A 56,761-nucleotide genomic window follows, 5' to 3' on the forward strand; every position below is an offset into this window, starting at 1 on the left:
CGCGCGGTCTGCTCCGCAGACACGACGCGCCGCCGCTACGCGGCGGTATCCCGTGCTCCGCACGGGAGCAACTCGCCGACTTCGTCGGCGAGTTAGACGCCACTCCGTGGCGCCTTGCCGGATCCGCTCCGCGGCCCGGCGGCCGGCTCGCTCCGCGATCCGACCTCAGTTGAATCCGCTCCGCGCATTCAACTGAAGCAGCGGCTACGAGCAGGGTACTGCCGCGTCTTTCCCGCCTGGCTCCACACGGATCGTGAAGGGGTCCATATCGGTACTTCCGTCCGTAGCGGTGAAGCCCGCGGAGTTAAGAATTGCGAGCATGGCCCGGTGCATCTCTGCGGCGATCACTCCGCTGTGCCGGACCTCAGGCATCTGACGAACGTCTTCTCCGTGCGTCATTTTCTCCAGCACGTCTCTCGTCAGGGCCGGGTCCCTGTGCCAACTGACAAAGACTCCCCCGCCCCCATCACCGAGCGGATCGACCACCACCTGCGCGCCCGGGACCGCGTCCCTGCCCGGGCCTGGTGTAGCCGTGAAACCTGCGAGCCGGAGCTCTCTGACTACGGTCTCGGCAAGACGGTTCCACTCGGCGACGCTCTGTTCATCAGCCCTGAGTTCTTCGAACATGTGCCGCTCCTCCCTCGAGCTCTCGCCTCGAAGCTTCCAGTCTCACAGGCTTCAGATAACTTGCCCCGACCTTGTGTATCAAAGAGCTTGGCACGCTACCTTCTGTTTCCGCCCCCCCTGTGGCCTCGTCCCGGTCGGAAACGGTCGGCTTCAGGCTTCGAAGGTTCAGTCTTGTACGGTTCAAGACAACCTCTTTCAACTCAGTGTGTCATCTTGGCTGGCCCGCTAACATCTGTACTCAGGATGCCTACCCGATCGAGGGCGCTCCTCCACCGCGAGTGCGCGATGGAGGGGCATCGGATGGTGTGTGCATTTTGAGCCCCGCTGAATCCTGAACTCAGCTCCGATCCCCAGGAGGAGAGAATTCGTGATGTGGCTCAGGAAGCCCATCTCGAAAATGCGGGTATTTCCGTTGAGGAGGTGGATTCTCTGGCCGCTTCCGCGCACGCGGGCCAGTTCGACAAAATCGGTGTCCCTTATATCGAGCGTGTCCGGGCGGTTGCGGCTGGCCTCGTTCCGTTCGGCGACGAGCTGGTGATGGCGGGGCTGCTGCACGACGTCCTGGAGGACACCGAGGTGAGCGCTGACGACCTGTTGCAACGTGGGGTGCCTGCGCGGGTGGTGGAGATCGTGAAGGCGGTGACGAACCAGGCGGGCATGGCGTACGAGGAGAAGGTTCGCCGGATCACCGCTGATCCTCAGGCGACGTTGCTGAAGATCGCCGACAACGCGCACAACAGCCACCCCGACCGGGCCGCCCAGTTGCCTGCGCAGAAGCGGGAGCGGCTGGCGGCGAAGTACCGGACGGCACGGATTGAACTGTGGCCGGCGGCTGGGCAGGCGGACATCGAGACCGTCGTGTCCATCGTCAACCCGTCCCTGCTCGCCGAGCTGGGCCAGCGATGACCAGGCGGGCCCCTGAACGGGCTGCTGGGCAGGTTCTGCGGCCTTCACCAGGTCGAGGCCGTCGATGCCGTCGTGCGGGCGCTGCAGGGGCCCGCGGATGGGCGTGTGCCGGAGGCGGGGTTGCGGTGCCAGTGCATCGCCGCGACCGGCTCCGGCAAGACCCTCATCGCCGCCGCCACCGCGCAGCGGCTTGGGGCGCGGCGGGTGTTGGTGTTGGTGCCGACGCTCGATCTGCTGGTGCAGATGGCCACTGCGTGGCGGCGGGATGGTGGTCGGTCGGGGCCGATCGTCGGGGTGTGCTCGCTGCCCGCGAAGGACTCTGGCGGGCTGCCATGTACGACGGACGAGGCGGTGCTCGCTGCGTGGGTGCGGGATCTGGAGACCGTCACGCTGTTCGGCACGTACGCGTCCGTGGACGTGGTGCGCAAGGCACACGCGCTGGGTCTGGAGGAGTTCGGCCTGGTCGTGGTCGACGGGGCCCACCGCACGAGTGGGGATGGGCTGAAGCCGTGGGCGGCTGTGCACGATCAGGACAAGCTCCGGGCGGTGCGGCGGCTGTACATGACCGCAACGACGCCGCCAGACTCGCCGACCAGATCGCCGCGCGGCGCGAGGCCGGGGAGCCGGTCGGGTCAGAGGCGGGCGCGCTCACCGAGGAGCGGCGCCATCTGCTCGACGACGTCGACCCCGGCTGGTGCCCGGCCTGGGACGCCGGATGGCAACGCTGCCTGTGCCTCGTGCAGGCGCACCTGGCCGACGGCGGGAGCCTGCCCACGAAGGCCGGGGACGTCGTGGTCCAGGGCGAAGACCTCGGACGGTGGGTCACCGCACAGCGCTACAACTTCGAGCAACTAGCGGCGGCGCAGCAGTGGCTGCTGGACGTCCTAGGGATCGAGCCGGCTCCTGAGAACGAGCGGCCGGTGAAGGTGACACAGGACCACAAGTGGGCGCTCAACCTGACGGCCGCCCGCCAGTTTCATGCGCGCGAAGGATACCTCAACGTCCCCCGCAAACACGTCGAGGCCCTGGCCGTGGAACTGGCCGGACCGGCCGCGACCGAACGGGAGGTCACGCCCGAGGGCAGCGTCCTGGTCGACCTCGGCATGTGGACCGCCAACACCCGCCGCCGCGCCGACAAACTCACCGGCCAACGGCGAGCCAGCCTCGACCGGTTGGGCATGCGCTGGTAGATGCCGCGTCACACTCCGAACAAATCACGGGCGCTGGCCAGCTCTATGTTCGCCTCCTGCCCCATTGTGAACCGCCCCCGGCACAGGGGACACGGGTGGCGAGCGGTCATCTTCGGCTCACGACAGCGCAGTTGGCTCCTACCACCGGCTTACGACCAGCCCGGCCCGTCGTCAACTCGCACCACCGCCGGATTCGGCGAACTACCGGTGGCTGCGCACGTGCAGCCCGAAACCCGTGCGGCCTGCGGGCTCCAGTCCTTCCTTCAGACGCAGCGAGGGAATCTCGTAGTCCCCGAAGTTCTGCCGCCGGAACGCGATCGGTTCGGTCGACTCCATGGTGAGCAGGCGCTGCTTCCAGGCCTTGGCGACGTCCTGGTACTCCTCGTCGGTCATCCGGTCGGCGCTGTACAGCACGAACGGCGGCAGCACCTCGATGCCCGGGTAGTAGAGGATGCCATGCTGGATCGGGAAGAGCAGGTCGTCGATGGGGCCATTGATTCCGCGCGCGTCGTAATGTGATTCCGGGCCGCCGGTGGTGACCGACAGCATGGCCCGCTTGCCCGCCAGGGTTCCTTCACCGAAACGCTCGCCGTACTTCGTTTCGTTGTGCTCGCCGACGCCGTACGCGAAGCGGAAGGTGAACACCCGGTCCACCCAGCCCTTGAGGATCGCGGGCATCGTGTACCACCACAGCGGAAAATGGAAGATGATCGTGTCGGCCCACAGCAGCTTCTCCTGCTCGGCGAGGACATCCGCAGTGAGCGCTCCGCTTTCGAAGGCCCGGCCTGAGTCGAGGGCGACCTTGAGCCGGTGCGAGGCGTCCAGACCGTAGTCTGCGGCGTCCAGCACCGCCTTCCAGTTCATCGCGTAAAGATCGCTCACCCGTACCTCATGGCCGGCGCTCTCCAAGGTGGACACTGTCAGGTCCTTGAGGGAGCTGTTGAGCGACTTCGGCTCTGGGTGGGCGTGGACAACCAGCGTCTTCATGTGGATTCCTTCAGATCGGATGTTTTTGACCTTAGGTCGCCACATGAGCCTCACTGCTGTCTGCCAGCGGGCCGTGTACGTTTCGTGATCGTTCGGACAGGACGCCGTCGTGCCCTGCCCTTGACCGCCGCGCCCACCCGGTCCTCCAGTGACCCGTATTGCCCGCCTCACGCCCGCCGGGCTCACACGCGTTCACACAGCCGAGGTAGGTCCGCGGTCGTGGTCGGACAGGTGAACGGGCGGCACGACCAGGGCGCCGGGCTCGTCGGTCTCCACGTGCGCGACGAGCAACGCGAGGACGCGTTCGATGCCGGCCCCGGTGCGGGCGGGCGCTCCCGCAACCGGGTCGTGGTCTCCTCGCCCACGTGCAGGTCCAGGCGGAGCCCGTGCGTCACGTCCCGGCGGTCTTGTCGCCACTGCGCATGCCGCGTAGCGCTCACTTCCTTGCGGGCGGTGCGGTCGGCGGCCCACGCCACCGCGTCCGGGGCGTCCTGCACCCGGTAGACAGCCATCCCCTGCTCGCACCTCAGGTCGATGATGCGGTCCGATTCCTCAGCGCGGGCCCGGCGGGCGGCACGGGCACCCTGGGACAGCGGGCCGGGTGCCTCACCGGCAAAGTCCCGTTCGCGCTCGATCGTCTCGCGAACCTGGGTCGAGGGTGAGTCCCTCGGCCTTGCCTCCGATCATCTCGCGCGCCACGTCGTGGGGTGTCCACATAGCGACTCTCCTCCTCTCGACCCCGGCGTCAGGGATCGTGGTGTGAGACCACGATGTACGCCCGCACAGTGTGTCAACTAAGGGCTTGCAGATCATCAACGCGTCATCTTGATCATGCTGCTGGGGTTGTCGCTTACGGCTCGAACCCGAGCCTGGAGGGCTGTGAGGGCGGAGGGCGGGGTGGCCGCCGGCGGGATGACGATGCTGTGCGCCTTGAGTAGTGTCCTGATCTTCAGCAGGGTGCGGTGCATCGCTGTCCGGCTGCTGCCGAACAGCACGGCGAGAGGTTCCGCGGCCGGGGCGACCCGCAAGTGAAGGACGGCCACCAGGATCTGGTCGGGGAAGGCGAGTCGGGGCGGGCGGCCGCGCTTGACGTCGCCGTCGACGGCCAAAGTATCGGTGAGATCGCTCGGTTGCTGCCGGGACATGCCGGTCAGGAAGGGGTCGGACAGGAGCGCATGATCCCACTTCGGGGTTGGCTTCTGCGGGGCCGGGCGCTGGGACAGCAGGGCATGGCTGGGGGTGCACGGCATAGTTCCAGTCGCCATGGAAGGCGTGTCGGGTCAGTGGCAGGGCCGCCATCTCCGCGTCGCCGATCTGGTCCCCGGTCGGGTGGACGTTGGTGTCGAGCTCGGCCATGACGCGTAGTCCGGTACGGGTGGTGGTCGCGGCGATGGACTGGACGATGACTTCGTGGCTGGTCAGCGGGCGGCCGCGCCAGTTCATGGTGATGTACGAGAAGAGCCGGTGCTCGATTTTGTTCCACTTCGATGTGCCCGGCGGCAGGTGGCAGACGGTGATCGTCAGTCCTGTTTCGGCCGCGAGCCGGGCGAGTTGGAGCTTCCAGGCCCGGGTGCGGTAGCCGTTTGAGCCACCCGCGTCGGCGGTGATGAGCAGTCGTGTTGCCTGCGGGTAGGTGGCCCAGCCGTGGCCGGACCACCAGCGGTGGATCGATTCCACTGCGAACGCGGCGGTGTCGTGATCGGTGCCCACGTTGACCCAGCCGGTGTTGGCCGCGAGATCGTAGATCCCGTACGGGACGGCCTTGCCCAGCTGGGGGTCGGCGAAGTCATGGACGTTCACCGGCATCGGATCAGCCGCAGGCCGCCATTGGCGTCCGGTGTTTTTGAATCCGCCGACCAGTTCCTTCTTTTTGGTGTCCACGCTGATTACCGGCTGACCGGCATCCCGGTGATCGCGGGCCTGCTCGTTGAGGTAGTTGAACTGGGCATCCCCGTCCGCATGTTGGCTTCCCTCGATGGTCTTGGCGTTGGCCTGCAGACTGAAGCCATCCTCTCGCAGCAAGTCCGCGACGGTGTCCGCACTGACTTTGTGCCCGGTCCGGGCCAGCTCCCGCGCCAGCGTGCGGGTCGACTTCACTGTCCACCGCAGCGGCGACATCGGATCGCCGCGCTCGTCCGGCTCGACCAGCGCCAGCAGTGCCGGCCGCAGCCCCGGATCGAGATCTGCGACTCTCTTGCGCCCCCGCCCGGCCGCCGCACCCGCCCCAGAGGCTCCTCGCCAGCCTCCAGCTCGGACACGCCCTTGCGGATTGTGGTCTCACTCACCGAGGCCGCACGCGCGACGGCCCACACACCACCGTGCCCCGGGACGCGGGCCTCTGCAGCCATCAGCAGCCGTCGCTGCCGCTCGTCCAGATGCGGGAACAACACCGCTAACTTCACAGCGAGTTGGGCAAGGATTTGGTCCGGGATGCGCATACCACATCAACGAGACACGGGACGAGAAGCAACACCTTGATGATCTGCAAGCCCTTAGACTGGCAGCGGCACTACCGCGCCCTCGCCGGCCTGGTCGACGCTGACGACGTACTGCCGGCCATCGAACCCGGGGTGCTGTTCGAGGGCGACGACCTGGGCAAGTGGCTTCAGCGGCAGAAGCAGCCGGTCGCCTGGGCGCAGATGTCGGGCGAGCAGCAGGAGCGGCTGTCCGCGCTGGGTGTGCAGCCTGCTGAGGCGGCGCCTGCCGCCCCGGCGGCCCCCTGCGTACGACGAAGGGGCCCGACCAAGTCGCAGCAGGCGTTCCAGCGGGGCGCGGCGGCCCTCGCGCAGTGGGTGGAGCGGGAAGGTCAGCGGGCAGTCCCCCGCGGCCACAGCGAGCCGATCGCAGTCGACGGTGACGCGGAGCCGGTGGCGGTGAAGCTGGGGGTGTGAGTCTCGAACACCAAGACTCGGCGCGACAAGCTCACCGCGGAGCAGCTGGGCGCGCTGCGGAATCTGGGCAGGGCTTTCCGCACCGCCTAGGTCAAGCACAACGTCCGCCTGCACCACACCAGCCGTAAATCCTCCGCCACCGGCGATCGGCCATCGGCCATCGGCCATCGGCTGCGCGGACTCACCTGCCCAGCACCTCCCGACGACGACGTGGCCTCCGCGAACGGATTTTCTACCTGCCGGTAACTTATGGGGTATGGCATAGGACATGCAAGAGCTGAGAAGTCTGTAGCTCCCCGACCGGGGCGAAGGAACCGTCGCGCATACCCGTCCCGTCGGAGGTCATGATGAAGAGCTCCGGTTCTTCAGAAATGGCCCTTCGCGAGAATCGCGTACCTGGTGGTCACTGCGCCGGGTTCACCGGTCGGCGGAATCGGAGCTGTCGGCAGGAGAGCGTTCTCGGTGGCGGCCCAGCTGGCGAGGAGCCGTAGGGCGTCGTGCTTGGGGGTGCCGGGTCCGGTGCTGTAGGCGGTGCGGGTCCGGCCGGGTTGTGCGGGCAGCTCCATCGCGTCGAAGTCGAGGATGATCTGGCCGATGAGAGTGAAAGCCGTGACCGGATGATTCTCAGTGCCGCTGCCCTGCTGCGTGAGTACGGGGCGAGCGCGACCAGCATCGACCGGGTCCTCGCGCACAGCGGAGCCCCTCGGGGCTCGGTGTATCACCATTTCCCCGGCGGTCGGGCGCAGCTCATCGATGAGGCGGTGGCGCTGGCGGGGGACTTCATCGCGGGTCTGATCGATGCCGCCATGCAGGCGGATGATCCGGTGGAGGCTGTCGACGCGTTCTTCATGTTGTGGCGCGACCGACTCGTGGAGAGCGGTTTCCGGGCCGGCTGCCCGATCGTGGCGGTGGCCGTCGAGACCAACGACGACGCCCCTCAGCTCGCTCGCTCCGCTGCCGCCGTCTTCGCGCGTTGGCAGGAAGCGCTCGCAGCCTTCTTCGTACGGCACAGCCTGACTGAGGAACGCAGCCGTCGGCTCGGCGCCTTCATCATCGCGGCGGTCGAAGGCGCGGTGATCATGTGCCGGGCCGAGCAGAGCACTGCCCCGATCGAGGCCGCCGCCGCCGAGATCCACGATCTTCTCCTCTATGCCCTGCGCGACCGCCCCGGCGCCGGTTCCGGACCTCGGCCTGGGACATAGCCCGCAGTCGTTTTCGCCCCATGCCAGCTCAGTCCGAAGGAGTCGCCTTGCCCTCGCTCGACCGCCACGACAACGTCTTCGTCCTCGACCTCGGAGACGGAGAGAACCGCTTCCACCCCGACTGGCTCACCGCCGTCGACGCCGCGCTCGACGAGGTGGAGAAGGCGGAGGGGCCCCGCGCCCTGGTCACCGCCGCGACGGGGAAGTTCTACTCCAACGGGCTCGATCTGGAGTGGCTGATCGCCCACGCCGACCAGCACCAGGACTATGTCGTCTCCGCCCACGAGCTGTTCGCGCGGATGCTGTCGCTGCCCCTTGTCACGGTGGCCGCCCTGCAGGGGCACACCTTCGCCGCCGGCGCGATGTTCTCCCTGGCTCACGACTTCCGCGTGATGCGCGCCGACCGCGGCTACTGGTGCCTGCCCGAGGCGGACATCAACATCCCCTTCACCCGGGGCATGGCCGCGCTCATCCAGTCCCGGCTGGCTCCGCAGACCGCGCACGAGGCCATGCTCACCGCCCGCCGCTACGGCGGCGCCGACGCCGCGGCCGCCGGCATCGTCGACCGGGCCGTCAGCGAGGACGCCGTGCGGTCCACCGCGATCGAGATCGCCCGGGCGCAGGTGAACAAGGCCGGCGACACTCTGGGCACCATCAAGGCCCGCATGTACGCCCCGGCCCTGGCCACCCTGCGCGACACCGCCAACCCGCTTGGCTGAGCCGGCACCTCACCGACCGCACACGCCCCGCGCCCCGGGCTCTTCGCCCTGGGCGCGGGCTGCCTCATCCGCCGACCGCACGAGGAGACAACGCCGATGACCGCCGAATCCGCCTGGCACAAGAGCGCGTGCATCCTGTGCGAGAACAACTGCGGCATCCAGATCCAGACCGACGGCCGCCGCTTCGCCAAGATCCGCGGCGACAAGGACCACGTCGCCACCACCGGCTACACCTGCAACAAGGCCCTGCGCCTGGACCACTACCAAAACGGCGGAGCCCGCCTCACCACGCCCCTGCGGCGGGAGACGGACGGCACCTTCACCCCCATCGACTGGGACACCGCCGTCCGCGAGATCGCCACCCGGCTGAAGACCGTGCGCGACACCCACGGCGGGGAATCGATCTTCTTCTACGGCGGCGGCGGACAGGGCAACCACCTCGGCGGCGCCTACAGCGGCGCCCTGCTGCGCGCCCTCGGCGCCCGCTACCGCTCCAACCCCCTCGCCCAGGAGAAGACCGGCGAGGGACACGTCGACGCCCACCTCACCGGCGGACACACCACCGGCGATTTCACCCGCGCCGAGGTCTCTCTCTTCCTCGGCAAGAACCCCTGGCAGTCCCACGGCGTGCCGCGCGCCCGCACCGTGCTCAAGGACATCACCAAGGACCCCGCCCGCACGATGATCGTCATCGACCCGGTCCGCACCGAGACGGCCGACCTCGCCGACATCCACCTCCAGGTCAAGCCCGGCACCGACGCCTGGTGCCTGGCCGGCCTCCTCGGCGTCCTGGTTCAGGAAGACCTCCTCGACCACGCCTTCCTCGCCGCCCACACCACCGGCGCCGACACCGTCATCGCCCAGCTCAAGGCGGTGGACGTCGCCCACTGCGCTCAGACCTGCGGCGTGGACGAGGATCTGCTGCGCCGGGCGGCCCGCGTCATCGGCAACGCCTCCAGCCTCTCGACGTACGAGGATCTGGGCGTGCAGCAGGGTCCCAACAGCACGCTCGTGTCCTACCTCAATAAGCTGACCTGGCTGCTGACCGGGAACTTCGCCACGCCCGGTGCCATGCAGCCGCACTCGTGGATCGCGCCGCTGGCCCGCTACTCCACCAGCCCGCGCCGCACCCCCGTCACCGGAGCGCGGATGCCCGGCGGCCTGGTGCCCTGCAACGTCATCGCCGAGGAGATCCTCACCGATCACCCCGACCGGTTCCGCGTGATGATCATCGAGTCGTCCAACCCCGCGCACTCCCTGGCCGACTCCGCCGCCTTCGCGAAGGCGCTCGCCGCGCTCGACCTGGTCGTCGTCATCGACATCGCCCTGACCGAGACCGGCCGCCAAGCCGACTACGTCCTTCCCGCCGCCTCCCAGTTCGAGAAATGGGAGGCGACCTTCTTCACCTTCGAGTTCCCCCACAACACCTTCCACCTGCGCGCCCCGGTCCTCGACCCGCTGCCCGGCACCCTGCCCGAACCCGAGATCTACGCCCGCCTCGTCCGCGAACTGGACGCCGTCCCCCGCGTCAAGCTCGCCGCGCTGCGCGCGGCGGCTCGCCTGGGCCGCACCCCGTACAAGCTCGCCTTCGCCGCCCTGGCCGTCCTCGACAAGAGCACGCTCGCCATGGCCCCGCACCTGCTGTACGAGACCCTTGGCCCCACCCTTCCCTCGGGCGCCCGCTCCGCCGCGGTGCTGTGGGCGCTCGCGCAGCGCATCGCCAAGGAGTACCCGCTCGCGATGCGCCGGGCCGGACACGCGAGCGCCGACGCCCTCTTCGACGCGATGCTGGAGGGCCGGTCCGGGATCACGTTCACCGAGGACGAGTACGCCGATGCCTGGAACTACGTCCCCCATCCCGACCGCCGTATCCCGCTGCCGATCCCCGAACTCCTCGGTCTTCTCGCCGACCTGGACTCCACCCCGGCCGTTCACACCACCGAGGACTTCCCCATCGTCCTGGCCGCAGGCCAGCGCCGGGCGTTCACCGCGAACACAATCTTCCGCGACAACGCCTGGCGCAAGCGCGACACCCAGGGCGCCCTGCGCGTCAGCCCCCACGACGCCGAGCAACTCGGTCTGTCCGACGGAGCCCCCGCCCGGATCACCACGAGCCGCGGCACCGCTCAGGCGGTCGTCGAGATCGACGACCGCCTGCAACCCGGCCACGCGGCCCTGCCCAACGGCTTCGGCCTCGACCTGCCCACCCAGGACGGCGGCACCGAACGCACCGGGGTTGCCCTGAACACCCTCACCGACCTCACCTGGCGCGACCCCATCGCCGGCACCCCCTGGCACAAGCACGTCCCCGCCCGCATCGAGCCTCTTCCCGCCTGACGGACACACCGCCTCCCCCGGCGGCGGCACCACCAGCACCACGCAAGGAGAACGACCCGTGACCACCACCGACTTCGCTGCCATGACCGGCCTGGAACTGATGCGCTGGGTACAGACCGAACGGCCCGCCGACATCCCCTCCATCGGCCGCTTGCTCGGCATGCGCTTCGACGAGGTCGACCACGGCCGCATCGTCAGCTCCCTCGACACCCGCCCCGACTTCGCCAACCCCCTCGGAACCGTCCACGGCGGCATCGCCGCCACCCTCCTCGACTCCGCCATGGGCTGCGCCGTCCACACCACCCTCCCCGCCGGAACCGGCTACACCACCCTCGAACTCAAGGTCAACTACATCCGCGCCGCCCGCACCGACGGCCAGACCCTCACCGCCACCGGTACCGTCATCCACGCAGGCCGCCGCACCGCCACCGCCGAAGGAAAGGTCCTCGACGAACAGGGCAAACTGATCGCCCACGCCACCACCACCTGCATGATCATTTAGATCGCCGGGAAGCGCGGCGGCTCCCCGGAGGCCCTCCGGCAGACGGGAGGCGTCGAGCCCGTCGCGGTGGGCAATGAGAACGCCAACGGTGTGACGACTCACGGAGTCAGCACCTGCAAGGTGGTGGATGCCGCGCGCGTCGGTCAAGGCAAGCTCCAGCAGGGCGGCGGCGAGGTCATCGACATGCACGGGGCAGCGGACGTCGTCGGTGAACAGGGCTCCGGCTCGGGACCCGGTCGCGAGGTCGGGCAGCGCGCTCTCGTCGGAGTGCACGACGATCGTCGGAGTCGTGACGGACGACGCCTGGCCCAGCGCGTCGAAGGCGAGCCAGTTCGTCGACGAGGAGACGTCGAGCTCATTCTTGTACTGCGCGACGTTGCCCCGCGCCTCGTTGTCGTAGTAGTCGAAGGCGCCCTCGACGGGGATGTAGTCGGCCGCGTCCGGGTCGGTCTCGCTGTAGACCGTGATGGTCGTCGCCTCGCCGGTCTCCTCGTACTTCTTGCGGGCCGCGGCCGCCTGCTCACGGCGCGTGGCCATGCCGTCCTCGCCGTAGGTGGCGGTGAAGACGTCCTCGTTGACGAGGAACCCGGCGATCGTCGCCATGCCCTTGAGGCGCGGGTCCTTGGCGGCGAGGTAGACCGCGTTGCTGGCCGAGGTGCACACGCCGACCATGCCGATGTCGTCCACGTAGGGCAGATCGGTCAGGTAGGTGACGGCCGCCTTGAGGTCGCTGAGCTTCTCGGCGGGCGACTCGTACTGACGCGGCTGGCCCTCGCTCTCGCCGTAGTGGGCGTAGTCGAAGCTGAGGGCGACGAAGCCCTGCCCGGCGAACTTCTCAGCGCAGGTTCCCGCCATCTGCTCCTTGACCGAGGTGAACGAGCCCTGCACGATCACCGCCGGGTAGCGGCCGTTCTCGTCGAGGTCGTCCGGGGTGAACAGGTTGCCCACCAGGGTCAGACCGTCACGGTCGAAGGTGATCTTGCGCTTCGCGCTGTACTCCTCGGTCGTTGCGTTTCCCCGCGCCGCCCTGGCCGTAGCCGGTGAGGCCGACAGGGCGCAGGTGTAGGCATCTGTCTGCCCGCGGGGGGCGGCTGGTCCGTCCGCTGCCCGGATGCCACGTGTCGAGAGTGCCCCCGGTGCGGCGTGTCCACAATGGGAAGGATTTCTCCTAGGCGCCTGACCAGCGACGACAACCCGGACGCCCCGTCCGACAAGGCCAAGAACGGATTCGCCGGCACGAGGGACTCCACTGCTCGCGCACGACGGACAAAAGCACCGAAGCGCTAACCGCTGTACCGGTGTGAGCCGACTCCCACCCCTCATCGCCACAGCGACGATGCATGGAATCGAACACGGGATGACCAGGATGCTGTCCAAAGTCGTGACCAAACGCTGTCGAAGCCTGGGCTCTGGCCCACTGGTTGTGGAGAGCTCACCGGCGGTGATGTCAGTGGCGTGTGGTGGGATGACCGTGCTCTATCAGTCTCTGGAAGAGGTAATGCTGTGTCCGGGTATCCGTCGCTGACACGTGCTCTGGCCGAGGCGCTGGTCGACGTTCTCTGGTTCGTCGAAGGGTGCGAAAACGAGCAGATGGACCCGGATGACGCGGTGAGGGTCCTGGAGGGTGTTGCCGCTCTGGTGTCCCATCTGTCGGTTGATCAGCGAAGTGAGTTCATGGATTTGCTCGGCTCGATGGCTTCGGAGGAGAAGGACCCATCGCGTCGCGAATTCTTGCTGTCCTTCCCCGAGGGATTCGGCCTCGTCGAGGAAGACTCCTGACCTGCGTCCCTATGCGTAGAGCAGGACCCGCTTGCGGAGGAGTTCGAATCCTGCGCGGCCGAACATCTGACGCTTGAGCATCTTGATCCGGTTGACGTGTCCTTCCACGACGCCCGAGTTCCAGGGCAGCGTGAGGCCGGCGATGACCGCGTTGAGGTCACGTTCGAGGTGCTGAGCGAACCGGCTGAGGCTGGGCAGGTCGCTGGCAGCGCGGGCGGATGTGATCCATTCCGGCAGACGCTCGCCCTCCAGCTCGGTGACCATGCGAGCGAAGGAGCGCACGTGCTCGGAGAGCGCGGCCAGTTCATGGCAGTTGGCCAGTACGGCCTTGAGCTGGATCCGGTCACTTTCGGGCAGGGCGTCGGGGTGGGTGAGGAGCCAGCGTGTGACGGAACGGGCCGAGGGCGGACGAGGGCCGACCGGTCGGGGCTTGCCGCGGAGGTTCCTGCTTGCGTAGGCACGGACCCTGGCGTAACCCCGGGGATATCCCTGTTCTTTGATCTCCTCCCACAGTTTCCAGGCGTTGGTGCATCCTTCCTGCCAACGCTGATCGAGGTAGGGCTTGTAGGTGTCCAGCGTGGTCGGACGGTTTGCCACTGCCCGGTGAACATCTCCTCCGGGGTGGCGGCGCGGGAGAAGCGCAGGATCGTGTTGAGCGTCATGCCGAGCTGCCGGGCGACGGACCGTTTGCTGTGCCCGGCGGCGAGGAGCGCGTGGATGGTGGCGTGCTTGGCGCGAGTACGTTCGGCGAAGCGGTGCCCTGTGGGCCAGGGCGACGAGGCGGCTGACTCCGGCTCCTCCTGGAGCTCCCGGGGCTGTTCCGATATGGGGCGCAGGCAATTGCGGTGCCGGTAGACGCACTTCTCGGTGGCTTCGCCCAGGTTGTGCCAAAGGTGCCACCGATCGGCGACTTGCAGGCCTTGTGGGGCGCCGCGGGTGGAGCCGTCGGCGAAGAACGGGGCCCTGTCGCGGCAGACGATCTCGATGCCGGGGCGCTCGGCGAGCCAGGCCACGAGGGTGTCGTCCTCCCGGTCGGGCAGGAGATCGATCGGACGACGTGTCTCCACGTCGACGAGCACGGTTCCGTGGTTCTGCCCCTTGCGCTGGGCGTATTCATCTACCCCGAGCACGCGGGGCGTGGCCGTGGGCGGATCCGGAAGCGAGGTGATCAGCCGCAGCAGGGTGTTGCGGCTGACTGGCCTCCCAAAGACGTCTGTCATGCGGGCCCCGGCCCGCCCGGCGAGCGCAAGGCCGACCAAGACGAGCGTTGATCGCAGCCGTTCCGTCCGCCGGCCGAACCGGCGGGTCAGTCCCGGTACCTGCTCGACGAATGTCTTGCGTGGACAGAAGCTCGCTGCGCAGACGAGCCGGCGCACCCGTAGTGCCACGACGACGGGCTTGCCCGCCGTCGGCAGATCGTGAGGAAACCGCAGATAGGAACCGTGTATTCGTTCTGACCAGCTCCCACAGCCCGGACAGGGCGCCTGCCGGGCTGTGGGAGCTGGTCACCCGGACGGCCATGTCGGTCGTCACGACCGACTCCACCAACACGTTCTCCACCGAGGAGAACAGCAACTCCTCGAGTTGCAGCCGTACTTCGTTCACGGCGCAGCACTGTCGACCACACCGCACACCGGCCGGGCGATTTTCGGGCTATCTCAGCCGCCGATCCGATGAGATCGACAGTCACGCTGCGTACGCGACCACACCAAGTGGACCAGAGCCTCCGCAGCCTCGGGGGTGCGGAGCTTGGGACGGGTCCATCCGAGCGTCTGCTTTACAAAACGGAAAGTGTGTTCAAGATCGAAGCGCCTCAAGAACGCTTGCCACCGCAGGTCGACGTCCTTGCCGGTCATGCCGGTCCTGGAGGACCACAGCCAGACCGGCAGTGGGTCACCTCCACCGGGCAGATGGTCCACCTGGAGGCGGATGAGGGTGCCCTCGATGACGGGGAGCTCACCGTCGTGGTCAATCCACGCGCTGCGGGTGGTGAGCCGCGGGTGGATGCGGTCCCAAGCCATGGCCTGGGCGGTGCCGTAGCGGTCGGTGACCTGCACCGTGGCCGAGTCGGGCTCGCCCCAGGTATCGGGCCTGGCGAAGCGGAACCCCTTGCCGTGCTTCGGCGGTCGCCCGCCCTGAGGATAGGACAGGGCGTACCCCTTGAGTGAGGGCTTCGGACGGCGCATCACCCGGTCTGAACGCATCCGTCCCAGCACCTCGACGGGCAGGCCGTGGAGGAGGTAGGCCATGCGCGGGGCGTCGTAGCCGGCGTCGAAGACGACCAGGATGTCCGGGTCGCCTCCTCCCACTGGCCCTGGCCGATCCAGTTGTTCGCAACGCGGCGGACCTGGGCGGCGGTGACCTCGGCGACATCATCGTCGGGACCGAGGCGGACCGCGTCCAGCAGCTGGCACCACGACGTGCGACCCGTCTCCAGCGCGGCGACGAACGAGTACGGCCAGCCGGGAATGAACTGGTCACTGGAACGTCCCGAGCGTCCGTAGACGTGGCAGAACAGACGGTCCGGGCTGGTCGGCGCGTCGGGCCGCAGCCACGGCGAGACATCGACCGCCAGGACCAGGCGCCCGTCGGCGGCCTTGGGCTGCGGCAGCACGGCCAGTGCCTTCCGCAGCCCGGCCACCTCGATGCGACCGTGGTTGAGCGCGTCGTAGAGCGCGCCGTGACCGCGACGGTGTTCGGCCAGCAGCGTCAGGTCCACCGGCGACGTGACCGGCCCGTTCTCGCACAGCATCGCGTCGCACAGCTCGAACAGGGTGTCACCGCGTCGAGTGAGGCAAGCGTAGAAGTCTTCCCGGAAGTGTGACGCGAAGTCGAACGCATCGCGCCGGGCGTCATGATGCAGCAAGCTCACTCCTGCGGCCTTCGTATGAACGTGATTCCTTGGCGGAACGCATGCTCATGCGAGGGCCATCAGCGTGCCCGGCGAACTCCCCAACGAGTGAGCACGTACGAGGCGACGTTCGAGGTCAGAGGACAGGCTCAGAGTCGGGCAGCGGTCAGCCGCGAAGGGTGACCTCGCTCGGGCCGTTGAACGGGGCGAGCGAGGTCACCGTCTGCGGTGTCCGCAACCCGTCATTGTCCGCGAAGAGCTGCCGCGCCGCAGCGAAGGACACATCGCCAGCCGTCACCTCCGCGGCTTCGTCGTACAGCTCGCGGATGGTGTCCGTCATCTCCTCGTCACTGCCGGCCCCGACACCCCAGACGTCCCAGAGGAGCGTCTCGACCTTGTTGAGCGCCGCGAGGTCGATGCGGATGTTGCCCGCCACGAACCACTCTCCGATCAGTGGGCCGCCTGGCAGGGGGAGCCCGTATGACTTTGGATCGGCCTCGCCAGCGCGGATCCGCCGCCAGGCGTCACCGGCGACTTGGAAGCGGTTGCGCGGGACGTCCATGGGATCGAAGCCCACCTTGTGAGTCTCCACGACGAGTGGGTCTGCCAGCTCCGGATCGGCGAGCAGCCAGCCTCGCGTCGGGTCCCAGTACTCAGTGACCACATGGTCGAAGTGGAAGCCGTCCGCACCGAAGTAGTCGACGAAGCCGGACCGGATCCGGGCGGGTATGCCCGCGTGCCGCAGGAATGAGCAGTGCAGCAGCGCAAAGTCGCGGCAGATGCCGACGAAGCGGTCGCCGAACTCGCGGCGCAGGGACAGCGGGGCGTCGTTGCGCGCGATGATGATCCGCAGGATGTCATCGATGTAGCGCGTCTCGGCGTCGTTGTGGAGACGCGCTTGAGGGGCGGCGTACTCGAAGAGGTCCTCCTCCAGGCGGTGGACCACCAGGTCCCTGGCGATCCGGGCGAGCTCGCGCGGATCAGCGGGCAAAGCGGCGTACAGCCCTGCGAGATCTCCGGGGTCAGAGAACGGGCTCTGCGCGGCGTAGAAGGCGGCGGTGTCCGAGGCAAGGCTAGGGATTGACATGCGCGCCACCGTGCCAAATTCCCCTTACGAATGTCCATGGATGAACGCATCCGCATGCAATGGCCGTCTGCTCGCCCCACAAATGCCCGACAGGTGAACACACCTGAGCAGCTCGTCGTTCGAGCTCAGAGGTTAAATGTCAAGCTAAGGGCTCGCAGAGAATCAACATGTTGCTTTGATCTCGGTGGGGCTGGCGTTCTCGAGGAACGCGGCGATGTCAGCGGTTGTGCGGAACCTGGCTGTCGAGGGCGGAATCGTGTAGCCGTGCTCGGCCAGCAGGGGCTGGACTTCATGGACAGCCCTGGTGAGTGTGCTGCCGTTGACGCCGAAGAGTTGGGCGAGTAGGTCTCGGGTGCCGAGTTTGCGCAGGTAGAGCACGGCAGCCAGGACTCTGTCGGCGGTCGTCAGCTTGTCCTTGGCGCCTGCGCCGTGAGCCCGGACTCGCTCGCCTCCTCGCTGCTGTCGCCGCCCTTGCTCACGTATCTCGTCCAGTTCCTGGTCGAGTTGGTTGACGAGCGCGGCCAGCTCCGGTTCGGGGATCCCGGTCAGCTCCGGGTTGCGCAGACACCCGGAGCTGGGCTGCGGGGACAGGCTGACGACCGATCGCGGGATCTTGGCTGTGGCGGTGTCGCGAAGTGAGGGGCGGAGGGTGTAGTTCCAGTCGCCGTGGAAACGGTGGCGGTGCATGGGAAGGGCGTCGATGTCGCTGTCGGTGACCTTGATGCCGGTGTCGTAGGTGCCCGGGTCGAGTTCGGCGTGGACGGTGAGCCCGGTGTGGGTAGTGGTCGCCGCGATGCTGTTCGCGATGACGTCATGACTGGTCAGAGGACGCCCTCGCCAGTTCATAGAGATGTGGGAGAACAGCCGATGCTCGATCTTGTTCCACTTCGAGGTGCCCGGCGGCATGTGGCAGACCGTAATGTTCAGGCCCGTCTCGGAGGCAAAGGCGGCGAGTTCGGTCTTCCAGGCGCGGGTGCGGTAGCCGTTGGCCCCGCCTGCGTCCGCAGTGATCAGTAGACGGGTGGCGGCCGGGTAATCGTGCTGGCCTCGGCCCTGCCACCATCGGCGGATGGAGGCAACGGCGAAAGCAGCGGTGTCGTGATCGGTGCCGACACTGACCCAGCCGGTGTTCGCGGCGATGTCGTAGATCCCGTACGGGATCGCCTTGCCCGGCCCCTGCCTATCCAGGAAGTCGTGTGTCTTGACCAGTGGCGGCTCGCCTTGGGGCCGCCACTGACGGCCGGCGTTCTTGTAGTCGCCGACGAGTTCCTTCTTCTTCGTGTCCACGCTGATCACCGGCTGGCCGGCATTCATGTGTTCCCGGGCTTGCTCGCTGATGTAGTGGAACTGGGCGTCACGGTGCCTCGGCGCCCTGGTGCAGTGGCGTCTCGCGCTCCCCCATGAGGGAGGCCTGCCAGGTGTCGTCGGCGGTGAAGCACCCGGCCAGGGCGGCCTGGTCGCGCTCGTCGTAGGCCCAGCCGTAGCGGGCGATGCGTTCGGTGATCAGCAGCCGGTCCAGGACGGGCCCACCGTGCTCGTCGCTCGGGGAGCTCGGCCGGGCGAGCGCGAGGATCCCGGCGGCGGTGCCCCAGCCGGGGACGGGGCGGGCGGCGGTGGTGTCCGTGGTGGTGGTGTCCGTGATGGTGGCCTTGGCTCTTGCCTTCCTTCTTTCGCGGGTTCTGTCGGCTCCGGACAAGGGTCGGTCCGGGCGGCGTGGGCCGCCCGGACCGCTCATGACGCCTGTCACCTCGCCAGTTCGGCCAGTTCGTCCAGGCGCGTCAGCTTGTGCGGGTTGCGCACCACGTAGATCCGCGTGATGCGGCCGTTCTCGACGTCCAGGCTCACCGCGGCCGGCTCGCCGTCGAACTCGATACGGCCCGCGGGGGCGCCGTTGAGCCAGACGGGCGTCGTGTCGAGCGCCTCGACGAGCCGCTTCGCCCTGGCGAGAACCGGCGCCACCTCGGCGGCGCCCCGGATCGGCACCAGAGCGGCCGCGACGATCCCGCCCCCGTCGGCGATCATGACCACGTCGGGGGACATGACTTCGAGCAGGTCCTGCAGCTTGCCGGTGCGCAGCGCGGTCAGGAACCGCTCCACGACGGCCTGTTGCTCGGAGCGGCTCACCTGCATCCGTGGCCGACGGGCCGCCACGTGCTCGCGGGCGCGCCGCGCGATCTGCCGCACCGCGGCCGCCGTCTTGCCGACGGCCGTGGCGATCTCGCCGTACGGCATGTCGAAGACCTCACGGAGCACGAACACGGCGCGTTCGGTCGGTGCGAGCGTCTCAAGGACTGTCAGCATCGCGATGGAGACGCTCTCCGCGAGTTCGACGTCCTCCGCCACGTCGGGGCTGGTCAGCAGCGGCTCCGGGAGCCACTCCCCCACGTAGTCCTCGCGGCTGCGGGACAGTGAGCGCAGCCGGTTGAGGGACTGCCGGGTGACGGCCCGCACGAGGTAGGCCCTTGGTTCGCGCACCTCGGAGCGGTCGACGTCGGCCCACCGCAGCCAGGTCTCCTGGAGCACGTCCTCGGCGTCGGCGGCGGAGCCGAGCATCTCGTAGGCGACCGTGAACAGCAGGTTGCGGTGGACGACGAACGGATCATCGGTCATGGCGTCATGAGTCACACCGATCATCGTGTCAGGCCGCGCCGGCCGTCTGGGGCCGCTTGGCGAGCGGGATCTGGCAGGCCTCGGAGTAGCCCTGCGAGGTGATGCCATGGGCGGTGTTGACCCGGGTGGAGAGGTTGGCGAAACCGATGAAGACGGTCAGCTCCACCAGGCCCGCCGGGCCAAGCTGCTCGAGCAGGCTCGCCGACAGCTCGTCGGTGACGGTCGGCGGGGTGGTGGTCATGGCCTCGGAGTACTCCATCACCTCGCGCTCCAGCGGCGTGAACACATCGGAGTCCCGCCAGTTCGGGACCCGGCTGGCCTTGTTGAGGTCCAGGTTCTGGTGCAGCGCGGCGAAGTAGTTGATGTCCAGGCACCAACTGCAGCCCACCTGCGCCGCCACCGTCATGTGCGCGAACGTCTTGAGCCCTTCGTCGACCGCGTCCCACTGCGCGGCCTTCGCCGAGAACTCCAGGTTGGAGGTGGCCACGGCCGGATTGTTGAAGACCACCTCGACGGGCTCGGGCAGCGAACCGAACTGCGCGAGCAGCGCCTCCTTCATCTCGGTGGGAAGCTCTGCCTTGGGGATACGCGGTGCCATGATTTTCTCCTTTTTCAGCGGCCTCGCGGCCTGTTTGGCATGAAGACACCGCCGGGCGCACATGTGTGACAACCACCCGTGCGCGCCGGCGGATGTGGCCCGGCCGCTCAGACGAGGGCCGGAAACTTCAGCAGCTCACCGTCGGTGTTGCTCCGGGTGTTGCTGGTGACGTAAGCGTCGCCCCTGGGGTTGACGGCGAGGCCCGTGGGCTCCTTGAGCGTCGTGGCCGTCGGGATCGGGGTGGACGCGCCCGTGCGTGTGTCGATGCGGGTCAGGGTGCCCGGGCCTGGGTCGGTGGCGGGGCCTGAGCCGTAGGACAGGGCGATGAGGTCGCCGTCCGGGGCCACCGCGAGGTCGATGAGGTCCGTCAGGCCCGTGGCGAAGACGGTCGGCTCGCTGCCGGGAACGTAGCGCCAGACGCGGCTGAGACCCTGGTGCATGCCACTCATGTCGGCGATGCAGAACGCGCCGCCACGGCCGCGCAGGACACCGGTCGGCACCGCCTGCAGGGGGACGTTGTCGGTCGGCCGGGTGGCGGTCGGGAAGGCGAAGACGGTCTCGGTGCTGCCGTCGGGGCGGATCCGGATCAGGTCGTTGGCGCCGGCGTCGGTGACCAGGCAGTCCCGGCCGTCCCTGGCGAAGCCCCACGGGTTGGAGAAGACCTCGGCGGTGCCGGGGTTGCCGGCGTCGGGGGTGCTGTTCAGCTCGTGCACGGCGAGGTCGCCGAGGACCTTGCCCTTGGTGGTGCTGAGGGTGCTGAAGCCGAGGTAGCGGTTGCGTCCCACCTCCACCGGCGGCGGGCACGGGATCTCCGGGCCGCTGCCGGCCTCCACGACCAGGAGCAAGCCGTCGGCCTGGATCTCGACATCACACGGGTTGTGCAGTCCGCTCGCGGCGACCACGGCGCTCGGGGCGACGGGCGCGGCCTGGCTCGGTATCGCGGTCGCCATCGCCATCGCCATCGCCATCGCCAAAGGGTGCGGCTCTTCGTGAGTGAGCTGTGGATTGCCGCTGACCTGGATGGTTGCTGAATGGGTGCTGCGTACTCAATCGTCGTGGTGTCGACTGGTCGGGATTTCGGGGTAGTGGCGATGGTCTCGTGGCATGAGGAGATCGACCGGCGGGAAGCTGCCGAGCGGGAATAGAGCAGCGAACTGCGGGCGCAGGTGGCGGAGTTGTCGGAACGGCCGGCTGAGCACGAGTAGTGCTGTCGCGGCTGGAGATTACGCGGGAGACGATGCCGGACATCCTGTCCGGTGACGGCACGGTCACTGCACCCGGCCAGGAAGTACTCAAGGCCGAGCCGGTGGATGCGGGCCTGGCCGGCACCGCGGCCCCGGCTCAGCGAACGTCCATCCGGCCGACGCCCAGCTTGGCCTGCCGCGCGAGCGTTACAGCCTGGGCGTGCGGAGACTGGCTGTGCTCGAGGCCGTCCGCGGCTCCTACGCCACCGCGCTCGAGGCGATCACCCGCCACTGCGGGCAGCCGGTCATCGGCAAGCGGCAGGCCGAACAGCTCGTGCGGGCCGCCGCGGTCGACATCGCCGCCTTCTACGCCACCCGAATCCCGGCTCCGGACGGCAAGGAGACGCTGCTGGTGCTCAGCGTTGATGGCAAGGGGATCGTGATGCGCCCCGGTCACCTGCGCGAAGCGCCCCGGAAAGCGGCCGAGCCGGCTCAGCACACCTTGCGCACCCGGCTGTCCGCCGGCGAGAAGAGCTGCCGCAAGCGGATGGCGACCCTCGCCGTCGTCGACGACGCCGAGCCGGCCCCGCGCCGGGTCCACGACATCATCACCCCGCCCGGCGGCCGCACCACCACCCGCACCTGGCGCAAAGGACCCAAAGCGTATGCGAAATGGTTCACCGCCTCGGTCCGCGATGACCCCGGCCAGGTGATCCTCGCCGCGTTCGACCAGGCCGAAGCCCGCGACCCCGGACATCACCGGTGCTGGGTGGTCCTCATCGACGGCGCCACCCACCAACTCAACCTGATCCAGGCGGAGGCCGCCCGCCGGGACGTCACCATCCTCATCGTCCTCGACATCGTCCACGTGATTGAGAAACTGTGGGCGGCCGCCCGGTGCTTCCGCACCGCCGCTGACCCGAAGTCCGAGACCTGGGTCGGCGCCAAGGCCGCCCGGATCCTGGCCGGTGACGCCCGCGGCGCCGTCCGCGACATCCGTACTGATGCCGACCGGCACCAGCTGAGTGCCGAGCAACGGGCCGCGGCGGACCCCGCCTGCCGCTACCTCACCAACAACGCCGACCACGTCCACTACGACCAGGCCCTCCAGGCCGGCTGGCCGATCGCCAGCGGCATCGTCGAGGGAGCAGCCCGCCACCTCGTGGCCGACCGACTCGACATCACCGGCTCCCAATGGAGTGTCCCGGGCGCCGAAGCCGTCCTCACCCTCCGCGCCCTCATCAGCAACGGCCACTTCCCGCAGTACTGGATCTTCCATGTCCGAAGGGAACGCGAACGCCTCTACCCCAACGCTGACCAGCACAACTACGCGTTCATGACCTGAGTGGCGATTTCACTCCAAAAGAGCCGCACCCTTCGTTAAATCCCCACGGCCCATACCTCCAGCCTGAACTCAACGACCGTGCCGTGTCAGCAGATCCGAGAAACAGCGCCTAGATCAGATGCCCTCTGAGAGACCAACGAGGCACCGTGCTGATGAGTTGCGAGTTCGGACACCTCCCTCAACGGCCCAGGTGCCGGGTGTGTTGCGCCCTCGCCGCCGTCACCCCCATCGGTGGCCACTCTGAAAACTCTCACTGGATCAATTCGATGTGCGGGTGCTTCGGGGACGCTGGGCAGACATGGAGCTGCAGGCCGTAGCCGCCAGCAATGTCGATCAAGGTGAAGTTCGCGGGCGGAGTGCCCGGAAGTGTCGAAGTGGGGTTGCTGCGTTCCTCTTTAGGGATCCAGCTGTCACTGCCGGCGTCCCATTCAGTGCTGGCGATAGCCAACAGCGGGTATGCCTCGGTACTGCATTCGGGACACGGTCGAGGCGTCGGGTCCGTGAGGCCCCAGCGGGACCAGCCGCCAGTTTTCCAGCCAGAGGCATAGGACAGGTTGTCCACGTAGAAATGGTCCGGGGCATCGTCATATGCACGGTCCCACGCAGCTCCGGCCGCCTCCCACCGGCTGCGGTCTTTCAACCGCAGCTGGAGCTCCTGGCTCAGTTCCAGCGGATGGGGGTACTCGGTGACCTGCTCCGGTGCGAGCCGGGACGGTTGTGGCAGATAGTCGGAGCTCTGCATTGCAGCTGGCTCTGGGGCAGCGTCCAGCACCTTGTTCACCGTGCCAGAGATGCGCCAGAACAGCACTGTGCGGGGATGAGCCGGGTGATTGAAGGGACACCAGAGGACTTGGAGCAGATCGGCACCGGGTGGGCTGATCGGAAGCGGGACGTCGCGGGCGTACAACTGAGCGACGGGCAGTAGGGGGATAGGGCCCTCGGGCCAGGGGCGACCCGCTTGGAGCCGCCTCTCGGCGGCCCGTTCCTCAGGTGTGATCCACGGCTCCTGAGGGCTGCGGCTGCGTCTGAGCGCTGTCGCAGCCCGGTTGCGGCGCAACTGCCGTACGTCGTCCGGAGAGAGGCCCACTCGGCCGCTTCTCACATGTGACTCTTCGCAGTGCGGCCACGGCTCGTCGGCGGGCCACAGAAGCGGGCCGCCGACGGAACTGTCGTACACGGACGGCGCCCCGGGGCGCGGATGCAGCCGGGTCGCCGTGCGTGCCAACGGGGCCAGGTCTGGAAAGAGGACCGTGACGTCGAGCGGCCGAGGCGGGGTCGTGAAACTCATACTGGCTCCCGGTGGCACGAAACGGGGGTGGGGGGGTCAGTTACCTAGATTGTACTGCCCGTTGTCCTGGGTGTTGAGGATGTCAACGTTCGAGAAGAGCTGCTCTATCGAGCCGTCCCCCCGCTCGATCTTGGCGCTCATCGTAACGCTCACCGGGATCGTGCTGGTGGCGTTCAAGTACATGGGAGTCACCTGATAAAGAATCGCGTCGTCCGGTCCGAACGTGTCCGATGCCACCTGATCCCTGACCTTCTTCTCAAATTCCCACATGCTGCCTGCGCCGGTGTTCGTCCCCACCTGCCAACAGGGAACGAGGTTGTCCGAGATCCTGCCGCCTAGAATCTTGGCGATCAGATGGCATCGGGCGCGCTCCTCGTCGAGATCGTGCGCCTGCGCGTACAGTTCCGCATCCTGCCAGCCGGTAATGTCCCCACCGGCCTCACTGCCCGGTCCGAGGGTCTTCCCCAGGCAAGCCACGGCCGCGGCCGCTCTGGTACCCGTCGGGCTCGACGGCACAAGTGTGTTTACGTGAGGTACCGGCGCGGTGGTGTTCAGAATCCAGCCGTTGCCGGACAGACGCGCCCCCGCTGGCGAGCTTCCGAGGCACTCAGCATGCGAGCCGTCGAGACTCGCCGTGAGACCGAGCATGAACGGATCTGCGTCGATGACCCGCTGACTCACGAAGCCCTGGCGGAGCTGGTTGTCGGCGAACTCTTTGTCACCAGCTGCGACATGCGCGCGCACGCAACGCTTAGAGGGATCCAGATCCGCGCCGCCGCCGAGCTCGAAGATGACCCATCCGCCGCTGCCATGGTTGGGAATGAGTTCTGCGCACCGAGCGCCGTCCGTTCCCCCCTCACTGGTCTCCGCGAAGGGGAACTGTGCACAGGTGTCAGTAGGTATGAGGTCGGACGCGTCCGCGAACGGCTTCGACGCACCACTTCCACAAGTACTGCTGACGCGGTCATCCACCCCGCTCACCGCCCGGGTCAGCGGGGTGTCAAGTCCCCATCGGTCGGAGAGGTTCTTCTGCGCCCATAGATAGGCCGCCACCGCACCGCCCTGGTCCGAGCCCTGCGTGCTCAGTGGTACCTGGGCCCTGACCGAAGGGACGACACACCCGGCCGTCGAGGTACCGCCGACCGCGTTGTCACAACGGATCTTTTGCGGATTGCTCCACGAGGCGTTCGGGTCGACGGCCGTGGCCCCTGGAGAGGTCACGTACAACTGGTACGAGGTGGTGAACTCAGTGATCGCGCCTGCTGCGGGGGCCGAGGAGTACTTGATGTCGCCGGCCAGCGGCTTACCCAACGTCACGTCACCGACGTACCAAGGCATGTACTTCGTTGCCGTGCAACCGCTCCCGCAGGATGCCTTTAGCTTCGCATTGAGGGCCGTGACGTCACCCGTGGCAGAGGTCATTGTCGCCGTGACGTGTTCGCTCCACGTGGTCTCCGCCTTCGGGAGGGTCGCACTGGTGGAGATTTCCAGGGTGCCGCGTCCGATCTCCTTGCCGTTGCTGTCGCGCAGGATGTATGTGACGTTCACGCCATTCACGCAGTACGAGAAGCGCTCGTAGGAGTACTTGCCAGGGCTGGTGATGGCACAGGTTCCGGTGGCGAGCGGCTGTATCGAGCTGCGCCGTGCTGGGGTGGGGCTGGTGCTCACACACGCCTCGACGGCGCCCGCACGGCGCTCCTTCGATCCAGGTCTGGTGGGCTCGCAGTGTTCGCCGGCTTCGGCAGGGAACGCGCTGGTCGCGGTGGCGGGGGCGGACGCATCGGCCAAGTCAGTACGATCTACCCGGTCCACCTGTTGCGCCGTCTCGTGCGGAGCCTGCTGGGCGTAGCTCGTGCCAGTGGCGGTGAACGTAAGGACAAGGGCGGCCGAGAGGGCCATGACTGTCGATCGGATACGTCTTCGGGTGGCGCCTTCGGTGCGTATTCGGAGGGCACCTACACGGCGTATTATGTCCATGTTTGTCAGATCACTCTTCATCGTGTCTTGGCAGAGGGAAGGGGCACCCGGAAATGCAGTGCCCCCGGGAACAGCAGTGGCTCCGGGCTGCTGCGCATCAGCGCATCGGCTTACCTGACGAGGCTCACGAGATCCTGGGTAAGGCTGGAGACCTTGTCCACGGCGACGTGCGTGATCTTGTTGACGACAGGTTCAACGATGTTGCCGCCAAGCGCCTTGTCTGCTGCTTTGATCCACTTGTACTGTCCGAGCGTCACAAGGCTGAGACCGGTGCCGACAGCGGAAGCGGTGAACTCGCTGCTCGTGAAACCGTGTTCGATGCCGTTGAAGATGGTGCTGAAGGCGCTCGCACCTGTGGACACCTCGGCGAAGAAACCGGCCGCACCGAGGGCGGGCGGGAAGGCAAGGCCGACGAGACCGCACCCGGCGGACACAAAGGCACTACCGGTAGCGACTACTTCGCCCGCGTCGGCATAGAACTGGGCGTCGTTCCACCACTCGTCGGATTCGGCCTGGCCCTTGGTTCCGTTGGGATTGGCCTGGTCGTTCACGTCGCTGTCAGCCGGGTCTATGTTGTTGTAGCGCAGACGCCGGGATTCTTCGGCAGCGGCCTTTGCCTTGGCGAGGTCCTCCGCCCGCTTCTTGTCAGCGGCGATCTTCTTGGCGGCGGTGTACGCGGCGGCCGCCGCCTTCTTGTCCGCCTGGGCGGCGAGCGCGGCCGCGCGGGCGGCAGCGGCCGAAGCCTGTGCCGCGGCCGAGGACTTGAGAGCGGCACGCGCGGAGTCCATCGCCTTGTTGGCCGAGAAGTTGGCCGAGCGCGCCGCCCCACGGGCGACGGCGGCAGCCGCCTTAGCGGTGTTGGCAGACTTCTGAGCATCAGCCGCTGATGCGTCGGCGGCGTTCGCGTTCTCGCGAGCTTCGTCCGCGTAGTTGTCAGCCTTGGAAGCTGAATCGATTGCCTTGTTGGCCCATTCCTGGGCTTCGGCAGCGTCCTCACGGGCGTCTGCGGCAACCTTGCTAGCCAGTGCGGCGTCTTCCTGCGCCTTCTCGGCGATCTTGGCCGCGGCCGCGATGGCTCCGCGGACCGCGGCGACGTGGGCAGCGGTGTCATGGTCGAGCTGGGCCGTACGGAACTGCACCAGCGTGATGAAGTTGCGCAGCATCCACGCGGGGCCTTCGAGGGCAACCTCGGCGTAGGCACTGGTGAAGGCTCCGCCGGCGGTGACGAGCTCGGTGGCCTTGACCCGGTCGTCCTCCTGGATGGCCTCCTGGTATCCGTGGTCGAAGAAGTCGACGAGGGCGACTGTGGTGTTCGTGTCGAGCGCCTTATTGCCCGCCGCGGTGACCGATTTCCCCGGATTGTCGTTGAGGATTTTGTTGATGGCGACCCGCAGCTCGTCGTCGGACGCCTTCTTCATGCCGCTGGTGAGGAAGTCGCCGACGGCCTGCGAGTCGGAGCTTTCCAAGGCGATCTGGGCGGCTTCGGCGATCTTCGGTGCGGAGATCGTGGCGACGTGCAGAGTGGTATCGCGGTCGTCCTGTTCCTGGGCGAGAGCGCGGTCGAGGGCGATCCAGGCATAGACATCGTCGTCGGATCCTGCGAGGGCGTGCTGGGCGGCCTGCCTTGTCCAGGTGCCGCTAGCGTCCATCAGGCCGACGGCGGCCTTGCGGCCCAAGGTCGCGGCAAGCGGCATGTCGCCGTCGTTGAGCGCTTGTTCGGACTGGCTGATCAGGTCCTTGGTCTGCTGGCTGGTGCGTTCCGCGACGAGGCGCTTCTCGCGGATGCCGGACATCTCAGCCGCTTCGATGGCGGCGAGCACACGCACCTCGTCGATGGCCTGCAGCTTGTCCTGTTTCAGCGTCTGGGCTTCGGCGGCGCGCGCGTTCTTCTCCACGTCAAGGGCGTCGGAGACGGCCTTGACGGCGACGTTCGCGGCCTTCACAGCCTCATTGGCGTGCGCGGTCGACTTGTTCGCGAAGTCGACGGCCTGGCCCGCGTACTTCACGGCCTCGTCGGCGGCGGCCGCCGCCTTGTCGGCATGGTCGGCGGCGGAGTTGGCGGCGGCACTGGCGGTGCGTGCTGCGGCGGCTGCGGCGGTGGCCAGTGCCTGAGCGGTGGAGGCCGCGTTGCTTGCACGGTTGGCAGCGCTGGTCGCGATGGCGGCCTGACGCTTGGCCTCGGCAGCCTCCGAGACGGCGGCGCCGGCCGCGACGGCTGCCTGGGCGGCGGCGGTGGCGGCAGCGGCAGAGTTGCGCGCTGCGGAGGCGGCTGTCTGCCCCGCGATCACCGACTGCTCCCCGGCGACGGCTGCCTTGATGGCGGCCTTGGCGGCGGAGCGGGCCTTGGCAGCCGCATTCTTGGCGGCCACCGCGGCGTCCTTGGCCATCTTCGTCTTGCCCGCGTCCGCCGATGCGGCGATCGCGGCATTGTAGGCGCGGGCCGCGGCACTGCCTGCCCTTGAGGCCGCCTGGGCGGCGCCGGTCGCCGCCAGGGAAGCCCGGCGGGACGCATGCACCGCCGCGTTGGAGGCATTGATGGCATTGCGCGCGGCATCTGCCGCACCCTTCGCCGCGCCGGCCGCCTTACGGGCCGCGGAGGCCGACTTCTGCACATCCTTCTGTGCGGCAGATGCTTCCGCCGCGGCCTTCTCGGCAGCCTCCTTTGCCTCGTCGGCTGCGGTCCCGGCGCGAGCCGATGCCTCTACGGCCAAGTTCGTCTGACTCTCGGCGCGTTTGCCCTCACGCTCGACAACGGCCACCAGATCCTCGATGGTCGCTGACTCCTGGTCACGGGCACGCGCGATGTGCTGGCCCGTCTCGATGAACCATTCCATTTCGGACGCGGTGCCGTCGAGTGCACGGTTCGCGTACTTCTGCATCTCAGGGCCGCCGGTCACCAGCATGGTGGTGACCTGGATCCGGGCATCCTCTAGACGCGCGTCGTACTGCCCCTGTGTGAGGAAGGCGGCGAGCGCCGGTGTGGTGGCGGCGTTCAAGGCGGCGTTGGCTTCACGTACCACTGCCCTGTCGCCGGTGGAAGAGACGATGGTCGTGGCGACCTGGAGGTCTTCGAGGATGGCCGCCTTGAAGCCATCCTTCAGGAACTCGTCGATCGCGGCATCACCGTTGTCGAGGGCGGCGACGGCCTCCCGGCGCAGGCCCTTTCCGGCGCGGTCCAGGCTGCTGATGATCGCGACCCGGTTGTCGTCGATCGTTTGCGTCGGCAGTGACTCGGCGAGGAAGGTCTGGATGGCGGCGTCCGGCCCATAGAGCGCTACGGCGGCAGCGCTCTTGACGCCCTTGCCTCCGGTCAGCCACGCCCTGACGACCTTGGCGCGCTCGGTGTCCGGTAGCGGCACAGGTTCGGGTGTGGTGCCTTCGGCGGCGACGGCAGTGGACGGCGTCAGGAGCGCAGGGGTGGCCGCGACGGCGGTCGCGGCGGCGAGCGCACCGAGTACGCGGCGTCTGCTCCAGAAAGTTGTCGACATGAATAGATTCCCCAGGTTGAGAAGCGAATAAGCGCCCTCGACGCGCATAAACACGGAGGCACCATCGAGCGACGGTGACTCTATCAACTAACCGCAGCAGAAGCAGAGATGAAAGAGGAAAGTTTCAAACTGCATGATGATTTAGCAAACTGATACTCACTCCCGTACAACCATTATGTGGTGTGGCGGACATCACAACTGACGCCTCGTCAATGTCCGTCTTTGGGTGGCTCTTTGAGGGTTGACCGCCCCTTTGATCTCGTGTTCACATGGCATTCACGAAGATCACACAGGCTCGCACCCCGCGCCGCGACAGCCCTGGTTCGGGTCTTTTTGAGGCGGCCACAAACCCCTGACAGCCAGGGGCGTTTTGCGCGGTCGCCGCTTATCTGAGGCGAGGTATGAAATGAACGAAATAGATGCGATGACTTCTGGGCAGCAAAGAAAGCGTTTCGGCAAGCGACTTCTCGGGACCGCAGCGGCATCTGCTTTCGTACTGCTTGCCGCGGCAGTCGGCATCCTGGCCGGGCCGTCCGAAGAGGCCGACGCGGCGAACGCCGCGGCCGACACCCCCGGCTACGCCGTGGAGGACTTCAACTACCCGCAGGCCGACAAGATCCTGACGGAGAAGAAGCTTGTACTGAAGCGAGGCGACGGCCACATCACACTCGCCGAGTGTGCACCGGACACCGGGCAGCTCGAGCTCAGAGCACGTGAGATCGGCAACGCCACGTTCTGCTTCGACGTCATAGGCACTGAGGGCTGGTTGACGCTCGAAGTGCCCAAGGCCTACTCGATGAAGGGCAACGACTACTCCACCACGGTCGACATGACCATCGGCGACGAGAAGCAGTCGTTCGACCTCAAGAACGGCATCTGGACCGGGATCGGCGAGATCGCGGACCCGGAGCACCGTGACTTCACGCTTGTGGAGATCAGGACCTCCAAGTAGCCCTTCACCCCTGTCCCGTGACCACCACGCTGCACTCCGGCGTGTACCGGACGAGCAGTCCTCGTTGCAAGGAAACAACGCACCCATGACCGCCAGAACCGTGACCGTCTCCAGACGCTCCCGCCTCCTCATGTCCACCGCAGCACTGGTCACCCTGCCACTTGCAGCGGCCGGCTCCCTCCCCACCGTGCTGTCCACCGCGGCACAAGCGGCCAGCGGGTCGGCGGTGTCCGACAGTTCCCTCTCCTTCACCGCCAAGCTCACCATTGGCACGGGTGAGACGATGCGCGGCTGCTCCGGCGCTCTCGTGGACAGCCAGTGGGTGCTGAGCGCCGCCAGCTGCTTCGCGGACGACCCGCAATCCGGCAGCAGCGTGACAGCCGGAGCCCCCAAGCTGCCCACGACCGCCGTCATCGGCTCCACCGATCTGACCGTCTCCGCCGGTCAGTCACGCGCGGTCGTCCAACTCGTCCCGTACGCCGGCCGCGACGTCGTCCTGGCGCGTCTGGACAAGCCCGTCACCGACGTCAACGCGGTCAACGTCTCCTCGATCGCTCCGGCAGTTGGTGACAACCTGACCAGCTCGGGCTTCGGCCGCACCAAGGACCAATGGGCGCCGGTGAAGCTGCACACCGCCTCATTCACGGTCACCGACGTGCAGAGTGGCACGCTCAACGTATCCGGAAACAATGGGGAGTCGGTGTGCGCCGGCGACACGGGCGGTCCTGTGCTCCGGCAGAAGAACGGCACGCTCGAGCTCGTGGCCGTCAACTCGCGTTCGTGGCAGGCCGGTTGCTTCGGCACCGATGCGAGCGAGACGCGTACGAACGCCGTTGACGCACGCGCAGACGATGTGGCGGCCTGGGTCGCAAAGAACCGGCTCGCCACGATGCACGCCGACGTCACCGACGTCGTGACCACCGCCGACTTCAACAAGGACGGCCGCCCTGACGTCGCCGCCATCCTCAAGGACGGCAACCTGCACACCTTCTACGCCACCGCCAATGGCTCCCTCATCTACGGACGCGAGCTGTGGAAGCACGACGGCAGCTGGAGCCGTAAGACCCGCATCTTCGGCGGCGACTTCAACGGCGACGGCAACGCCGACATCGCCGCCATCAACGTCGATGGCAACTTCACCGTCTACCCCGGCACCGCTTCTGGCCCGCTGGCCAATGGTATTGCCATGTGGAAGGACGCCACCTGGGGGGCCTACCCCAGCATCGCGACCTACCGCGCCAAGGGCTGGACGCGTGACGGCCTCATCACCGTCTCCCCCGCGGGCCGTCTGTATGCCTACCCCACTGCCGCCACCGGCGCTCTGGACGGCACCCGCACCGAGGTCTGGAACGACGACAGCTGGAACAAAAAGCTCATCACCAGCGCCGACTACACCAGCGACCAGCTCAACGACGTCGCCGCCATCGGCCAGGACGGGGCGCTGGGCCTCTACGCCGGTAACGCGCAGGGCAAGTTCGCCTACTTCGGCCAGATGTGGCCCGACCCGTCCTGGGCCAGCTTCCCCGTCATGATGGGCGGCGACTACAACGGCGACGGGAAGGCCGACATCGCCGCGGTCAACTCCACCGGCGGCCTTTACCTGTACCCCGGTGACGGCAAGGGCAAGCTGGCCACCCGCACCAGCATGTGGCCCACCATCGGCTGACGCTCCTCCCCCGCCGGGAGCACGCCGTACGCTCCCTGGGCGGCGTGCTCACCGCTGCCGCACAGCCAGGCGCCAGATGTACGGACGCGCCGGGTTCTAGCTCCTGCGCAAGCGGGTGCTGCTTGTGTCGTGACCTCACTGTCGGTGGCCAGTGCAAGGGTCCCCGACGGTTACGCGAGGAGATCTCATGGGCACCACGGATGGCTCGTGGCGACCTTACGGACGAACAGTGGGTGCGGCTGGAACGACTGTTGCCGCGTCCGAAGATGGACGGCCGCCACGGGACCGACGGCAGGTCTTCGACGGGATCTGGTGGCGCGCTCGCACCGGCTCGCCCTGGCGGGACATACCTGAGCGGTACGGCCCGTGGGAGACCGCCTACACGCTCTTTCGTCGCTGGCAGATCGACGGCACCTGGGCCAAGGAAGTTGCAGGTCAGAGCCGATGCTGCCGGACACATCGAGTGGATGTCGGTCGATTCCACGATCAGCCGAGCCCACCAGCACGCCGCCGGGGCTCGTAAAAGGGGGCCGCCGATCCAGACCGGACGAGTCCGGACGGGTTGGCGGCCGAGCCGGACGATCACGCGCTCGGTCGCTTGAGAGGTGGGCTGACCACCAAGATTCACCTGGCCGCCGACGCCTCCTCCCACGTCCTGGCTACCGTGGTCACCGCTGGACAGCGGGCTGACGCCCCAGTGTTCACAGAGATCATGGCCCGCATCCACGTTCCGCGGATCGGCGGCGGACATCCGCACACTCGACCCGCTCACGTCCTGGCCGACCGCGCCTACCCCTCACGGAAGATCCGCGAGTACCTGCGCCGCCGGCAGATTCCTCACACCATTCCGGAGAAGCGCGATCAGACCGGCCACCGCCGACGCCGAGGTTCGGCCGGCGGCCGCCCACCCGGCTTCGACCGTGAGAAACACAAAGCCAGACACAAAGTCGAGTGCCGGATCGGCCTCCTCAAGCAGGCACGAGGAGTCGCGACACGCTACGAGAAACTTGCCGTCCGCTACGAAGCCACGGTCCAACTCACCTTGATACGTCAGGCGCTGTGACCACATCTCAACCGCGACCCAGGTGTCCCCAGCGGCTGCACTACAGTCGGCCCACCTTGCCCGAACTCTACGTGATCAACCATCTGACTCTGTCCACGACCGACCTTGACCGGCTCGTGGCCTGCCTCCATCAGCATTCCCTGCCTCGGCGCGAGGGGACCACGCCGACATCCGCGCGCGGCGGCCGATGGCGCCAGTCCGCCAGCTGCCATCCTCTGGGGGGGCACGCTCCCGTTCACCTGCTCACCGTGGCGGCCGTCCCGCAGGCAGCATCTGGCCGACAGACTTTGGGCCAGGGCCGCAGACACGCTCGGGCAGAACTCGATGATGCTGTCGACACCGACCATCTACAACACACGCTCCACGTTGGCGCCGCCCCCGGCCAGCCGCAACTAGCCTCCCCGCTCACCGGCCCTGCGGTAGACGTGGTGACGCTCAGGCGCTTGGCCCCGGCACTGCCACTGGGCTCAGCCACGGAGTCCTTTGCAACGACCACTCGCCTCACAGCGAGGCACGGCCACCCACGTCCTATGCATGGCTGTGCCGGTGAGAGGTAGTACCAAATATCGGTGGGTCTGGGCACCAGTTGATGGCTGGTAGACGGCGAAGTGAGGTCCCGGAGCCATACCATGCGGATCATGACGCGCTTCGATGAGGTCAAGGCATCGTTCTGGGATCAAGGCGACTATGGCGTCCAACCTCAACTGACCGAGGAGCTGGTTCAGGAGGCTCAACGCCTGCTCGGCGTCTTGCTTCCCCCTTCACTGCTGTCGGTCTTGTGCGTGCAGAACGGCGGTGGAGTGGCGGCCCGCTGGAGGGCGTTTCCCACCCTCGCGCCTACGTCGTGGAGTCAGGACCATGTGCCGTTCGGTGACCTGATGGGCATCGGCCGGCGCGAGCGGATGACATCGATCCTGGATTCGCCGTACTTGGTTGAGGAGTGGGGTCTGCCCACCCCGGTCGTCCTACTCTCTGGCGACGGACATTACTGGACCGCACTCGACTACCGGGCCTGCGGGCCGCAGGGCGAACCGTCGGTCACGTGGTTCGACACCGATGAGAAGTCGGAACTCGCCCTTGCTGCAGACTTCCCGTCCTTCATCGAGGGGCTCACCGCAACTGAAGGGTTTGATAAGGGTGTTCAGCCGGTTTGAGGGAGCCGGCTGACGGCGTGTTCGGCCCTTGCCTTGGTCTGAGCGAGGCGAGGCGAGGCGAGGCGAGGCGAAGCGATAAGAGTCGGCTCCGGCCATGCCGAGGCCAGCGCCTTCTGTACCGTACGGCGCCCTACCCCGTACTTATGCTCAAGGGCCCTGCCGGACATACCGGCGCGAGAATCCCGCCGGATGGCCGCGTACAGCTCGACCTTGGCCTGCGGCGGCATCGGCGCCCCCTCGTGCGCAAGAGCACCCCGATACCTCCCACCGCAAGGCCCTGGATAGTGCCAAAACTCAGCGACACCACTCCTTCGAGTCGCAGGGTGCGGTCACAACTCAACGGCAACGCGGTCACTTGGCAGCGACAGAACTATATGCACGCACCCCGGGGGACGCAGGCACTTACGCAAGCCGTAAAACGCTGCGCTTTCGCGTCCGTGGGCCCTGCCCGCAACTCCCGCACGAACGGCACAAAGAGCCGCGCAACATCGCACGGACAGACAACTGTGCCGGTTGCATCTGCCGCTTCGCCCGCACTCGGTGGCGCGGAAGAGACGCCGGGCCAAGACCCCGCTCAGTATCTCGCCCTCCCCTGCCCCGCCAGGCCACCCCGGTCCGCTGCACCGTCCATCCCGGCTGCACAGCACGCCTCGCCCTTCGCTCGCAAGCACCCGCCGAACGTCCGGTTGCGGAGATCGGGTGCGCCGGGTTAGCGGTAGGTCATGACCAGCGATGCTGACCTCATCCCCGTCCCGCCCCTGCTGATCTCCGAGGTGTGCCAGCTCCTCGAGTACGGATGTGCCAAGGACTGCGCCGACGCCCAGTCCCTGCTCCTCATCCTGGAGCAGAACCTCCTCGACTACCGCGGCCGCCCCGCCCTGCCTCTGCCCGCCGCCCTGCTGCACCGCCTCCACCAGGTACTGCTCGTCCTGTGCTACCACGCCATCACCGACTTCCCGCCCGGCGAACAGGTCGTCCGCTTCAGCCGCAGCGCCGACCGCATCCGCGCACTCATCCCCATCCCCGCACCGGACGCCTGGCCCACCGCGCCCGCTGCCACCCCACGAGAGGCGTAACCGGACGCCAGGTCCAGAACCACGGGCTCGGCCTGGTATCGGCCGCCCCGCATGTACCAGCCCTGCGATCAGCGGTGTTCTGAGGGATGCACGGCCGGGCAACGGGGCCCGGCAGCGGTAACAGCCTGACCCGCGATTGATCTGACCGCTTCTGACCTGGCCGGGTGTGGGCTCGGCGCGTTCACCAGTCGAGCAGAGCCATGGAACTCCGACCGAGCCAGTCCGTGAACGACACGGGCCGACCGTCCAGGTTGAGCGGAAGGATCTGGTCACAGGTCGCGCGGGCGTCGAACCACATCGTGCCTCGGTGCGGACCAGTGACGACGAGCAGGGTCGAGAAGCCACAGCCGTTTTCCTGGATGAACACGGCGCCGGACGTCTTGCGCTCCTGGAACACCTCGTACTCCGCGTCCCACTGCTTCCATGCCTGCTGGTAGGCGTCGTGGTCCGGGAAGTTCTCTTCCAGCGGCTCGCGTCCGTCAAGCTCGTCTTCGTAAGCGCAGTAGGAGTCAGGATGCGGGAAGGCAATAGTGAGCAGGTCGTAGTTGGTACTTGAGTCTCCCTGCCAGCCCCAGCCGGCCGCGGTCCGACGTAGGCGGTTCATCGCGCCGCCAGCGCCCTGTCGGAGCAAGTACTCCCGGTACTCGACGGGAAAGGTGATGCCCAGTTCCGCTTCCGCCTCGCAGACCTGTGCTTCGGACAGCGGCGCCGGGGAGGAGTCCTGTCCCGAGGACGGACATCTGAGCTCGTCAAATCGTCGTCCATGGGCCAGGCGTTGGGCTTCCGCTATCCAGTCGATCGTCATACGGGTGAGGGTAGACAGGAGCGCTGCACTGGACTCTGCCGTGACATGACGACGCCCGTGTGGGTTCTTGGGGTATGCAGATTCAGAAGGCTCGTGCCGTCATGTCCCACCGTGCGTTCTGCGGGCTTTCGGCCCAGCATCTCGGTGAGTTGATCGCTGAGCTCGCGCCGCGCTGGTACGCACGGTGCGAGTCAGGACGGCAGCAGCGGCGGCCCGGGGGCGGAAGGTCGGCGCCGGGCCGAAGTACGGGCTGGTCTTCACCGACCGGGTCCTGGTGATGCTTGTTCACCTGCGGATTGGGCTGATTCATGAGGCGCTCGGTGTGATCTACGAGGTGGGCTCTTCCACCATCGGGCGGGTGATCGGCGAGATCCGTCGACCCGGCAACCAGCCCAACACCCAGGCTGCCCTGCCGGGCGGGCAGTGCCACGCAGGACTAGGCGGGGCAACCGAAGCCTCGCCCCTTTGCCCGCGGAACCCTGGCCTGGGGAGGCCTCGCACACATCACCCCGTCATCTTCCCTGTACCGAGCGCCGTGCTGCCGCTTGCCCGGAGGAGGCAACTGCCGTAGCGCATGTTTTGCACGAGTGGCTGAGGCGTCCTTGGTGGGTTACAAGCGGGTGCATGGCTGGTCATACTGGAGCATGGGATTCGATCGCCCGTTGGATGAGCGCGATGTAGCCGAGGACCCTCGCTTTGGTACGCGTCGTCGGCTGCAGGAGCTTGCCGCTGCCGCTGACCGGCGGGATATGACCGCAGACGACCGCGAACGCACCGCAGACAAGTGGGAGGACGCCGCAGACGAGCGGGAGGTGCGGCTTGTGGCACGGGAGGTGCGGGTGCAGGAGCAGGCCCGTGCGGCGGGGATGGCAGTCCCCGGCCTGCGGCAGCAGGCGTATGAGACGCTGCAGCCCTCCCATCAACTCCTCGTCGCCAGCCAGCAGCGACTGCAGCGCAGTGAGGCGGCCCTGCGGCGCGCGGATGCGAGCGACGCACGCGAGCAGACGGCCGTCGAGCGGGAGATGACCTTCTCCGCACTACGGCAAGGTGACGAAGCGCCCGCGCACTGCGGACCGCTGCGGCAGTTCACCCTTGCCAACTCCCACCACCTCAACCACACCGTCCGGACCCAGGAATTGCACCGCTACCTGCGCTGGGGCAACCAGAACGCCCGCCACCCCGACGTCCTGGCGGCCCAGCAACGCGAGCGCGCCCGCGTCCGCAGCGAGAGGGGCATCCGCTGGCACGGACGACCACTCACCCAGGCGGCCTGAGCTTCAGGACTCCGACCTTTCAGGCCGCCACCGGTATCGAATGTCTGGCTCCCGTTCCTCGTTGCGGTGACCGTCGGTGCACTCGGCGGCGACAAACCCGTGCCGCTCATAGAAGCGACGTGCCGGCTCGTTGACCTGGAACGTCCACAGCGCGAGCCCCGCCGGACGACGCTGCTTCGCCAGATGCACGAGGCCGCCGCCGATGCCCTGGCCCTGCCAGGGCGGATCGAGATAGAGCTGGTCCAGGTCTTCGCCGTCCAGCACCATCGTCCCGACCACCGACCCGTCGACCGTGGCCACCCACGTCTCCAGGCCGGGCAGGACCACCTCCCGAAACCAGGACCGGACCTCGTCGTCCGTATGAGCCCGACGGACATTCGGAAGCGCCGCAGTGAAGGAACGCAGTCACACCTCGGTCACCGCCGCGGCGTCGGAGCCGACCGCGCGCCGCACGGCAAAGTTATTGATCTCCACAGCGCCGCATGCTCGCAGACAGACAACATGGCCGCATCCGACTTCTCGCGTCGCCCGCCCCGAACGGAACCCGGTGAACCTACGCGGTCAGAACAACTAGTAGTGCTTCGTTAGGTTCTGGCTCGGGTGAGGGGTCGGCCGCAGGTGGTGCAGGTGCCGGTCCAGCAGCGCAGATGGTCCTGGAGGGTGTCGAGGACCTGGTAGAGGGTCAGGCTGTGCTGAGGGCTTTTGGGTTGTAGCGCCGCAGGGTGAGGAAGGCCTGGGCGGCGGTGACGAGGGTGACGTGGTGGTGCCATCCGCGCCAGGTGCGGCCCTCGAAGTGGTCCAGGCCCAGGCCGTGTTTGAGTTCGCGGTAGTCGTGCTCGATGCGCCAGCGCAGTTTCGCCCAGCGCACCAGGTCGGCGACCGGGGTGGTGGCGGGCAGGCTGCTCATCCAGTAGCCGGTCGGCTCCGCGTCCGGGTCCGGCTGCTCGACCAGCAGTGTTTCCAGTGGCAGGACGCCGTCCCACCGATTGCGTCCTTGGGCCTGCTCCTGCGCCCGGCGACGGGCCGCCTTGCCCGAGGGTCGCACCTGCAGCACGGCGAAACGCGAGGTCATCGCGCCTTTGCTGCCCTGACGCCAGGTGACCTCCGCAAAGCAGGCAGTCTGGACGAGACCAGGCAGCGGGTGGGGCCGATCGCGATAGCGGGGCAGGGCGGGCGGTCCCAGACCGCCGTAGTCGGGCTGCCGGGGCTCGGCGGCGGGCGGCCGGGCGATCTCCTTGGCGTCGACGGCCATGACGTAGGGCCAGCCGCGTTCTTGCAGCGCGAGCCGGAAGCCGACACTGCGGCCATAGCCGGCGTCGGCCACCAGCACCGGCACGTGCAGGCCCTGCCCGGCCAGCTGGTCCAGCAGGCCCAGAGCCAGCCGGGTTTTCGGCGCATACCCGACATCATCAGGGACCCCGGCCCGACGACGCCGCTCGGGATCCTCCGCCCACTCCTGGGGCAGGAACAGGTCCCACTGAAGCGGGCAGGAGGCGCGGTCGGTGGCCGCGTGCACACTGACCGCCACCTGGCAGTTGGCCCGTTTACCCAACGCGCCGCAGTACTGCCGGGCCACCCCGACCGACTGGCGCCCGCACTTGGGAAACGACACGTCGTCGATCACCCACACCTCAGGGCGGACCACCTCGCACAACCGCTCGGCAATCCGCCGGCGCACCGGCGCCCAGTCCCACGGGGACTGGCTGACGAACTGCTGCAGTGCCTGCATGTCACCGTCCGGCAGCCGGGCAGCCATCGGCTGGATCGACTTGCGCCGGCCCTCCAGCATCAGCCCCCGCAGATAACACTCACCCTTGGCCCGCTGATCCTTACGCGGCACCGAGGCGAACACATCGGCCACGAACATGTCCAACGCCGCCCGCAGACGGCCCACTTCATAAGCGTCCACCCAACCAACATGCTACTGATCAGACCCATCGGAAAGACCTAACGAAGCATTACTAGGTGCAGGTCCAGGCGGAGCCCGTGCGTCTCGTCCCAGCGGTCCTGTTGGCACTGCTCATACCGCGTGGTGCGGGCGCTCTTGCGGGCGGCGCGGTCGGCGGCCCACGCCACCGCGTCCGGGTCGTCGCGGGCCCGGTAGACGTCCAGGCCCCGCCCGCTCATCAGACCGATGATCCGGTCCCACTCCTCAGCGCGGGCCCGGCGAGCGGCTCGGGCGTCCTCGGACAGCGGGCCGGTTGCCCCGGCAGCGAACGCCAGCTCACGCTCGACCGTCTCCCGCACCTGGGTGAGGGTGAGTCCTTCCGCCTTGCGTCCGATCATGTGGCTTGGAACGAGTCTTCTGGCCCCAGAGGAACGAGTCTTCTGGCCCCGGTTAGCGATCTTCGGGGCCTGGTGTGAACGAGTCGATTGGCTTCACCTGATCCGTGAGAGCCGTGCGCGGCCCTCTTTCTGGCCGCGGTATCAGTTAGGCAGATGCCTGGTGTTGCAGGGTTGGCCTGCGAGCCAGGGCGAAGACCGGCGCTGAACCTCCGTCGGCCCTGTGGGCCGTTGACGGAGTGTGAGCTGGACCGGTCTGATGGGATTCTCGTGATCAGCCACGCTCAGGAAGCGTGGAGCAGACGATCGCCTTAGCCCAGTACGTCCAGTCCAGGACCGCTGGCGAAGGTGTCACACAGCCGTGAGGGAGACGTGACGTGGCTGTCCCATGGGGGCTCTTGATATCCACCGCAGGTGGCGTTGCCGCCACCATCGTGGGTGTCATCGCAGGCGGCATCGTCGGGCGCCGCAGCCAGAACCGGCAGTGGCTTCAGGAGTCGAGGACGGCCGCCTACGAAAAGTTCCTGCGGGCATTCGGCACCGTGGAGATGGAGCTCCGCCATGCGTTCCTCGAAAAGCGCCGGCCTGCCGTCGTCTGGGAACCGTTCAACGCCGCGCTGCAATCGATGTGCCTGGTGGCAAGCCGGGAAGCCGCCACGGCAGCCGAGCAACTCTGCGACATCATCGAGGAGTTCACCATCCTCTTCCATGGCCGTCAGCCGACAGACATCGAAGAGCTCCGGCCGATCCACAGCGGTTTGCACGAGGCGCACTTGAAGTTCGTCAACGCGGCTCGCCGCTCGCTCGATACGTCGCAGGAACACCTTGCCCGGACACTGGGCGGCCCGTCCCCGTGGCACGGGGTCGAATCCTTCTATGCCCGAGGCGACGGACCCGGTGGGGAGTGAATAGCAGAGGATCCAGCATGGGCGCCGAAAGGCACCACCGGCGCCCGCTGGCGGCTCGGTCCGGTTTCCGGATCGCTCGGGGCTCTGGCTGCGCCGCCGCGCGAAGGGGTGGTCAAGAATCCGAGAGCGCTGAGGCTGTTCACGGAGGCCCAGCGCGTGGTGGTCAACTCGCGGTCCGCTGCTGTTCAGCGCTGGCGCGGGTGTGGGCGAGCCGGTAGGAGTCGCTGCCGGTCTCGATGATGTTGCCGCCGAAGGTGAGGCGGTCGACGATGGCTGCGCAGAGCCGGGGGTCGGTGAAGGTCTTGGTCCACGAGGAGAACGACTCGTTGGAGGCGATCGCCATGCTGTTCCTTTCCTCGCGCTCGGTCAGAACCTGGAACAGCAGTTCGGCGCCGCGCCGGTCCAGCTCCATATAGCCCAGCTCGTCGGTACAGAGAAGATCGACCCGTCCGTAGCGGGCGATGGTCTTGGTCAGTACCTTCTCGTCGGCGGCCTCCACGAGTTCGTTGACCAGCTTGGTCGCCAGCACGTACTTGACCCGGAACCCGGCCATCGCGGCTTCGGTGCCCAGCGCGATAGCAGGTGCGACTTGCCGGTTTCTGAGTCGCCGATCAGCCGTCCTCGTCGACCTCGGCATGTGGATCGCCAACACCCGCCGCCGCACCGACCAACGACGCACCGCCCTCGATCAACTCGGCATGCGCTGGTGAACTCCAGCATGTGGTGCTCCGCCCTGCTACCGCTTGCCGGGCTTGCGCGAACGGGAGCGCCCTTCACTCCTCGGGCTTTGCGGCCAGCCAGGCTGCCACCGCCGGATCTGCGGCCAGCTTCGCCGGCAGGTTCCGGACCGATCCCAAGAGCTGCAGTCTGTCGAAGGTGGGTGCAGTTCCTCTGAAGGGAAGGCTGGGCACGGGGACCGCTTATTCAAGGGGCTGTTGGAATGCGAGCACCCGGACCAGCGCGCATCGTATGGCGCTGATGGTCCCTAGCTGCGAAACCAGGCTCGATCGCCTTGAACGTGCAGGAGAAACTGATCTACCGACCCTGTCGGTGACTCCAACGTGAGTTGCTCCTCGATCGGGGCGTATGCCGCGTCGAAAGCCTCCCCAAACTCCTCCGCCTCCAGCAGACGAAGCGTCTCGTCGAACCACGGCTTCACGGCGGTGAACGCGTCGGTGCTGATGAAGCGGCCGTGCAGCCAAGGCCAGTCCATATCGTAAATAGTGATCTCGCCTAGCAGGACATCGCCCTTGTAGAGACGCCAAAGCTCACCCATATCAGCCACACCGCGAGGCTAGCGCGACACACTGACAGCGGTGGCGGATGGCTACCGGACGTGACGCGATGGCCGACTTCTGATCGCGGCTCAGGCGCTGAGTTGGTATCGGTGCTGGTCGGGCGCCGGATAGACGCGCTGGTGCTCGCGCGTGGTGTGGTGACGCCAGTAGGAGTCGAAGTCGCCGTTGTCGATCAACGTGCGAAGCCTGAGGACGGCTTCGGCGCCGGCGAGGCCCCAGCGGGCTCCGGTGATGTCCAGACGATCGCCGATCAAGTGTCGGCATGCGCCCTCGATCGCGCCGGTGGCGATCGGCTGGCCCGCGGCGAGAGCGATGTCGTAGCGGAGCTGGTTGAGGTGGCCGGTCAGGTAGCGGCCACCTCAACGGCCTCTCGCCGGCCGACGCGGAGGCCGGCCTGGTCGGCTTGGGTGGTCATCTCGTGGGCGGCGCGGTCGGCTTGTCCTGCGAGGATCGTAGTGAGAGGGCTGGCGACGCAGGCGTCGGCCTCGGCGGTGCCGGGTTTATGGAAGGCGTGGGCCGCCGTCCAGACGTATTCGGTGACGTGCACGAAGTCGAGAAGCACGTTGATTGTGCAGCCGCGACGGTCGGCTTCGCGCTGGATCAGGTCGAGTTGGTGGCGTGCGCCGTCGACCAGGACGACCCAACTGCGGTGGTGGCCGGGGTCGCGGGCCTCGGCCTGCGCGAACGCGTCCGCGACCTGCGTAGTCGCACCAGCAGGTCTTCGTCCCGGAATGAGGTTGGGGCAGAGGCCGAACAGGCGCTGACGCGGGTGAAGCGACCGCAAGTAGCGACGACTGATCTGACTGACTTGGTCGTGCGAGCGCCCGGCATCGACCTTTACTGGCACGACGATCCGAGCCACGTCTACGTCTTCAACCGCCCATCCGCCCGTCCTGCAGCCGACGCCCAGGAGCAGGAGGATGACAATGTGCCGCGTTTGGTCCTGCCCCACGCCACACGCGACCTCTCCGGGCCAGGGGAGCTTGCGTTCCCACGGGACTGGTCTTTGCCACTTTCGGCAGGCAGAGTGCTCAGGCTTCCCGAGCTCGTCAGCAATGCGTGAGCAGCGGCGGGTTCTTCACACGGCGGTTGCCGGCGGGAACGGCGGCGGGGGGTGGAAGGAGAGGGAGGGTGTACTTGTCCGCGCCCTGGCGTCGTGGCGGTAGACATCAGCAGTGGTGCCTGGCAGTCCTGGGCAAGCTGTGCACCCGCCGGTCGAGGCTTCCCGGAAGTCATGCCCCGCTCGGCAAATGGCTGAAGGAGCCTCGCCGCGGTGTCCGGTAGGTCGCGCTCTGGCGAACGATGCGTTGTCTGTCTCACACTTGTTGTACGGAGCGCCGGGCCGCCCGGCCTCCGGAGGGGGAGGGGGCACGCGTGAGTGCTTCTCGAGAGCTGGCCATCCTGCTGGTCCTGGAAGAACTGGCAGGTCAACAGGAACTGCTGGCCGAGTGGTCAGCCGCTGTGAGACGTGAGATTACCGAGGAAGCGAAAACTGAAGAGACCCAGGAGGAGACCCACGAGCAGGCAGGAGCCGGGGCCGCGCTCAATCTGGGCGCGGGGCGACGGAAGCCGCGGATTCCTCTGACAGACCCCGAGCGTCGCCACTGCTTGGGGCAGCTGAGTTTGCTTGCCACGCTGACCGCGCCGAGTCCCACCGTCGCACCGGACTCTGCCGTGAAGGAGACGCCCCCGGCGCCTCTCACCGTCGAAGGGCTCGACCGAGCCTTCCGCTCTCGACGGACTGCTGACCATCGCAAGTGGCGCGGTACAGGTGTTCACGGGGCTCAATGTGCTGGGTGGTATCGCGGCGATGCTGCATGGCGTGGGACGAGCCGCGGCCCCCGATACCCGGTTCACCGCAACCATGAGCACCGTACGCAAGGCCCTCGCGCCAGACATCACCGTCATCCAGGAGAGCGTGAAGATGATGGCCCCGCTCCCTGACAACGAGCGCTCGGGTCTGCGCGACACCCTCTCCGTCGCCGCCCGCGAAATCACCGGTGTCGACCTCGGCGCACTGAAGCATCAACTCAACGGTCCAGACGAAGGAACCGAGCCGCTGGTTATCGAGGAGCCGCGCCCGCTCCCGCAGGGGCCGACCGTCGCTTCGCAGGCACAACCCCGCCCCGGGCGACGTTTCCGCAGGGTCGCTGAAAGACAGTTCAAGAAACCTGAACTGGACGAACTCCCGGACGAGGAGGATTTGCGCGTAGGCGGGCTAGGCACCTCGCCGCATGTTCAGGAGCCCTCAACCGAGCCGAACCTCCATCAGCAGGGCAGAACCGACCTCGGCGGCTTGGATCTGTGAGCGGCACTCTGCCCATTCTGCGGTGCGGTGCAAGCTGAGAATCTGGCCTCGGTCAGCGGGCCGGTTGCCCCGGCAGCGAACGCCAGCTCACGCTCGACCGTCTGCCGCACCTGGGTGAGGGTGAGTCCTTCCGCTTTGCGTCCGATCATGTCGCGCGCCACGTCCTGGGGTGTCCACATCGCAGGTCTCCTCTGTCACTCCCGGCGGTCCGGGGGCATGGTCACAGACCATGATGGATGCCTCATAGCGTGTCAACTACGGTGAAGGGTTGGCTATTTGGGGGGGGGCGACGGTTTTAGTAGGCTCGCTGAGCCCCGGTCGACGTGGGCGCTGAGGCCAGCCTCAGGGCCCGTGGGGCGCCGGTCGGGGCGCTCGAAACGGTATGAGCGGCGCCCCGCAAGGGGTCACAGTGCGCGGCCTACCTTCTGCGGTGCCTGGCCCGCCAGTCGGCCAGGACGGCCTCCAGCTCGCGGCGCTGGCGACGCTCCCGGTCAAGGACGGCCGCCAGAGCGTCGCGGTCGGTGTACTGGTCGACGACCTCAAGGATCAGGCGGCGCAGGAGGCCGGGATCCAGGGCCTCTACCTCCCACTGCACCCGGTCGGCCGGTTCAAGGCCATGCCGGCGGGCGAAGGCCTGCCACCGCGGATCCGCCGACTTGCCCACGGCCGCGGGCAAGTCGGCGGCGCGGGCCTGATCGACGGTGAGCGCCAGGTGCCAGGTGCGGTCCCAGCATCCCGTACGTTCGATCCAGTCCCGCATCACGTCTTCGCCACTCGCGTCCGCGTCCCCGACGTAGGCCAAAATCTTCGGACGCCGCTCGGTACGGGCACACATCCGCACAGTGCGGATGTAAAACTCACTGCCATACCCGCGAAGAGAGACCGGAGTAATTGTCAAGACCTGCGGATCAGTGAGGTACCGACGAAATGGGCCTCACCAAGTGACGAAACGCAGGCAGGGGCTGGTCGGGCACCGTCAGGATGTGCCTACGTTCGTGCCCTACCGACCCTCGTGGAAGGGAATGCTGGCCCACCTGCGCGGGGACTTCACGCGTTGGAGGTCGCGTTCCTTCAGGTCAACGAAATCCGTCGGTTGTCTGGGACCCTGAGCCTCGCGGCCACCCGGCGTCACGGCATGCCCGCACCGTGATGCCCCGGCTGCACACTGCGGACGGGCTACGTCATCAACTCGATGTGCGGATGCTCGGGCTCCGCCGGGCAGACGAACAGGTGCTGCCGGTAGCCGCTACCTATCTGGACGCCGGTCGCGTTGTAGCCGCGGTGGCCGGGGTACGGTCCAGCACCGGGGTGGGGGTGCGGAGACCAGCTGTCCCCGGCGTCGTCCCCTTCCTCGAACGTGGCGACGGTCATCAGAACCTCCATGCGGGTCCCGCACTCGGAGCAGCGCTGCGGGCTTGGGTCGGTGGAGTCCCAAGCGGGCCAGCCGCCGACCTTCCAGCCGGGTGCGTTGGACAGCACGCAGTCGTAGTACGTGTCCGGGTCCATGTCTTCCTCTGCTGCCTGCGGCACACTCCACTGCTTGAGCTGCTCCCGCAGTTCTTCGCTCAGCTCCAGATGGTCGGGGTACTCGGTGATCTGCTCCGGTTCGAGCACGCACGGGTCCGGCAGATAGCCGTCGAACTGCACCACAGGCGGTTCAGGGGGCGTGTCGAGGATGTCGGTGACGGAGGCTGCGGAGCGCCAGAAGAGCAGGGTCCTGGGCATGATCGGATGATCGAAGGGGCACCACAGAACCTGCAGCAGGTCCTTGCCCTCCGGCGGGCTCAGATCGGGCACATCCCGTACGTACAGCTGCGCGACGGGCAGCATCGCTATGGGGCCGTCGTACGCCTGGACCGCCAGCCTCACCGGATACGTCCGAGGGGGCCGGATCCGCTCGAGAGTCTCCCGTTCCTCCGGAGTCAGGTCCCGGCCGTGCGAGGCGGCGAAGATCCGTCGTTCCAGCCGCAGATCCGCCGGGGACTGGGCTTGGTTGATGCCGTCCACCACATGCGGTTCCTCGCAGTGCGGCCACGGCTCCTCAGCGGGCCACAGCAGCGGCCCGCCGATCGAGCTGCCGTGCCATGTCGGCGCCCCAGGGCGGGGGTGCAGGCGGGTCGCCGTGCGGGCCAACGGGGCCAGTTGGGGAAAGACCGCGGCAACGTCGATCGGCCGTGGCGGAGTGACCGGAGTGACATTCATGGCCGCAATCTTGCCAATCGCTACTGACAACGGCCCTCGTGGCCGCCCCACGAGATGCAACATCCCGCGCACGGCACTTCCAAGAGACAGGCTCTAACCGCCGGTGGGATCCTGCCCACGAAGGCGGGGGAAGTCGTGGTCCAGGGCGAGAACCTCGGACGGTGGGTCACCGCGCAGCGCTACGAATTCGACCAGTTGCGCCCCGCGCAGCAGTTCCTCCTGGGCGTCCTTGGCATCGAGCCGGCCGCGGAGGAGGAGCGGCCGGTGTAGCGGACCCAGGACCACAAGTGGGCCCTCAACCTCGCCGTCGCCCGCCAGTTCCACGCGCGCGAAGGCCACCTCAACGTCCCCCGCAAGCACGTCGAGGCCCTGCCCGTCGACCGTGCCGGACCGGCTGCGACCGGACGCGAAATCACGGTCGAGGACACCGTCCTCGTCGACCTGGGGATGTGGGCGGCGAATGTACGCCGCCGCGCCAACAAATTTAGCGCGGAGCGCCGTGCAGCACTCGACCGACTCGGCATGCGCTGGTGACGCCGCACGCTTGGTCGAAAGAATCGCACCCCTCAGTGACTCGCGCTCGGCCGCGACCTGCTCGCGCCGGCGGACCGGCGCTGGGCGCCGATGCGGGCAAGGGAGACAATTCCGTGCCGGCGAGTTCAGCGACCACGCTGGCGTAGATAATTACCCCGGTCTCAGTGGCGGCGCCCACCACGGCGATGCATCCCTGTACAACCCCGACGACGCTTTCGGCCTTGTCCATGATGTCGGACAGTCCTGAGAGGAACGAAAGTCCTGTGGGGTCGATCTTGTTGACCGGGTCGCCTGCGGCGTAGAGGTACGGGTTTTGTTCCTGACCGCTAGGGTCGGGCTGGGTGAAGCGGCCGATGTTGGTGTCGTAGTAGCGGGCCGCGTAGTGGTAGAGGCCAGTGGCGTCGTGGTAGCCGCCGGCGAATTGATAGGGCTGGGCGACTTTTTCGCTGGTGGTGGCGCGGGTGACGCCGCGGGGGCTGTAGGCGTACGTGTTGACCTTTGCGCCGGCGTCGTCGGCCACGCCGATGACTGAGCCGATGGCGTCGGTGAGGTAGTAGTACGCCTTGCCGCTGCGGGTCATGGAGTTCAATGTGCCCCGGGCTCTCGGACAAATCCCGTGTCGACGCCCGCGGTTGAGGCTCCGGCGAGACCGCTGGGGCCATTGTGGAAGTAGGTGTCGCCCAGGCGGATGCGTTCGCGCTGGTCGGTGGAGGCGTACTGGCCGGGGTAGGCCTTGCCGCCGACCGTGAGGGAGGTGAGCTGGCTCTGGTCCGTCCAGGTCTCCGCCGTGCGGGTGCCCTCCGGGGTGGAGGCGCCGGCGGTCTCGTTGCCCGCCTTGTCGTAGGACCAGTTCGTCGACGAGCCGTTCTTGGCAGTGATCTACTGGGCGTCGTTGATGGTGTAGGTGGAGCCGCCTGGGCACCCGTTGGCGATGCCCTGGCTGGTGAGGTTGCCGGCGAGGTCGTAGCAGTACAGCCAGGACGAGTTGACCGCCGAGCCCTTCTTCTCCTCGGCGAAGGCGAAGCGGCCTGCCCCGTGGTAGGTGTAGGTCGTCTTCATACCCGCGGCGTCGTCCGTCGTGGTGCGGATCTTGTTGCCGTCGGTGGCGGCGGTGGTGCCGTAGCCGTAGGTGTAGGTGAGGTCGACCAGGGTGCCCTGGAGCTGGCGGTCTTGATCGCCTTGGGGCGCATCGAGTTGTCCAGGGTGAACGTCTGCGTGGTGCCGCCCGGATACTTGGTCACCGTCCGCTTGTCATTGCGGTTGTACTCGAACGTCGTCACCCGGCCCTGGGAGTCCTTGAGGGAGGAGAGGGTGTTGACCTCGTTCCAGGTGTAGTCGGTCTTCCCCGCCGGGTCCTGGTAGAAGTCCACGTTGCCCGCCGGCGTGTAAGCGAGCAGGGTCTGGGAGCCGTCCTGCAGGGTGCGGACCGTCTCGCGCTGCAGCGGGTCGAAGGCGTACTTGACGGTGCTGGTGGAGTCGTCGCGCTGGCGCAGGTTGCCGTCGTACCAGTAACGGACCATGTCGTGGGTGGTGGAGACGGTCTTGATGCGGTCGAGGTTGTCGTAGACGAACACCTTCTTGATGCCGCGGCCGTCGGTGAGCGTCTCGGTGCGGCCCAGGCTGTCGTAGGTGTACGTCGTGGCCCCGAGCGGGGACGGCGGCGTCGCCTTGGTGAGGTTGCCCTGGTCGTCGTAGGCGAAGGACGTCTTCACCGTCTTCGACGACGTCATCTTCGTCTCCTGCGCGCAGCGCTGGCCCTCGAAGCCGCCGCAGGTGAGAGTGGCGGGGTTGTAGGTGTAGGAGACGTTGCCGCCGCCGGTACCGGTCTGCGCGACCGACTTGGTGTTGCCCGCCGTGTCATAGGTGAACTGCGTCTTCTCGCCGTCGGCGTTGGTCGAGTCCTTCGGCACGTCACCGCCCGCGATGGTCTGCCAGGCGTTCTGGGTCTTGCCCTTGGTCGGCGTGGTGATCGTCTCGAGGTTGTTGCGGGTGTTGAAGTGGTGCGCCGTGTTGTTGCCGCCGCTGCCGTCGGAGCCGGTGCCCATGGCATCGGTGGCGGTCTCAAGATTGTGGTTCGCGTCGTACTTGGTCGACCGCTTGCGGCCGAGTGCGTCGGTGACGTCGCTGACCTGGCCGTCCCCGTCGTGCTTGTACGACGTCGCGTGTTGCTCGGGGTCAGTGGCCTTCGTGCTTCCGGCCGCGGTCGCTGTGGATGCGGTGTAACTGTAGGTCCAGGTGGGGCCGGTGTGGCCGGAGCCGTTGAAGTCGGTGGCGCGGAGCATGGAGGTGACGCGGTTGGCGTCGTCGTAGGTGAAGACGGTGACGCGGCCCTCCGCGGTGGTGATTTTGGTGATGCGGCCGGAGGAGTCGTGGCCGAAGGTGGTGGTCTTGCCCTCGGCGTCGGTGGTGTGGGCCAGGTCGCCGTCCGTATCGAGGTCGAAGACGGCGGTGCGGCCGGAGTCGTCCTTGGCCTGCCACTGCGAGGCGTCTGTCTCGAGCAGGTCGATCCAGCGGCCCGAGCGGGTCTCGGTCAGCTTGAAACCCCTGTCGCCGCCCTTGCCGTGCGAGGTGACGGTGATCGTGCCCTTGTTGCGGTCGGTGACCTTGGTCAGGCTGCCGCCCGCGTCATAGGTGTCCTTCGCGCCCGTCTTCCAGTTGGTGAGGGTGTAGGTGCCGTCCGCGTTCTTCTTCAGGTCCTTGGAGTAGCCCTTGGGCGTGGTGAACGTGCCGTCGCTGTTCTTGGTGAACCGCACGCTGTCGCCGGAGGCGTCGTACAGGACGACCTCGCTGTCGAAGAACTGCAGTTAGCGCTCGTACTGCTGCCACCACCGCTGAGACACCCTGTCCCAGGGCGCGCCGAGACTGTTGTAGGTACGCGCCAGGGTCAGCTCCTGGCCGACGCCGGCGATGGAGAAGTCGGTGGCCGCGAGCATGAGGTTGCCGGTCGAAAAGTCGATCCGGGCGGTCAGCGCGTCTGTGATCGCGAAGTCGCTGATCCGGTGCCAGGGCACCGCGCCCTGCCCCTCGGGCACATACGTCAGCAGCGACGGTGCGGCGGTACGGGCCGCCGCCGAATCATCACCGTCCACCCGCTGCCTCTGCGCCGCGCGCCAGGCCGCAACCTCGTGGGACGGGGCGCGCTCCGCCTCGGATGGGATCGTTTTGTTCGGGCCGACCTGCGCCTTCGGCATGGAGAACGACGGGGCGTCCTTGCTTCACGCCGAGGATGGGTCATCCGCGGCGGTAGCGCCGGTGGCCGCGGGCAGCAGCGCCACGGTCAGCGCGCCGGACGCGAACATCGCCAGCGCGGCCGTCCGGGATCTGTTGCGGGCACGCGAGAACCGCGCACCTATGGTGCGTTACATCAAGACTTCCCCCCACAGGAAGACTTCGTGTCCCCAGCGGCCACGAAGGGCACACACGTTCACACGAGAACCCCACAGAACGGCGCGCGCTGCCCCCGAAATACTTCTTCATGCGGCCTGGAACAAGCCCCTCCCCTACTGGTGCCCATAACAGTGCAAATGGCACGTACGCGGGCGCGTCTCGTTCGAACACTGTTCGCCGCACGCACAAGGGCGACGGAAGGACGACGGAAAACCTACGGCTGTGAACTGGACGCACCCGAGGCCGGGATGGTCTGGGAGCCTGGCGAGGAAGCGCGGGAGAACAAGCTCGCCGCTCTCCGGTCCTACCCGCACGCCACCGGCCACCACCTTGCACCCCGCCAAACGCGGTATGAGCGAGGGCAAGGTGGCGGTGCCCATCAGCCAGCATCTGGCGAACCTGCGCCGGAAGGGCGGCTGGGGAAGGACGCCGAGCGGGCGGTGAAGCGGGCGAAGCAGCTGACCGCGATCGCCCCGGACTGGAACTGCCCATGGCCGCCGGGCCGACAACGGCACCACCACGTCCTCGCGGACCTGGGCCGACGCCGACGGCATCCTGCAGACCATCCACCCCGGGATGCTGTTCGAGGGCGACAACCTGGGCCCACAGCTCACCCACCCCTCGAGACCACCGCGCTTTCGGGGGACGGCCCAACTCTGTTGCCGAATACGGCTGTCGCTGGACAGCCCGATCTGTGTCGGGTACGTCGTTTCGAAGACGCGCCCCCTGGGGGACGGGACGCGCTCGGCGGCCTCTCCCGGTCGTCAGCACTGAACCAACCCCAGGTTTCCTACACAGCTGCCCTGCACCCACCGGTGACAACACCCGCCCGCGCACGTCCGCCTGACCTACCGCACCGCGGCCCGGTTCTTGCGCGCCACCCACACCTGCACGGCTCATTCCCGGCCATTGCCAGTACGCGCGCTGCTAAGCGCGGGGCGGCAGATCGATTCGCGAGCGCAGGTAGGCCAGCCCCGAACTGCCGCCCGTTCCTCCCTGGTCGCCGATCATCCGCTCGACGAGCAGCAGGTGCCGTGTCCGCCAGCGGGTCACCGCAGCCCGCAGAGCCTGCAGTTCCTGCGACCGTTCCCATGGATCCTGTGGCTTCGCGTATCGGTGTGCTGCTTCACTTCGGGCAGTGCCGTCTGCGTCCTGTGGTGGCTCCGGCAGCCAGTCGGCGGCGGCGGCGATCTGCTCGAACAGTTCGCGGAACTGGCTCGACTGGGCTCCGCTGGCGTTGTCCAGCAGCGGGCGGAACGCGGCGAAGCTCTCCGGTCTGAGGTGTTCCAGCAGGGCAAGGTGCGCCTCGAGGATGTCCATGACGGCCGTGACCCGGCGCAGGGCGGTGGCCGCGGTGGCATGTTGGTGGCAGCTTTCCTGCTGCGATGCCCTGGCCAGGTCCGCCAGTGCCTGGCCGGCGAGCACTTCGGCGGACTGGTGCACGGTGATGAAGAAGCGCTCGTCCGCCCACTGCCCGGCCTCGCCGGGCGGGGTGCGGGGGTGCTGCAGCTTCAGGAGATCGGGAAGTCGCAGGTAGCAGGCGTAGGGCGTCTCCATGGTGCTGATGATGACCGCCGCGAGTGATCGTCTGCACGCTTCCGCCCCAGTGGATGCCGGTATCACCTGATCAGCTCTCTTGCCCGTCTACAAGGGCGGGGAGCCTAGCTGTGCGCCGGCGTTCCGTGCCCGGCGCGGATGCCCCCGGCCCGGATGTCCTCTGGCCCGGATGTCCCCCTGGCAAGGGAAGTCGCAAGGAGCACGATGAGTAAATCCAGCACCATCTCCGCCCGCACGTTGACGGTGGGTGTGGCCGTCGCGCGTACGGGGCGGCTGGCGCAGCTGGGGGACCCGCTGGAGGTCACCAGGGCGCTGCTGGAGCCGAAGCTGGCGGGGCGGGGGCCGGGTCCCGCATCCGGCTGGTTTCCCGGGGCACCCGTTCCTGCGCCGAGGGCGCCCGGCAGGCGGTGGCCGAACTCGTCCGCGACGAGGACGCCCAGATCATTCTGATGCTGGCCGGCACCCAGGTTCTGCCGGCCGTCGCCGATGCCTGCGAAGCCATCGGCACGCCCTGTCTGTCGAGCGCCTTCCCCTGGCAGGTGTACTACTACGGGCGCGGCGCGGACGAGAAGCGCCCCTTCTCCTGGACGTACCGCTGGGGCCTGGACGACATCGCCGAGATCTTCGCTGATCTGTGGGAGCGCATGGACGATGCGCGGCGGCCGGTGGGCTGTCTGTGGAATGACGGCCCGCAGGGCACCTGGTCGCGCCATCCGCAGCACGGCTTCGCCCCGGCGGCCCGCGCCCGGGGCCATCATCTGGTGGACCCGGCGCCCTACCGGGAAGGCGCCGGCGACCTTGACCGGCACGTGCGGGCGTTCGCCGACGCGGGCGTCGGCATCGTCACCAGCGCGGCCACGGGTCAGGACTTGGGGCTGTTGCGCGCCCGTGCGAGGGAAGCCAGCTGCCACCCTCGTCTGATCACCTGCTCACGGTGGCCGGCCTACCCGCCGGCGGTCACCCGTGCCGGAGAGCTGCCGGCGCACGCCGACGTGGCGACGCTGGCCTAATGGACACCGGCCCACCCCTACGCCTCGTCGCTGGAAACGTTGAGCGCGGCCGGCCTGGCCGAACTGTACGATCAGCGCACCAAACGCCAGTGGCTGCAGCCGCTCGGACTGCCTATGCCCTCTTCGAGGTCGCCGTGCACGCACTGAACACCGCCGAGGACCCCACCGACCGCCGCGCCGTCGCCGCCGCCCTGGGCCGCGCCCGGATGTCGACCATGGCCGGTGTCCTGGACTGGACCTGCGGCCCCGTCCCCAACGTCGCCACCGTCGCGCTGGCCGGTGGACAGCGGCAGCCCGGCAGCCGCCACGACTACGAACTGACCGTCGTCAGCAGCACACACCGCCGATGTGCCCGTGGGCGGCGACCTCGTTGTCACGGGAACGGCCTGGGCCGCGAAGGCGAGGTGCGCGCCGGCGAACAGGGGAGGTGGGGTGCATGGATCTGAGCGCGGTGGAGGAGTGCGTCGACGGGCGAAGCCGCCTGCCGTGGCGGGCGGGGGATACCTGGCGGGCGGCACCGCGCTGTACGCCGAACCCAGGCCCGGGCTGCGGCGGCTGCGTGACGTGACGGCCTGCGGCTGGCCGCCGCTGACGGTGACCGCGGACGGCATTGCCGGGGCGGCCACCTGCACCATCACCGAACTGCTGGCCTTCGCCGAGGCCGCGCAGGGGCCACGGCCGACCAGACGCCGCCTCATCGCGCGCTGCTGCCGGGCGTTCTCCTCCTCCTTAAAGGTGTGGAACACCGCGACGGTCGGCGGCAACCTGTGCGCGGCCCTGCCCGCCGCCCCCATGGTCTCGCTGGCCGTGGCGTTGCGCGGCACATGCCGCGTGCGCGATCTCGGCGGACGCGAACGCGATGTACCCGCGGCCGACTTCGTGACCGCCCGGTTGTGCGCGGCCGGGGCGATCCCGAGGAGGCTGGCGCAGCGTCACTTCTTTCTGCCCGTGGTCTGGGCGGGAGTGGTGGGCGCGGGCAGCGTCGTGGTGCCCGCGACGATGTCCCGGGCCAGTTCGGCAAGGCGCAGGTGATGGTGGCGGGCGTGGGCGCGCAGTTGGTGGAAGGCGGAGTCGGGGTCGGTCTGGTGGCTGGCGACGAGGAATCCTTTGGCCTGTTCGATGATGGTGCGGCTGTCGAGGGCCTGTTGGAGCTGGGCGTGGACGGTGCGGTGCTGTTCGAGGGTGGTCTGCTGCACCAGGGAGATGGCGGTGGCGTCCGCCAGGGCCCGGGCCAGTTGCTGGTCAGGCTCGGGCAGGGGGCCTTGGGTGCGGCGGAAGAGGTTGAGGACGCCCAGGGTGTCCTCGCGCAGCCGGATCGGGGTGGCGTGCACGGCGCAGTAGCCTGCCTGGTGGGCGCGGGCGCTGAAGCGCGGCCATCGTGGGGTGGCGGTGGACAGATGGGTGTGGTGGATCGTCGCGCCCTGGTGGAAGGCGGTGAAGCAGGGGCCCTCCTGGGCGTCCAGCTCGAAGAGTTCGACCAGGCGCACGCGTTCGGAGGAGGCGGCGACCAGACGCAGCGGTTCTTTCGGGGCGGCGAGCATCACCCCGGCGTCACCGATGTCCAGCAGGTCCATGCAGTGTTCGGTGACGCGGTAGAGGAAGTCGGCGGGGTCGAAATCGGCGACGAGTGTGTCGGCCAGATCGATCAGCGCGGCGGACACCCGCATGACGTGCGAGAGGCTGGGGGAATTGGGGTCCCGGGGTTCGGGTTCGCTCGGCGCGGGAGCAGGCATGGACAGGCCTCCGGTCCTGAGAGGTCAGCGCCAGGGGCCGGAAGCACGCTACGGGGTCAGGGTCGGACACCACCCGCACCGAGGCTGAATGTTTTCAACGTACCCCCGCGCACCAGGGAGGTCTGCCCCTTTCCGGGAGGTGTGACAATGGCGGGCGGCACCGCATGCCCAGCCCCGGCGGCTTCCCCGGGGACCGGCTGCCGCCGTCCCGCTCCGGTCATTGCACGGCACGATTGCTGCGTTGAGATCAGTCGCGGCCCGGGTGGCGGTCTTCTTCGGCCTGCCGGGCGAGGGAGGCGGCCGACTCGTGCTCGATAACTCGCTGTTCCCGCTCATCACGCGCATCATCGCGGTGCAGCCTTGCTTCTACGCGCTGCAACCGGCGCCGGCTCGCCGTGATCAGATCTTGGGACCGGGCGAGGGCCTCATAGGAACGCTCGCGGAGGCTCGGCACGCTCGCGCCGACGCGCCGGGCCCGTTCGTCGACCTGTTCCTCCCACACAGCAAGCCTGTCCTCGCGCGCATCTGCCGCATCCTCCCGCGCATCAGCGTGGTGCTCCCGCTCGTCAGCCACCGCCTCCCGCTCCCCGGCAGCCCGCTCCCGCTCGGCCACCGCCTCTTCCCGCTCCTCAGCGACAGCGGCCGACCAGTCCCCAGCATCAACTTCCACACGATGCTCAGGCTGTACTCCCCCGGAGACAGCCTCAGCTGCACGACGGGAACGCCTTCGCCGGTTGGCTTCCATCCCTCCAGTCTGCCCCGAGTCTGCCCCTTTTCGCGGCGGAGGAAGGCGCTCGTCCCCAGTGGATCGCCCACACCCGCCACCGCGCCGACACACTCACCGACGAGCCCCGCATCGCACTCGATCAACTCGGCATGCGGTGGTGAATGCCGCGGGAAGCGGCCTCGTAGGCGCGGCCTCGTCCTATGAGAAAGCAAAGAAGCGGCGTCCGGCCGGGGCGGTGCACACCGGCGGCCTGCTCCCGGGTTCACCCACGCAAAAGAGTGGTAAAGGCCATCAAGCGGGGTCCGGGCCCGATGGCCCGCGGATGGTCTTCCCTCTCACGCACCCGCCCGGCTCATTCTCATCCTCGCCGCCTGCTCGCACACAGAGAACTGCGCATCTCCCTGCGGCTCATCCAGGCGAAGGGCTTTGACCGGGCGCCGTGACCGAGGGCAGCGGCACAGACGGCGGGACGCTGACCTGCCGAACGCCCCACAGCGGCGGCCCGGGCGGCGGCCATGGCCTGCTCGGAGGAGCGCAGCAGTTCGCGTGCTCGGACAAGGAACACCTCTCCGGCTTCGGTGAGCCGCGTGCCTTGCCGCGTACGGTCCAGTAGCCGCGCTCCGACCTCGGCCTCGAGCCGGCTGATCTGCCGGCTCAGCGACGGCTGCGCGATGCGCAACTCGGCCGAGGCCCGGCCGAAATGCAGGTGGGACGCGACGGCGGTGAAGTAGCGCACCAGTCGCAGGTCGAGGTCCGTCATGCCTCGATCGTATGACGTGTTCTGGAACAGGTCTTTGATGACCGAGGATGCGCGTTCCTATCGTGAGATCCATGCAAACCACCAACGAGATCGCGGTCCGGCGCTTCTACGAGGCCCTGGCCCTCCGGGGACACCACGCTGGTCGACGAGGCACTCGCCGCCGACTGGGAGGCCATCCCGCCCTTGCGCACCGGAGCCGGGGCCGAGGGATGGAAGGCGAGCATCGTGCACCTTCGCGGCGTCTTCGGCGACCTGGCCATCGAGATCGAGGATGTCGTCGTGAACGGGGACATGGTCGCCGTGCGGGCGGTCAACCGCGGCAAGCAGACCGGGGAGTTGCTCGGCGTCGAGGGCACCGGCTTGCGAGGTCGAGTTCCGGGCGGCCGACTTCCACCGGGTGGTCGACGGCCGGATCGTGCGGACATGGCATCTGGAGGACTACTTTCGGGATCGCGCGCCAGATCGGCCTGGAGTTCACCCGTGGCGCTTGACGGAA

At 67.8% G+C, this 56,761-nt stretch carries 46 protein-coding genes and 14 pseudogenes (1 of these 60 cut by a window edge); 25 read left to right on the forward strand and 35 right to left on the reverse strand.

Features of this window, described 5'->3' with window-relative positions:
- Positions 1-204 precede the first annotated feature (204 nt).
- Entirely contained in the window at positions 205-627 is a 423-nt protein-coding gene (locus ACIRF8_RS35480; protein ID WP_404222008.1) for a hypothetical protein, read from the reverse strand.
- 372 nt (positions 628-999) lie between these two features.
- On the opposite strand from ACIRF8_RS35480, the gene ACIRF8_RS35485 reads away from it, so the two are divergent.
- The 3 genes from ACIRF8_RS35485 to ACIRF8_RS35495 all read left to right on the forward strand — a co-directional run bounded on the left by ACIRF8_RS35485 (position 1,000) and on the right by ACIRF8_RS35495 (position 2,723).
- Positions 1,000-1,533, forward strand: a complete 534-nt coding sequence (locus tag ACIRF8_RS35485) for an HD domain-containing protein (protein WP_404222010.1) — start codon at positions 1,000-1,002, stop codon at positions 1,531-1,533.
- A gap of 105 nt (positions 1,534-1,638) precedes the next feature.
- Positions 1,639-2,388, forward strand: coding sequence for a DEAD/DEAH box helicase family protein (locus tag ACIRF8_RS35490; protein WP_404222012.1), 750 nt, complete (start codon positions 1,639-1,641; stop codon positions 2,386-2,388).
- Positions 2,389-2,459: 71 nt separating this feature from the next.
- Positions 2,460-2,723, forward strand: coding sequence for a helicase associated domain-containing protein (locus ACIRF8_RS35495; RefSeq protein ID WP_404222116.1), 264 nt, complete (start codon positions 2,460-2,462; stop codon positions 2,721-2,723).
- 201 nt (positions 2,724-2,924) lie between these two features.
- Here the strand turns inward: ACIRF8_RS35495 and ACIRF8_RS35500 are convergent, their stop codons facing one another.
- A complete protein-coding gene (locus ACIRF8_RS35500) occupies positions 2,925-3,710 on the reverse strand; it encodes an NAD(P)H-dependent oxidoreductase (protein WP_404222014.1) in 786 nt (261 codons plus the stop codon).
- 812 nt (positions 3,711-4,522) lie between these two features.
- Positions 4,523-6,148 (reverse strand): annotated as a pseudogene (locus ACIRF8_RS35505) (ISAzo13 family transposase).
- Positions 6,149-6,199: 51 nt separating this feature from the next.
- On the opposite strand from ACIRF8_RS35505, the pseudogene ACIRF8_RS35510 reads away from it, so the two are divergent.
- Positions 6,200-6,691: pseudogene (locus ACIRF8_RS35510) on the forward strand (helicase associated domain-containing protein); the annotation flags it as partial.
- A gap of 275 nt (positions 6,692-6,966) precedes the next feature.
- On the opposite strand, the gene ACIRF8_RS35515 reads toward ACIRF8_RS35510, so the two are convergent.
- Complete coding sequence (locus ACIRF8_RS35515; protein WP_404222137.1) at positions 6,967-7,293, reverse strand: hypothetical protein; 327 nt, start codon at positions 7,291-7,293, stop codon at positions 6,967-6,969.
- On the opposite strand from ACIRF8_RS35515, the gene ACIRF8_RS35520 reads away from it, so the two are divergent.
- The 4 genes from ACIRF8_RS35520 (at position 7,219) to ACIRF8_RS35535 (ending at position 11,361) form a co-directional block, all read left to right on the forward strand.
- On the forward strand, positions 7,219-7,803 hold the full coding sequence (locus ACIRF8_RS35520) for a TetR/AcrR family transcriptional regulator (protein WP_404222118.1): 585 nt from the start codon (positions 7,219-7,221) through the stop codon (positions 7,801-7,803). The two genes, ACIRF8_RS35515 and ACIRF8_RS35520, sit on opposite strands and share 75 nt — an antisense overlap.
- Positions 7,804-7,850: 47 nt before the next feature.
- Positions 7,851-8,522, forward strand: a complete 672-nt coding sequence (locus ACIRF8_RS35525) for an enoyl-CoA hydratase-related protein (protein ID WP_404222016.1) — start codon at positions 7,851-7,853, stop codon at positions 8,520-8,522.
- Between the two features lie 96 nt (positions 8,523-8,618).
- The gene (locus ACIRF8_RS35530) at positions 8,619-10,859 is read left to right on the forward strand and encodes a molybdopterin-dependent oxidoreductase (protein WP_404222018.1); all 2,241 of its coding nucleotides are present in this window, start codon (positions 8,619-8,621) and stop codon (positions 10,857-10,859) included.
- 160 nt (positions 10,860-11,019) lie between these two features.
- Positions 11,020-11,361 (forward strand): PaaI family thioesterase, encoded by a 342-nt coding sequence (locus tag ACIRF8_RS35535; protein WP_404222121.1) that lies wholly within the window; start codon positions 11,020-11,022, stop codon positions 11,359-11,361.
- Here ACIRF8_RS35535 and ACIRF8_RS35540 read toward each other — a convergent pair.
- Positions 11,356-11,607 (reverse strand): annotated as a pseudogene (locus ACIRF8_RS35540) (dTDP-4-dehydrorhamnose reductase); the annotation flags it as partial. The gene ACIRF8_RS35535 and the pseudogene ACIRF8_RS35540 overlap by 6 nt on opposite strands.
- A gap of 351 nt (positions 11,608-11,958) precedes the next feature.
- Positions 11,959-12,684 (reverse strand): annotated as a pseudogene (locus ACIRF8_RS35545) (alpha/beta hydrolase); the annotation flags it as partial.
- Between the two features lie 180 nt (positions 12,685-12,864).
- On the opposite strand from ACIRF8_RS35545, the gene ACIRF8_RS35550 reads away from it, so the two are divergent.
- Positions 12,865-13,140: a hypothetical protein gene (locus ACIRF8_RS35550; protein WP_404222021.1), complete on the forward strand. Its 276-nt coding sequence runs from the start codon at positions 12,865-12,867 to the stop codon at positions 13,138-13,140.
- 9 nt (positions 13,141-13,149) lie between these two features.
- On the opposite strand, the gene ACIRF8_RS35555 is transcribed toward ACIRF8_RS35550, so the two are convergent.
- The 9 genes and pseudogenes from ACIRF8_RS35555 to ACIRF8_RS35595 form a co-directional block, all read right to left on the reverse strand.
- Positions 13,150-13,737, reverse strand: a complete 588-nt coding sequence (locus ACIRF8_RS35555) for a transposase (protein ID WP_404222023.1) — start codon at positions 13,735-13,737, stop codon at positions 13,150-13,152.
- Positions 13,738-13,820: 83 nt separating this feature from the next.
- A pseudogene (locus ACIRF8_RS35560) lies at positions 13,821-14,588 on the reverse strand (ISL3 family transposase); the annotation flags it as partial.
- 258 nt (positions 14,589-14,846) lie between these two features.
- Positions 14,847-16,006, reverse strand: a pseudogene (locus tag ACIRF8_RS35565) (NF041680 family putative transposase); the annotation flags it as partial.
- Positions 16,007-16,157: 151 nt separating this feature from the next.
- Positions 16,158-17,078: a transglutaminase-like domain-containing protein gene (locus ACIRF8_RS35570; protein WP_404222123.1), complete on the reverse strand. Its 921-nt coding sequence runs from the start codon at positions 17,076-17,078 to the stop codon at positions 16,158-16,160.
- 162 nt (positions 17,079-17,240) lie between these two features.
- Positions 17,241-18,437 (reverse strand): annotated as a pseudogene (locus tag ACIRF8_RS35575) (ISAzo13 family transposase); the annotation flags it as partial.
- Positions 18,433-18,774, reverse strand: coding sequence for a hypothetical protein (locus tag ACIRF8_RS35580; protein ID WP_404222026.1), 342 nt, complete (start codon positions 18,772-18,774; stop codon positions 18,433-18,435). The gene ACIRF8_RS35580 and the pseudogene ACIRF8_RS35575, both read right to left, overlap by 5 nt.
- A gap of 47 nt (positions 18,775-18,821) precedes the next feature.
- Positions 18,822-19,688: an RNA polymerase sigma-70 factor gene (locus tag ACIRF8_RS35585; RefSeq protein WP_404222028.1), complete on the reverse strand. Its 867-nt coding sequence runs from the start codon at positions 19,686-19,688 to the stop codon at positions 18,822-18,824.
- Positions 19,689-19,716: 28 nt separating this feature from the next.
- A complete protein-coding gene (locus ACIRF8_RS35590) occupies positions 19,717-20,286 on the reverse strand; it encodes a carboxymuconolactone decarboxylase family protein (protein ID WP_404222030.1) in 570 nt (189 codons plus the stop codon).
- Positions 20,287-20,393: 107 nt separating this feature from the next.
- Positions 20,394-21,254, reverse strand: a complete 861-nt coding sequence (locus tag ACIRF8_RS35595) for a ScyD/ScyE family protein (RefSeq protein WP_404222032.1) — start codon at positions 21,252-21,254, stop codon at positions 20,394-20,396.
- A gap of 382 nt (positions 21,255-21,636) precedes the next feature.
- Here ACIRF8_RS35595 and ACIRF8_RS35600 point away from each other — a divergent pair.
- Positions 21,637-22,815 (forward strand): annotated as a pseudogene (locus ACIRF8_RS35600) (ISKra4 family transposase); the annotation flags it as partial.
- Between the two features lie 250 nt (positions 22,816-23,065).
- Here ACIRF8_RS35600 and ACIRF8_RS35605 read toward each other — a convergent pair.
- From ACIRF8_RS35605 to ACIRF8_RS35615, 3 genes are all read right to left on the reverse strand, one after another.
- Complete coding sequence (locus tag ACIRF8_RS35605; protein ID WP_404222034.1) at positions 23,066-24,103, reverse strand: hypothetical protein; 1,038 nt, start codon at positions 24,101-24,103, stop codon at positions 23,066-23,068.
- A gap of 36 nt (positions 24,104-24,139) precedes the next feature.
- Positions 24,140-26,002 carry a DNA/RNA non-specific endonuclease gene (locus ACIRF8_RS35610; RefSeq protein WP_404222036.1) on the reverse strand — a complete coding sequence of 621 codons (1,863 nt, stop codon included), beginning with the start codon at positions 26,000-26,002 and terminating at the stop codon, positions 24,140-24,142.
- Positions 26,003-26,190: 188 nt separating this feature from the next.
- Positions 26,191-29,616: an ALF repeat-containing protein gene (locus ACIRF8_RS35615; protein WP_404222038.1), complete on the reverse strand. Its 3,426-nt coding sequence runs from the start codon at positions 29,614-29,616 to the stop codon at positions 26,191-26,193.
- A gap of 376 nt (positions 29,617-29,992) precedes the next feature.
- Between ACIRF8_RS35615 and ACIRF8_RS35620 the strand changes: the two genes are divergently transcribed.
- The 5 genes and pseudogenes from ACIRF8_RS35620 to ACIRF8_RS35640 all read left to right on the forward strand — a co-directional run bounded on the left by ACIRF8_RS35620 (position 29,993) and on the right by ACIRF8_RS35640 (position 35,479).
- Positions 29,993-30,520: a hypothetical protein gene (locus ACIRF8_RS35620; RefSeq protein ID WP_404222040.1), complete on the forward strand. Its 528-nt coding sequence runs from the start codon at positions 29,993-29,995 to the stop codon at positions 30,518-30,520.
- A gap of 85 nt (positions 30,521-30,605) precedes the next feature.
- Positions 30,606-32,186, forward strand: a complete 1,581-nt coding sequence (locus ACIRF8_RS35625; RefSeq protein ID WP_404222042.1) for an FG-GAP-like repeat-containing protein — start codon at positions 30,606-30,608, stop codon at positions 32,184-32,186.
- 200 nt (positions 32,187-32,386) lie between these two features.
- Positions 32,387-33,249: pseudogene (locus tag ACIRF8_RS35630) on the forward strand (IS5 family transposase).
- Positions 33,250-33,887: 638 nt separating this feature from the next.
- On the forward strand, positions 33,888-34,403 hold the full coding sequence (locus tag ACIRF8_RS35635; RefSeq protein ID WP_404222044.1) for an SMI1/KNR4 family protein: 516 nt from the start codon (positions 33,888-33,890) through the stop codon (positions 34,401-34,403).
- A 722-nt stretch (positions 34,404-35,125) separates the two neighbouring features.
- Positions 35,126-35,479 carry a hypothetical protein gene (locus ACIRF8_RS35640; RefSeq protein WP_404222046.1) on the forward strand — a complete coding sequence of 118 codons (354 nt, stop codon included), beginning with the start codon at positions 35,126-35,128 and terminating at the stop codon, positions 35,477-35,479.
- Between the two features lie 181 nt (positions 35,480-35,660).
- Here ACIRF8_RS35640 and ACIRF8_RS35645 read toward each other — a convergent pair whose 3' ends face one another.
- Positions 35,661-36,284, reverse strand: coding sequence for an SMI1/KNR4 family protein (locus tag ACIRF8_RS35645; protein ID WP_404222048.1), 624 nt, complete (start codon positions 36,282-36,284; stop codon positions 35,661-35,663).
- 184 nt (positions 36,285-36,468) lie between these two features.
- Here ACIRF8_RS35645 and ACIRF8_RS35650 point away from each other — a divergent pair, with 184 nt between their 5' ends.
- A complete protein-coding gene (locus tag ACIRF8_RS35650; protein ID WP_404222050.1) occupies positions 36,469-36,855 on the forward strand; it encodes a transposase family protein in 387 nt (128 codons plus the stop codon).
- A gap of 490 nt (positions 36,856-37,345) precedes the next feature.
- Positions 37,346-37,558, forward strand: a pseudogene (locus ACIRF8_RS35655) (IS630 family transposase); the annotation flags it as partial.
- Positions 37,559-37,561: 3 nt separating this feature from the next.
- On the opposite strand, the gene ACIRF8_RS35660 reads toward ACIRF8_RS35655, so the two are convergent.
- From ACIRF8_RS35660 to ACIRF8_RS35670, 3 genes are all read right to left on the reverse strand, one after another.
- A complete protein-coding gene (locus tag ACIRF8_RS35660) occupies positions 37,562-37,963 on the reverse strand; it encodes a GNAT family N-acetyltransferase (RefSeq protein WP_404222125.1) in 402 nt (133 codons plus the stop codon).
- Positions 37,964-38,240: 277 nt separating this feature from the next.
- Positions 38,241-39,467, reverse strand: coding sequence for an IS701 family transposase (locus ACIRF8_RS35665; protein WP_404222052.1), 1,227 nt, complete (start codon positions 39,465-39,467; stop codon positions 38,241-38,243).
- A gap of 38 nt (positions 39,468-39,505) precedes the next feature.
- Positions 39,506-39,844 (reverse strand): hypothetical protein, encoded by a 339-nt coding sequence (locus ACIRF8_RS35670; protein WP_404222054.1) that lies wholly within the window; start codon positions 39,842-39,844, stop codon positions 39,506-39,508.
- Positions 39,845-40,239: 395 nt separating this feature from the next.
- On the opposite strand from ACIRF8_RS35670, the gene ACIRF8_RS35675 reads away from it, so the two are divergent.
- The gene (locus ACIRF8_RS35675; RefSeq protein WP_404222057.1) at positions 40,240-40,749 is read left to right on the forward strand and encodes a hypothetical protein; all 510 of its coding nucleotides are present in this window, start codon (positions 40,240-40,242) and stop codon (positions 40,747-40,749) included.
- Positions 40,750-40,912: 163 nt separating this feature from the next.
- Here ACIRF8_RS35675 and ACIRF8_RS35680 read toward each other — a convergent pair.
- The 3 genes and pseudogenes from ACIRF8_RS35680 to ACIRF8_RS35690 form a co-directional block, all read right to left on the reverse strand.
- Positions 40,913-41,364 (reverse strand): annotated as a pseudogene (locus tag ACIRF8_RS35680) (ATP-binding protein); the annotation flags it as partial.
- A 370-nt stretch (positions 41,365-41,734) separates the two neighbouring features.
- Positions 41,735-42,025 (reverse strand): hypothetical protein, encoded by a 291-nt coding sequence (locus tag ACIRF8_RS35685; protein ID WP_404222128.1) that lies wholly within the window; start codon positions 42,023-42,025, stop codon positions 41,735-41,737.
- 90 nt (positions 42,026-42,115) lie between these two features.
- Positions 42,116-42,913, reverse strand: a pseudogene (locus tag ACIRF8_RS35690) (ISKra4 family transposase); the annotation flags it as partial.
- Between the two features lie 905 nt (positions 42,914-43,818).
- Here ACIRF8_RS35690 and ACIRF8_RS35695 point away from each other — a divergent pair.
- Complete coding sequence (locus tag ACIRF8_RS35695) at positions 43,819-44,355, forward strand: hypothetical protein (RefSeq protein ID WP_404222060.1); 537 nt, start codon at positions 43,819-43,821, stop codon at positions 44,353-44,355.
- Positions 44,356-44,773: 418 nt separating this feature from the next.
- Here ACIRF8_RS35695 and ACIRF8_RS35700 read toward each other — a convergent pair whose 3' ends face one another.
- A complete protein-coding gene (locus ACIRF8_RS35700) occupies positions 44,774-45,190 on the reverse strand; it encodes a hypothetical protein (protein WP_404222062.1) in 417 nt (138 codons plus the stop codon).
- A 341-nt stretch (positions 45,191-45,531) separates the two neighbouring features.
- Positions 45,532-46,557, reverse strand: a complete 1,026-nt coding sequence (locus ACIRF8_RS35705; protein ID WP_404222064.1) for a hypothetical protein — start codon at positions 46,555-46,557, stop codon at positions 45,532-45,534.
- A 135-nt stretch (positions 46,558-46,692) separates the two neighbouring features.
- On the opposite strand from ACIRF8_RS35705, the gene ACIRF8_RS35710 reads away from it, so the two are divergent.
- Together ACIRF8_RS35710 and ACIRF8_RS35715 are read left to right on the forward strand one after the other, a co-directional pair.
- Entirely contained in the window at positions 46,693-46,827 is a 135-nt protein-coding gene (locus tag ACIRF8_RS35710) for a hypothetical protein (protein ID WP_404222066.1), read from the forward strand.
- 66 nt (positions 46,828-46,893) lie between these two features.
- Positions 46,894-47,091: pseudogene (locus ACIRF8_RS35715) on the forward strand (hypothetical protein); the annotation flags it as partial.
- Here the strand turns inward: ACIRF8_RS35715 and ACIRF8_RS35720 are convergent.
- From ACIRF8_RS35720 to ACIRF8_RS35740, 5 genes are all read right to left on the reverse strand, one after another.
- Positions 47,042-47,671, reverse strand: a complete 630-nt coding sequence (locus ACIRF8_RS35720) for an RHS repeat-associated core domain-containing protein (RefSeq protein ID WP_404222069.1) — start codon at positions 47,669-47,671, stop codon at positions 47,042-47,044. The pseudogene ACIRF8_RS35715 and the gene ACIRF8_RS35720 sit on opposite strands and share 50 nt — an antisense overlap.
- A 299-nt stretch (positions 47,672-47,970) precedes the next feature.
- Positions 47,971-48,150 carry a hypothetical protein gene (locus ACIRF8_RS35725; RefSeq protein ID WP_404222071.1) on the reverse strand — a complete coding sequence of 60 codons (180 nt, stop codon included), beginning with the start codon at positions 48,148-48,150 and terminating at the stop codon, positions 47,971-47,973.
- Positions 48,147-49,844 carry a hypothetical protein gene (locus ACIRF8_RS35730; protein WP_404222074.1) on the reverse strand — a complete coding sequence of 566 codons (1,698 nt, stop codon included), beginning with the start codon at positions 49,842-49,844 and terminating at the stop codon, positions 48,147-48,149. Before ACIRF8_RS35730 ends, ACIRF8_RS35725 begins: the two co-directional genes overlap by 4 nt.
- A gap of 51 nt (positions 49,845-49,895) precedes the next feature.
- Positions 49,896-50,282, reverse strand: a complete 387-nt coding sequence (locus ACIRF8_RS35735; RefSeq protein WP_404222076.1) for a DUF6531 domain-containing protein — start codon at positions 50,280-50,282, stop codon at positions 49,896-49,898.
- A 1,123-nt stretch (positions 50,283-51,405) separates the two neighbouring features.
- On the reverse strand, positions 51,406-52,035 hold the full coding sequence (locus tag ACIRF8_RS35740) for a tryptophan 2,3-dioxygenase family protein (protein WP_404222078.1): 630 nt from the start codon (positions 52,033-52,035) through the stop codon (positions 51,406-51,408).
- Positions 52,036-52,394: 359 nt separating this feature from the next.
- Here ACIRF8_RS35740 and ACIRF8_RS35745 point away from each other — a divergent pair, with 359 nt between their 5' ends.
- The 3 genes from ACIRF8_RS35745 to ACIRF8_RS35755 all read left to right on the forward strand — a co-directional run bounded on the left by ACIRF8_RS35745 (position 52,395) and on the right by ACIRF8_RS35755 (position 54,077).
- Positions 52,395-53,045 (forward strand): ABC transporter substrate-binding protein, encoded by a 651-nt coding sequence (locus ACIRF8_RS35745; RefSeq protein WP_404222130.1) that lies wholly within the window; start codon positions 52,395-52,397, stop codon positions 53,043-53,045.
- Between the two features lie 89 nt (positions 53,046-53,134).
- Positions 53,135-53,491 (forward strand): hypothetical protein, encoded by a 357-nt coding sequence (locus ACIRF8_RS35750; RefSeq protein ID WP_404222080.1) that lies wholly within the window; start codon positions 53,135-53,137, stop codon positions 53,489-53,491.
- Positions 53,492-53,531: 40 nt separating this feature from the next.
- Complete coding sequence (locus ACIRF8_RS35755; protein WP_404222082.1) at positions 53,532-54,077, forward strand: FAD binding domain-containing protein; 546 nt, start codon at positions 53,532-53,534, stop codon at positions 54,075-54,077.
- Here ACIRF8_RS35755 and ACIRF8_RS35760 read toward each other — a convergent pair.
- From ACIRF8_RS35760 to ACIRF8_RS35770, 3 genes and pseudogenes are all read right to left on the reverse strand, one after another.
- Positions 53,978-54,778 carry a GAF and ANTAR domain-containing protein gene (locus tag ACIRF8_RS35760; protein ID WP_404222084.1) on the reverse strand — a complete coding sequence of 267 codons (801 nt, stop codon included), beginning with the start codon at positions 54,776-54,778 and terminating at the stop codon, positions 53,978-53,980. The two genes, ACIRF8_RS35755 and ACIRF8_RS35760, sit on opposite strands and share 100 nt — an antisense overlap.
- A gap of 247 nt (positions 54,779-55,025) precedes the next feature.
- Positions 55,026-55,391 carry a hypothetical protein gene (locus tag ACIRF8_RS35765; protein WP_404222087.1) on the reverse strand — a complete coding sequence of 122 codons (366 nt, stop codon included), beginning with the start codon at positions 55,389-55,391 and terminating at the stop codon, positions 55,026-55,028.
- A 607-nt stretch (positions 55,392-55,998) separates the two neighbouring features.
- A pseudogene (locus ACIRF8_RS35770) lies at positions 55,999-56,265 on the reverse strand (LysR family transcriptional regulator); the annotation flags it as partial.
- A gap of 174 nt (positions 56,266-56,439) precedes the next feature.
- Here ACIRF8_RS35770 and ACIRF8_RS35775 point away from each other — a divergent pair.
- A protein-coding gene (locus ACIRF8_RS35775; protein ID WP_404222132.1) for an ester cyclase crosses the window boundary here: on the forward strand, positions 56,440-56,761 show its 5' portion. Its footprint extends 125 nt past the window's final position; 322 of the gene's 447 nt are visible here — the first part of the coding sequence; the start codon lies at positions 56,440-56,442; its stop codon lies off the right edge, out of view.

The organism is Streptomyces sp. NPDC102406, assembly GCF_044765725.1.
In the GTDB taxonomy this organism is placed as follows: Bacteria; Actinomycetota; Actinomycetes; order Streptomycetales; family Streptomycetaceae; genus Streptomyces.

Coding starts and splice junctions, on each gene's coding strand:
- ACIRF8_RS35480 (WP_404222008.1), bottom strand. CDS start 627: ATGTTCGAAGAACTCAGGGCTGATGAACAGAGCGTCGCCGAGTGGAAC.
- ACIRF8_RS35500 (WP_404222014.1), bottom strand. CDS start 3,710: ATGAAGACGCTGGTTGTCCACGCCCACCCAGAGCCGAAGTCGCTCAAC.
- ACIRF8_RS35520 (WP_404222118.1), top strand. CDS start 7,219: ATGATTCTCAGTGCCGCTGCCCTGCTGCGTGAGTACGGGGCGAGCGCG.
- ACIRF8_RS35530 (WP_404222018.1), top strand. CDS start 8,619: ATGACCGCCGAATCCGCCTGGCACAAGAGCGCGTGCATCCTGTGCGAG.
- ACIRF8_RS35535 (WP_404222121.1), top strand. CDS start 11,020: ATGCGCTTCGACGAGGTCGACCACGGCCGCATCGTCAGCTCCCTCGAC.
- ACIRF8_RS35570 (WP_404222123.1), bottom strand. CDS start 17,078: ATGTCAATCCCTAGCCTTGCCTCGGACACCGCCGCCTTCTACGCCGCG.
- ACIRF8_RS35585 (WP_404222028.1), bottom strand. CDS start 19,688: ATGACCGATGATCCGTTCGTCGTCCACCGCAACCTGCTGTTCACGGTC.
- ACIRF8_RS35590 (WP_404222030.1), bottom strand. CDS start 20,286: ATGGCACCGCGTATCCCCAAGGCAGAGCTTCCCACCGAGATGAAGGAG.
- ACIRF8_RS35595 (WP_404222032.1), bottom strand. CDS start 21,254: ATGGCGATGGCGATGGCGATGGCGACCGCGATACCGAGCCAGGCCGCG.
- ACIRF8_RS35605 (WP_404222034.1), bottom strand. CDS start 24,103: ATGAGTTTCACGACCCCGCCTCGGCCGCTCGACGTCACGGTCCTCTTT.
- ACIRF8_RS35610 (WP_404222036.1), bottom strand. CDS start 26,002: ATGGCCCTCTCGGCCGCCCTTGTCCTTACGTTCACCGCCACTGGCACG.
- ACIRF8_RS35615 (WP_404222038.1), bottom strand. CDS start 29,616: ATGCGCGTCGAGGGCGCTTATTCGCTTCTCAACCTGGGGAATCTATTC.
- ACIRF8_RS35620 (WP_404222040.1), top strand. CDS start 29,993: ATGACTTCTGGGCAGCAAAGAAAGCGTTTCGGCAAGCGACTTCTCGGG.
- ACIRF8_RS35625 (WP_404222042.1), top strand. CDS start 30,606: ATGACCGCCAGAACCGTGACCGTCTCCAGACGCTCCCGCCTCCTCATG.
- ACIRF8_RS35635 (WP_404222044.1), top strand. CDS start 33,888: ATGACGCGCTTCGATGAGGTCAAGGCATCGTTCTGGGATCAAGGCGAC.
- ACIRF8_RS35640 (WP_404222046.1), top strand. CDS start 35,126: ATGACCAGCGATGCTGACCTCATCCCCGTCCCGCCCCTGCTGATCTCC.
- ACIRF8_RS35645 (WP_404222048.1), bottom strand. CDS start 36,284: ATGACGATCGACTGGATAGCGGAAGCCCAACGCCTGGCCCATGGACGA.
- ACIRF8_RS35670 (WP_404222054.1), bottom strand. CDS start 39,844: ATGATCGGACGCAAGGCGGAAGGACTCACCCTCACCCAGGTGCGGGAG.
- ACIRF8_RS35685 (WP_404222128.1), bottom strand. CDS start 42,025: ATGGGTGAGCTTTGGCGTCTCTACAAGGGCGATGTCCTGCTAGGCGAG.
- ACIRF8_RS35700 (WP_404222062.1), bottom strand. CDS start 45,190: ATGTGTGCCCGTACCGAGCGGCGTCCGAAGATTTTGGCCTACGTCGGG.
- ACIRF8_RS35705 (WP_404222064.1), bottom strand. CDS start 46,557: ATGAATGTCACTCCGGTCACTCCGCCACGGCCGATCGACGTTGCCGCG.
- ACIRF8_RS35720 (WP_404222069.1), bottom strand. CDS start 47,671: ATGACCCGCAGCGGCAAGGCGTACTACTACCTCACCGACGCCATCGGC.
- ACIRF8_RS35725 (WP_404222071.1), bottom strand. CDS start 48,150: ATGAAGACGACCTACACCTACCACGGGGCAGGCCGCTTCGCCTTCGCC.
- ACIRF8_RS35735 (WP_404222076.1), bottom strand. CDS start 50,282: ATGCCGAAGGCGCAGGTCGGCCCGAACAAAACGATCCCATCCGAGGCG.
- ACIRF8_RS35740 (WP_404222078.1), bottom strand. CDS start 52,035: ATGGAGACGCCCTACGCCTGCTACCTGCGACTTCCCGATCTCCTGAAG.
- ACIRF8_RS35760 (WP_404222084.1), bottom strand. CDS start 54,778: ATGCCTGCTCCCGCGCCGAGCGAACCCGAACCCCGGGACCCCAATTCC.